General features: G+C 61.4%; 54 protein-coding genes (1 of these 54 only partly in view). 35 read left to right on the top strand and 19 right to left on the bottom strand.

Going from position 1 to position 56,604, the window contains the following annotated elements; translation table 11 throughout:
* From AAGS40_RS26640 to AAGS40_RS26610, 7 genes are all read left to right on the top strand, one after another.
* Nucleotides 1-967: the 3' portion of a shikimate dehydrogenase gene (locus AAGS40_RS26640; protein WP_345817510.1), read on the top strand. Its footprint begins 5 nt before the window's first position; only the last 967 of its 972 coding nucleotides appear in the window; its start codon lies off the left edge, out of view; it ends in the stop codon at nt 965-967.
* Nucleotides 968-999: 32 nt separating this feature from the next.
* Complete coding sequence (locus tag AAGS40_RS26635) at nt 1,000-1,773, top strand: SDR family oxidoreductase (protein WP_345817509.1); 774 nt, start codon at nt 1,000-1,002, stop codon at nt 1,771-1,773.
* A 2-nt stretch (nt 1,774-1,775) separates the two neighbouring features.
* Complete coding sequence (locus AAGS40_RS26630; RefSeq protein ID WP_345817508.1) at nt 1,776-2,705, top strand: MBL fold metallo-hydrolase; 930 nt, start codon at nt 1,776-1,778, stop codon at nt 2,703-2,705.
* Nucleotides 2,706-2,773: 68 nt separating this feature from the next.
* Entirely contained in the window at nt 2,774-4,345 is a 1,572-nt protein-coding gene (locus AAGS40_RS26625) for an FGGY family carbohydrate kinase (RefSeq protein WP_345817507.1), read from the top strand.
* Nucleotides 4,342-5,010, top strand: a complete 669-nt coding sequence (locus tag AAGS40_RS26620; RefSeq protein ID WP_345817506.1) for an HAD family phosphatase — start codon at nt 4,342-4,344, stop codon at nt 5,008-5,010. Before AAGS40_RS26625 ends, AAGS40_RS26620 begins: the two co-directional genes overlap by 4 nt.
* Nucleotides 5,011-5,024: 14 nt before the next feature.
* Complete coding sequence (locus AAGS40_RS26615; RefSeq protein WP_345817505.1) at nt 5,025-6,134, top strand: glycerol dehydrogenase; 1,110 nt, start codon at nt 5,025-5,027, stop codon at nt 6,132-6,134.
* The gene (locus tag AAGS40_RS26610) at nt 6,131-6,898 is read left to right on the top strand and encodes an SDR family oxidoreductase (RefSeq protein WP_345817504.1); all 768 of its coding nucleotides are present in this window, start codon (nt 6,131-6,133) and stop codon (nt 6,896-6,898) included. Before AAGS40_RS26615 ends, AAGS40_RS26610 begins: the two co-directional genes overlap by 4 nt.
* Before the next feature lie 852 nt (nt 6,899-7,750).
* On the opposite strand, the gene AAGS40_RS26605 is transcribed toward AAGS40_RS26610, so the two are convergent.
* Together AAGS40_RS26605 and AAGS40_RS26600 are read right to left on the bottom strand one after the other, a co-directional pair.
* On the bottom strand, nt 7,751-9,391 hold the full coding sequence (locus AAGS40_RS26605) for a tannase/feruloyl esterase family alpha/beta hydrolase (protein ID WP_345817503.1): 1,641 nt from the start codon (nt 9,389-9,391) through the stop codon (nt 7,751-7,753).
* 265 nt (nt 9,392-9,656) lie between these two features.
* Complete coding sequence (locus AAGS40_RS26600) at nt 9,657-10,949, bottom strand: NAD(P)/FAD-dependent oxidoreductase (RefSeq protein ID WP_345817502.1); 1,293 nt, start codon at nt 10,947-10,949, stop codon at nt 9,657-9,659.
* Between the two features lie 138 nt (nt 10,950-11,087).
* On the opposite strand from AAGS40_RS26600, the gene AAGS40_RS26595 reads away from it, so the two are divergent.
* The 5 genes from AAGS40_RS26595 (at nt 11,088) to AAGS40_RS26575 (ending at nt 15,227) form a co-directional block, all read left to right on the top strand.
* Nucleotides 11,088-11,759: a TetR family transcriptional regulator gene (locus tag AAGS40_RS26595; protein WP_345817501.1), complete on the top strand. Its 672-nt coding sequence runs from the start codon at nt 11,088-11,090 to the stop codon at nt 11,757-11,759.
* 83 nt (nt 11,760-11,842) lie between these two features.
* Nucleotides 11,843-12,433, top strand: coding sequence for an XRE family transcriptional regulator (locus AAGS40_RS26590; protein ID WP_345817500.1), 591 nt, complete (start codon nt 11,843-11,845; stop codon nt 12,431-12,433).
* Complete coding sequence (locus tag AAGS40_RS26585) at nt 12,430-12,957, top strand: GNAT family N-acetyltransferase (RefSeq protein ID WP_345817499.1); 528 nt, start codon at nt 12,430-12,432, stop codon at nt 12,955-12,957. Before AAGS40_RS26590 ends, AAGS40_RS26585 begins: the two co-directional genes overlap by 4 nt.
* A 119-nt stretch (nt 12,958-13,076) precedes the next feature.
* Entirely contained in the window at nt 13,077-14,438 is a 1,362-nt protein-coding gene (locus tag AAGS40_RS26580) for an MmgE/PrpD family protein (RefSeq protein WP_345817498.1), read from the top strand.
* Nucleotides 14,439-14,519: 81 nt separating this feature from the next.
* On the top strand, nt 14,520-15,227 hold the full coding sequence (locus AAGS40_RS26575; protein ID WP_345817497.1) for a GntR family transcriptional regulator: 708 nt from the start codon (nt 14,520-14,522) through the stop codon (nt 15,225-15,227).
* 62 nt (nt 15,228-15,289) lie between these two features.
* Here the strand turns inward: AAGS40_RS26575 and AAGS40_RS26570 are convergent, their stop codons facing one another.
* The 5 genes from AAGS40_RS26570 to AAGS40_RS26550 all read right to left on the bottom strand — a co-directional run bounded on the left by AAGS40_RS26570 (nt 15,290) and on the right by AAGS40_RS26550 (nt 22,556).
* Nucleotides 15,290-16,741: an MmgE/PrpD family protein gene (locus AAGS40_RS26570; RefSeq protein ID WP_345817496.1), complete on the bottom strand. Its 1,452-nt coding sequence runs from the start codon at nt 16,739-16,741 to the stop codon at nt 15,290-15,292.
* Complete coding sequence (locus AAGS40_RS26565; RefSeq protein ID WP_345817495.1) at nt 16,698-18,092, bottom strand: MFS transporter; 1,395 nt, start codon at nt 18,090-18,092, stop codon at nt 16,698-16,700. Before AAGS40_RS26565 ends, AAGS40_RS26570 begins: the two co-directional genes overlap by 44 nt.
* 125 nt (nt 18,093-18,217) lie before the next feature.
* Complete coding sequence (locus AAGS40_RS26560; protein ID WP_345817494.1) at nt 18,218-19,720, bottom strand: MmgE/PrpD family protein; 1,503 nt, start codon at nt 19,718-19,720, stop codon at nt 18,218-18,220.
* An 18-nt stretch (nt 19,721-19,738) separates the two neighbouring features.
* Nucleotides 19,739-21,220, bottom strand: coding sequence for an FAD-dependent tricarballylate dehydrogenase TcuA (gene tcuA, locus AAGS40_RS26555; protein ID WP_345817493.1), 1,482 nt, complete (start codon nt 21,218-21,220; stop codon nt 19,739-19,741).
* A gap of 466 nt (nt 21,221-21,686) precedes the next feature.
* Nucleotides 21,687-22,556, bottom strand: coding sequence for a helix-turn-helix domain-containing protein (locus AAGS40_RS26550; protein ID WP_345817492.1), 870 nt, complete (start codon nt 22,554-22,556; stop codon nt 21,687-21,689).
* Between the two features lie 140 nt (nt 22,557-22,696).
* Here AAGS40_RS26550 and AAGS40_RS26545 point away from each other — a divergent pair, with 140 nt between their 5' ends.
* The 8 genes from AAGS40_RS26545 (at nt 22,697) to AAGS40_RS26510 (ending at nt 28,116) form a co-directional block, all read left to right on the top strand.
* A complete protein-coding gene (locus tag AAGS40_RS26545; RefSeq protein ID WP_345817491.1) occupies nt 22,697-23,476 on the top strand; it encodes an alpha/beta hydrolase in 780 nt (259 codons plus the stop codon).
* Nucleotides 23,473-24,279, top strand: a complete 807-nt coding sequence (locus AAGS40_RS26540; RefSeq protein ID WP_345817490.1) for a transporter substrate-binding domain-containing protein — start codon at nt 23,473-23,475, stop codon at nt 24,277-24,279. Before AAGS40_RS26545 ends, AAGS40_RS26540 begins: the two co-directional genes overlap by 4 nt.
* 105 nt (nt 24,280-24,384) lie before the next feature.
* On the top strand, nt 24,385-25,113 hold the full coding sequence (locus tag AAGS40_RS26535; RefSeq protein ID WP_345817489.1) for an amino acid ABC transporter permease: 729 nt from the start codon (nt 24,385-24,387) through the stop codon (nt 25,111-25,113).
* 3 nt (nt 25,114-25,116) lie between these two features.
* Nucleotides 25,117-25,773 carry an amino acid ABC transporter permease gene (locus AAGS40_RS26530; protein WP_345817488.1) on the top strand — a complete coding sequence of 219 codons (657 nt, stop codon included), beginning with the start codon at nt 25,117-25,119 and terminating at the stop codon, nt 25,771-25,773.
* The gene (locus AAGS40_RS26525; RefSeq protein ID WP_345817487.1) at nt 25,754-26,488 is read left to right on the top strand and encodes an amino acid ABC transporter ATP-binding protein; all 735 of its coding nucleotides are present in this window, start codon (nt 25,754-25,756) and stop codon (nt 26,486-26,488) included. The genes AAGS40_RS26530 and AAGS40_RS26525 overlap by 20 nt, the downstream gene beginning before the upstream one ends.
* Nucleotides 26,489-26,497: 9 nt before the next feature.
* Complete coding sequence (locus tag AAGS40_RS26520; protein WP_345817486.1) at nt 26,498-27,409, top strand: M28 family peptidase; 912 nt, start codon at nt 26,498-26,500, stop codon at nt 27,407-27,409.
* Nucleotides 27,409-27,753, top strand: a complete 345-nt coding sequence (locus AAGS40_RS26515) for a M20/M25/M40 family metallo-hydrolase (protein WP_345817485.1) — start codon at nt 27,409-27,411, stop codon at nt 27,751-27,753. Before AAGS40_RS26520 ends, AAGS40_RS26515 begins: the two co-directional genes overlap by 1 nt.
* A gap of 39 nt (nt 27,754-27,792) precedes the next feature.
* Nucleotides 27,793-28,116 (top strand): hypothetical protein, encoded by a 324-nt coding sequence (locus tag AAGS40_RS26510; RefSeq protein WP_345817484.1) that lies wholly within the window; start codon nt 27,793-27,795, stop codon nt 28,114-28,116.
* 112 nt (nt 28,117-28,228) lie between these two features.
* On the opposite strand, the gene AAGS40_RS26505 is transcribed toward AAGS40_RS26510, so the two are convergent.
* The gene (locus tag AAGS40_RS26505; protein WP_345817483.1) at nt 28,229-29,071 is read right to left on the bottom strand and encodes an amidohydrolase family protein; all 843 of its coding nucleotides are present in this window, start codon (nt 29,069-29,071) and stop codon (nt 28,229-28,231) included.
* 69 nt (nt 29,072-29,140) lie between these two features.
* Complete coding sequence (locus tag AAGS40_RS26500) at nt 29,141-29,818, bottom strand: GntR family transcriptional regulator (protein ID WP_345817482.1); 678 nt, start codon at nt 29,816-29,818, stop codon at nt 29,141-29,143.
* A gap of 252 nt (nt 29,819-30,070) precedes the next feature.
* On the opposite strand from AAGS40_RS26500, the gene AAGS40_RS26495 reads away from it, so the two are divergent.
* From AAGS40_RS26495 to AAGS40_RS26480, 4 genes are all read left to right on the top strand, one after another.
* A complete protein-coding gene (locus AAGS40_RS26495) occupies nt 30,071-30,949 on the top strand; it encodes a DUF1932 domain-containing protein (RefSeq protein ID WP_345817481.1) in 879 nt (292 codons plus the stop codon).
* A gap of 79 nt (nt 30,950-31,028) precedes the next feature.
* Nucleotides 31,029-31,670: a 4-carboxy-4-hydroxy-2-oxoadipate aldolase/oxaloacetate decarboxylase gene (locus AAGS40_RS26490; protein WP_345817480.1), complete on the top strand. Its 642-nt coding sequence runs from the start codon at nt 31,029-31,031 to the stop codon at nt 31,668-31,670.
* Between the two features lie 109 nt (nt 31,671-31,779).
* On the top strand, nt 31,780-33,459 hold the full coding sequence (locus AAGS40_RS26485) for an MFS transporter (protein WP_345817479.1): 1,680 nt from the start codon (nt 31,780-31,782) through the stop codon (nt 33,457-33,459).
* A 150-nt stretch (nt 33,460-33,609) separates the two neighbouring features.
* Complete coding sequence (locus AAGS40_RS26480) at nt 33,610-34,947, top strand: MFS transporter (protein WP_345817478.1); 1,338 nt, start codon at nt 33,610-33,612, stop codon at nt 34,945-34,947.
* Nucleotides 34,948-35,056: 109 nt separating this feature from the next.
* Here the strand turns inward: AAGS40_RS26480 and AAGS40_RS26475 are convergent, their stop codons facing one another.
* From AAGS40_RS26475 to AAGS40_RS26455, 5 genes are all read right to left on the bottom strand, one after another.
* Entirely contained in the window at nt 35,057-36,274 is a 1,218-nt protein-coding gene (locus tag AAGS40_RS26475) for a porin (protein ID WP_345817477.1), read from the bottom strand.
* A gap of 76 nt (nt 36,275-36,350) precedes the next feature.
* Complete coding sequence (locus AAGS40_RS26470; RefSeq protein ID WP_345817476.1) at nt 36,351-37,199, bottom strand: sugar phosphate isomerase/epimerase family protein; 849 nt, start codon at nt 37,197-37,199, stop codon at nt 36,351-36,353.
* 81 nt (nt 37,200-37,280) lie between these two features.
* Nucleotides 37,281-38,444: a dihydrodipicolinate synthase family protein gene (locus tag AAGS40_RS26465; protein WP_345817475.1), complete on the bottom strand. Its 1,164-nt coding sequence runs from the start codon at nt 38,442-38,444 to the stop codon at nt 37,281-37,283.
* A gap of 16 nt (nt 38,445-38,460) precedes the next feature.
* Nucleotides 38,461-39,231, bottom strand: coding sequence for a 3-ketoacyl-ACP reductase (locus tag AAGS40_RS26460; RefSeq protein ID WP_345817474.1), 771 nt, complete (start codon nt 39,229-39,231; stop codon nt 38,461-38,463).
* A 448-nt stretch (nt 39,232-39,679) separates the two neighbouring features.
* The gene (locus tag AAGS40_RS26455; RefSeq protein ID WP_345817473.1) at nt 39,680-40,366 is read right to left on the bottom strand and encodes a TetR/AcrR family transcriptional regulator; all 687 of its coding nucleotides are present in this window, start codon (nt 40,364-40,366) and stop codon (nt 39,680-39,682) included.
* A 222-nt stretch (nt 40,367-40,588) separates the two neighbouring features.
* On the opposite strand from AAGS40_RS26455, the gene AAGS40_RS26450 reads away from it, so the two are divergent.
* The 3 genes from AAGS40_RS26450 (at nt 40,589) to AAGS40_RS26440 (ending at nt 44,507) form a co-directional block, all read left to right on the top strand.
* Nucleotides 40,589-42,097, top strand: coding sequence for a CoA-transferase (locus AAGS40_RS26450; RefSeq protein WP_345817472.1), 1,509 nt, complete (start codon nt 40,589-40,591; stop codon nt 42,095-42,097).
* A gap of 42 nt (nt 42,098-42,139) precedes the next feature.
* Nucleotides 42,140-42,913 carry an enoyl-CoA hydratase/isomerase family protein gene (locus tag AAGS40_RS26445; protein ID WP_345817471.1) on the top strand — a complete coding sequence of 258 codons (774 nt, stop codon included), beginning with the start codon at nt 42,140-42,142 and terminating at the stop codon, nt 42,911-42,913.
* A gap of 289 nt (nt 42,914-43,202) precedes the next feature.
* A complete protein-coding gene (locus tag AAGS40_RS26440; protein WP_345817470.1) occupies nt 43,203-44,507 on the top strand; it encodes an MFS transporter in 1,305 nt (434 codons plus the stop codon).
* Between the two features lie 248 nt (nt 44,508-44,755).
* On the opposite strand, the gene AAGS40_RS26435 is transcribed toward AAGS40_RS26440, so the two are convergent.
* Complete coding sequence (locus AAGS40_RS26435) at nt 44,756-45,862, bottom strand: branched-chain amino acid ABC transporter substrate-binding protein (protein ID WP_345817600.1); 1,107 nt, start codon at nt 45,860-45,862, stop codon at nt 44,756-44,758.
* Nucleotides 45,863-46,280: 418 nt separating this feature from the next.
* Here AAGS40_RS26435 and AAGS40_RS26430 point away from each other — a divergent pair, with 418 nt between their 5' ends.
* Nucleotides 46,281-47,225 (top strand): LysR family transcriptional regulator, encoded by a 945-nt coding sequence (locus AAGS40_RS26430; RefSeq protein WP_345817469.1) that lies wholly within the window; start codon nt 46,281-46,283, stop codon nt 47,223-47,225.
* Nucleotides 47,226-47,255: 30 nt separating this feature from the next.
* The gene (locus tag AAGS40_RS26425; protein WP_345817468.1) at nt 47,256-47,798 is read left to right on the top strand and encodes an ureidoglycolate lyase; all 543 of its coding nucleotides are present in this window, start codon (nt 47,256-47,258) and stop codon (nt 47,796-47,798) included.
* Between the two features lie 195 nt (nt 47,799-47,993).
* Here the strand turns inward: AAGS40_RS26425 and AAGS40_RS26420 are convergent, their stop codons facing one another.
* Nucleotides 47,994-48,875 carry a LysR family transcriptional regulator gene (locus tag AAGS40_RS26420; protein WP_345817467.1) on the bottom strand — a complete coding sequence of 294 codons (882 nt, stop codon included), beginning with the start codon at nt 48,873-48,875 and terminating at the stop codon, nt 47,994-47,996.
* Between the two features lie 357 nt (nt 48,876-49,232).
* Between AAGS40_RS26420 and AAGS40_RS26415 the strand changes: the two genes are divergently transcribed.
* From AAGS40_RS26415 to AAGS40_RS26395, 5 genes are all read left to right on the top strand, one after another.
* On the top strand, nt 49,233-49,901 hold the full coding sequence (locus AAGS40_RS26415; protein ID WP_345817466.1) for an SDR family oxidoreductase: 669 nt from the start codon (nt 49,233-49,235) through the stop codon (nt 49,899-49,901).
* Between the two features lie 132 nt (nt 49,902-50,033).
* Nucleotides 50,034-50,543, top strand: coding sequence for a 2,4'-dihydroxyacetophenone dioxygenase family protein (locus AAGS40_RS26410; protein ID WP_345817465.1), 510 nt, complete (start codon nt 50,034-50,036; stop codon nt 50,541-50,543).
* 257 nt (nt 50,544-50,800) lie between these two features.
* Nucleotides 50,801-51,694, top strand: coding sequence for an SDR family NAD(P)-dependent oxidoreductase (locus AAGS40_RS26405; RefSeq protein WP_345817464.1), 894 nt, complete (start codon nt 50,801-50,803; stop codon nt 51,692-51,694).
* A gap of 227 nt (nt 51,695-51,921) precedes the next feature.
* Complete coding sequence (locus tag AAGS40_RS26400) at nt 51,922-52,557, top strand: SDR family oxidoreductase (RefSeq protein WP_345817463.1); 636 nt, start codon at nt 51,922-51,924, stop codon at nt 52,555-52,557.
* Between the two features lie 463 nt (nt 52,558-53,020).
* Nucleotides 53,021-53,380, top strand: a complete 360-nt coding sequence (locus tag AAGS40_RS26395) for a GNAT family N-acetyltransferase (RefSeq protein WP_345817462.1) — start codon at nt 53,021-53,023, stop codon at nt 53,378-53,380.
* Nucleotides 53,381-53,699: 319 nt separating this feature from the next.
* Here AAGS40_RS26395 and AAGS40_RS26390 read toward each other — a convergent pair whose 3' ends face one another.
* Entirely contained in the window at nt 53,700-54,275 is a 576-nt protein-coding gene (locus AAGS40_RS26390) for a TetR/AcrR family transcriptional regulator (protein ID WP_345817461.1), read from the bottom strand.
* Between the two features lie 203 nt (nt 54,276-54,478).
* Between AAGS40_RS26390 and AAGS40_RS26385 the strand changes: the two genes are divergently transcribed.
* A complete protein-coding gene (locus tag AAGS40_RS26385) occupies nt 54,479-55,180 on the top strand; it encodes a glutathione S-transferase C-terminal domain-containing protein (protein WP_345817460.1) in 702 nt (233 codons plus the stop codon).
* A gap of 489 nt (nt 55,181-55,669) precedes the next feature.
* Here the strand turns inward: AAGS40_RS26385 and AAGS40_RS26380 are convergent, their stop codons facing one another.
* Both AAGS40_RS26380 and AAGS40_RS26375 read right to left on the bottom strand, forming a co-directional pair.
* Nucleotides 55,670-56,077 carry a carboxymuconolactone decarboxylase family protein gene (locus AAGS40_RS26380; protein ID WP_345817459.1) on the bottom strand — a complete coding sequence of 136 codons (408 nt, stop codon included), beginning with the start codon at nt 56,075-56,077 and terminating at the stop codon, nt 55,670-55,672.
* A gap of 8 nt (nt 56,078-56,085) precedes the next feature.
* Entirely contained in the window at nt 56,086-56,496 is a 411-nt protein-coding gene (locus AAGS40_RS26375) for a MerR family transcriptional regulator (RefSeq protein ID WP_345817458.1), read from the bottom strand.
* Nucleotides 56,497-56,604 lie beyond the last annotated feature (108 nt).

The raw sequence follows: 56,604 nt of genomic DNA, 5'->3' as shown, positions 1-56,604 counted from the left end.
CTATACGGCAGCCACCCGACCCACGTTCTACTTCATTGGCGTGACCACCGCGCAGAGTTCGATCATGCGGGTGTTTCCCGAGTGGGCGCGTCATCTCGGCCTCGGCGACGTGGAGATGAAGGGCATCGACTTCCCGCTGCACGCGAGCGGCCACGCGTATCGCGAAGCGGTGCAATTCCTGCGCGACGATCCGCTCTCGCTCGGCGCGCTCGTGACCACGCACAAGATCGACCTGTACGCGGCGTGCCAGGATCTGTTCGACGAGATCGACCCGCACGCCCGCATCATGGGCGAGACGAGCTGCCTGTCAAAACGCGACGGCAAGTTCATCTGCCACGCGAAAGACCCGATCACGTCCGGTCTTGCGCTCGACGGTTTCCTGCCGCCCGATCACTTCGCTCGCACTGGCGCCGAAGTCTTTTCGATGGGCGCGGGCGGCTCGACCATCGCGCTCACGTGGCATCTGATGCAAAAGAGCCGTGGCGCAAACCGTCCGTCGCGCATTGTCGTGTCGAACCGCTCAGCAGGGCGGCTCGAAGAGATCGAGCGCATTCACCGCGAACTGAACCTCGGCGTGCCGTGCGAGTACGTGGTCGCGCCGCGCGCGCAGGACAACGACAGCGTGCTCGCGCGGCTCTCGCCCGGCGCGCTGGTGATCAACGCGACGGGGCTCGGCAAGGACGCGCCCGGTTCGCCTTTGACCGACGAGGGACGCTTTCCCGAACGCGCGATTGCATGGGACCTGAACTATCGCGGCAACCTGGTGTTTCTCGACCAGGCGCGCGCGCAGGAACACGCGCGCCATCTGCAAGTGGAAGACGGCTGGACGTATTTCATCTATGGCTGGACTCGCGTGATCGCCGAGGTGTTTCATATCGACATTCCCACGCGCGGCCCGGCGTTCGACGAAATCTGCCGCATTGCCGCCGCAGCGGGCAAGCCCGCACCCGCAAAGCCGGCCGCGTGACATCCCACCCAATCTGACTGGAAAAATCGACGATGTATCTCGACAAATTTCGCCTCGACGGCAAGCTTGCGGTGGTGACCGGCGCGGCCCGCGGCATCGGCTTCGCGATCTCGGAGGCGTTGACGCAGGCGGGCGCGCGCGTCGTGCTGACCGACATGCATCAGGGCGCACTCGACGAAGCCGTGGCGAAGCTGAGCGCCGCCGGCGCGACGGTTGAGCGCGAACTGCTCGACGTGACGGACGTGGCTGCCGTGCAGCGCGTGCACGACGCCGTGATCGCGCGGCATGGGCGCGTCGACATTCTCGTGAATAACGCGGGCATCGCCATTTCGAATCATCCCGCCGAAACCATGACGGACGAAGTCTGGGACCGCGTGATCGACGTCAATCTGAACGGCGTGTTCCGCTGCTGCCGCGCGTTCGGCAAAAGCATGCTGGACCACGGCGGCGGCAGCATCGTCAACGTGGGGTCGATGTCGGGCTTTGTGGTGAACCGGCCGCAGGAACAGGCGAACTACAACGCGTCGAAAGCGGCGGTGCATCACCTGACACGCTCGCTCGCGGCGGAATGGGGTGCGCGCGGCGTGCGCGTGAACGCGGTCGCGCCCACCTATATCGACACCGAAATGAACAAATACGTGTACGAGGACCCGGAGATGTACCGCCACTGGGTCGGCGGCACGCCGATGAACCGCCTTGGCCGCGTCGACGAGGTGGCGTCCGTGGTGCTGTTTCTCGCCAGCGAAGCGGCCAGCCTGATGACCGGTTCGATCGTCCTCGCGGACGGCGGCTACGTCTGCTGGTGAGCATGGACACCGCCACACTTTCCGTCGATGTGGATACGTTCGAGATGCCGCTCGCCCGGCATCTCGCCGGTGACGTCGTGCAGGCGGCGGGCGAGTTCGTGCCGCGCCCGCCCGCCGGCGGCGTCGCGCTGAACTGGCTCGGTCAGGCCGGTTTCGTGATTCAGGCAGCGGGTTTGCGTCTGCTCATCGATCCGTATCTGTCGGATTCGCTCGCGCGCAAGTATCGCGGCACGCACTACCCGCACGAGCGCATGATGGCCGCGCCCGTCACGCCGGAGGACTTCGACCGCGTGGACCTCGTGCTGTGCACGCACCGCCATACGGACCACATGGATCCGGATACGCTGCAACCGCTCGCGCGGCGTTTTCCCCAACTGCGTTTCGTAGTGCCCGCCGCGACACTCGACGAGGCGGTCAAACGCTGCGGCGTGGACGCTTCACGTCTGATTCCGGTCGATGCTGGCGAACGCGTGGGGCCGCTTCCCGGCGTATTCGTCGCGCCGATCGCCTCCGCGCATGAAACGCTCGACGTCGATGCGCAAGGCCGCCATGTGTGGCTAGGCTATGTGGTCGACATGGCGGGCGTGCGGCTCTACCACTCCGGCGACTGCGTCCCCTATGATGGACTGTCCGCGAGCGTGGCCGCGTTGAAGCCGCATCTCGCGCTCCTGCCCGTGAACGGCCGGGACGACGAGCGCAGCGGTCACGGCGTGCCCGGCAACTTCACGCTCGACGAAGCCGTGACGCTGTGCAAGGACGCGGGCGTGCGCGCGATGATCGCGCATCATCACGGCCTGTTCGAATTCAATACGATCGAACCGGGCGCGATCGACCAGCGCATTGTCGAGGAACGCGGCGCGCTGGCGCTGTATCGCGCGCGTACGCAATGCACGTGGCGAGTACGCGCGGGGGGCGACACCCCTTCTGTCTGAGCCGCGGCCCGCAAGGCACGAGCGGCCCGAACCATTCGAACCATCAGAACCACCCGAACGATCAGAACATGACGGAGACAACGACTTACCTTGCGATCGACGTCGGTACCGGCAGCGTGCGCGCCGCGCTCGTGGATGCCGCCGGCAAGATCCGCCGCCTCGCGGCCCGCGAGCACGAACAGATCGTGCCGCGCTATGGCTGGTCTGAACAGCGTCCGCTCGCCTGGTGGGCGGGCGCCGTGGACGCGATCCGCGAAGTGCTGGCCGCCGAACCCGGCAGCGCCGCGCATATCGCGGCCATCTGCGCGTGCGGCCAGATGCACGGCACGGTGCTGATCGACGAAAACGGCGAACTCACGCGCGACGCCTCGCCGCTGTGGAACGACAAGCGCTCGGCGCCGCAAGTGGAAGCGTTTCGCGACCGCTACCGCACCGGCGGCGGCACGCACGACATTCGCCACGACTACCTCGCACGCACGGCGAATCCGCCTACCGCCGCGTGGCCCGCGTTCAAGCTGCAATGGTTTCGCGATCACGAACCCGCCGCTTATGAGCGCGCCGCCACCGTGTTCATGCCGAAAGACTATGTGAACTTCCGGCTGACCGGCGAGCGGGCATGCGACTGGAGCGACGCGTCCATGATGTTCCTGATGGACCCGCGAAGCCGCACGTGGTCCGCTGCGATGTTCGACGAACTCGGGCTCGACATCCGCAAGATGCCGCCCATCCGCGCGCCGCAGGAACTGCTCGGCCATGTGACGAAGGCGGCCGCCGAGGCGACCGGTCTGCGCGAAGGAACGCCGGTGCTCGTCGGCGCGGCGGACTATCCAGCCTCCGTGCTGGGCTCCGGCGTATTCGAGCCGGGTCTCGCCTCGGACATCACGGGTACGTCGTCGATCATCACCGTGATTGCGGAGACCCCGATGCTGCACCCGGAAGTCTCCAACGTCGCCACATGCGAAGGCCTGTGGGGCCGCTTCACGCTGCTCGATTCGGGCGGCGACGCGATGCGTTGGGCACGTCGCGCGTTCCATGAAAATACCCTGTCGTACGACGCCGTGGCCCGCAAGGCGGCCGAGGCGCCGGTCGGCTGCAAAGGGCTGTTCTTCCTGCCGTATCTGACCGGCGAGCGTTTCGGCGACCACCCTAATTCGCGCGCGCAGTTCTTTGGCATTGCGGCAGGGCACGGGCTCGCGCATCTGCACCGCGCGGTACTCGAAGGCGTTGCGTTCGGCGTGCGCCGCCACATGAAGATGATTCAACCCGAGGGCGTGCCGATCGAACGGCTGGTGGCGGCGAGCGGAGGCGCGAAGGCGGCGCTGTGGCTCGACATCAAGGCGAGCATGTACCGCACGCCCATTCTCGTGCCGGCCGAAGTGGAATCTGGCGTGATGGGCTGTGCATTGCTCGCCGCCACGGCGTCCGGTCAGTTCGCAACGCTCCGCGACGCGGTCCGCGCCTTCGTTCGCTTCGAGCGCGAAGTGCAGCCGGACCCACGCGCAAGCGATGTCTATGACCGCATGATGCCGATCTTCGAACGCCTGTACGTGAACGCGCAGCAGTTCTACGACGATCTCGACAGCTTGCAGGACACGTCCGCCGCGCGGGCCGTGCCGGAACCGCAAGGAGTGAATGAATGAGCAGGTTGCCACAGGCGATTCTCTGGGACATGGACGGCACGCTTGCCCTGAGCGAGCCGCTGCATATGCGGACCCTTCTCGCCGCGCTGGCGCACCACGGCGTGACTGCTGGCGACGAACTGCACCCGCTGATGTTCGGCCAGACCGGCAAGGCAGTGCACCGGATCGTGCAGGAGCGCTTTGGCATTCAAACCGGCTTTCACGACTGGTCCGCCTATCGCGCCGCGCGCTACGTGGCCGAAGCGCCGCAGCTTGTGCCGCGTCCGGGCGCGCTGGAAGTGTGGCACGCCGCGCGGGCCGCGGGTCTGCGGCAGGCGATCGTGTCGAATGCCGGGCGCATGTTGCTGGAAGCCAATCTGAATGCACTCGGCCTGCAGGCGCCTGAGTTGATCTCTGTCAGCGCGAACGACGTGCGCCACGGCAAGCCGGACCCCGAGCCCTATCTGCGCGCCGCCTATCTGCTCGACGTGGACGCGGCCGACGCGGTCGCCATTGAAGACAGTCCCACAGGCGCGCAGGCCGCATTGGCTGCGGGCATGCGCGTGATCGGCTGGCCAGCCGAGAAAGAGCACGTGAGCCTGTTCGCGCGACAAGTGGAGCTGGTGCACGGCGCCGGCGAACTTGCGGCCGCGCTGGGCCTTTCCCTCGATCTCCCGACACGCTAAAAGGTACCGACACCATGCTGAAAACCAGTATCTTCCCTTCGCGTTACGTGCAGGGCGCACGCGCGCTCGACACGCTCGACGCGGAACTCGCCAGGCTGGGCACGCGCGCAGCCTGTCTCGTGGACGCGAATGTCGCGAGTCTGATCGAGCCCGCGGTTGAACGCGCCGACCAGGTCGCGCTGCAGGTGCGCCGCGTGAATGCCGCCTGCACCGAGCGCGCCGTCGCGGAGACCGCCGACTGGGTCCGCACGACCGGCGCGGATATCGTGGTTTCGTTCGGCGGCGGTAAGGTGATCGACACGGGCCGCGCGGCGGCGGACGACCTTCGTCTGCCGTTCGTATGCGTGCCGACCATCGCGGCGTCCGACGCCCCCTGCAGCGCGCTCGCCGTGATCTACGACGACGAAGGGCGCGTGGTCCGCGACCGCTTCGTGCGGCGCAATCCGGATCTCGTGCTGCTCGACACGGACCTGATCGTGCGGGCGCCGGTCCGATTTTTTATCGCCGGCATTGGCGACGCGCTCGCCACGTACTACGAAGCCGACGCCTGCCGCCGCGCCTACGCGGGCAATCTGTGCGGCGGCCGCGGCACCGCGCTCGCTTTCGAAGCTGCGCGGCTTTGCCGCGACATGCTGTTCGCGCACGCGCCGCAAGCGGTCGCCGACTGCCGCGCGCAACTCGTCACGCCCGACTTCGACGCGACGCTCGAAGCGACCGTCCTGCTGTCCGGAATCGGATTCGAGTCGGGCGGCGTGGCCGCCGCCCACGCGATTCATCACGGCCTTGCCGATCTGCCGTCATCGCACAGTCTTCTGCATGGGGAGAAAGTAGCGATCGGGGTGCTGGCGTCGCTCTTTCTCTCGACCGTTGCCGACGACGAACGCGACCGCGTCTTCTCTTTCTGCCGGGCGGTCGGTCTGCCCACGCGGCTCGAGCAGATCCATGTCGACGCGACCGACACCGCCGCGCTGCACACCGTCGCGGCACGCGCGTGCCGTGCGGGCGAAATCATTCACAACGAGCCGTATCCCGTCGAACCCGCGATGGTAGTCGCCGCGCTGAGAGCGATGGATAGCTACGGCGCGCGCATGGAAGCGGCGCGTAAATCGGAGGCGCAGACATGAGCATGTTTGAGACCCAGCATCTGAACGCGTTTCGACCTGGCCTCTTCGATGGCAAGAGCGTGCTGGTTTCAGGCGCGACGAGCGGCATCGGGCTCGCCATTGCCGAAGGTTTTGCTTCGCTCGGCGCGCAGGTGATCGCAACCGGCAGTTCGCTGGCGAAGCTGGACATCCTGCGTGCAGATTCGACGCGGTCGCCGATTCGCTTCGCCCAACTCGACGTGCGGAATGCGGAAGCGATCCAGTCGTTCCTCTCAGGCCTCGACACGCTCGACGTGCTCGTGAACGCGGCGGGCGTCGCGCGTCCGTTCGACGAATACCGCGACGACGTGTTCCGCGAAGTGCTCGACGTGAATCTCACGGCGGCCATGCGTCTGACCATGGCCGCGCGGCCGCAGCTCGAACGCGCGAAAGGCTGTGTGATCAATGTTGCGTCCATGCTCAGCTATATCGCGGATGTGGAAGTGCCCGCTTATTGCGCGAGCAAAACCGGCGTGCTGGGCCTCACGCGCTCGCTCGCGCATGCATTCGGGGCGGCAGGCGTGCGCATCAATGCAATCGCGCCGGGCTACCACCGCACCGACATGACGCGCCCGCTGTGGGAATCGCCGGTCGCCGCGGATAAGATCGCCGCGCGCTCCGCGCTCAAGCGTTGGGGTGAAGCCGAGGATCTGGTGGGCGCGACGCTCTTTCTCGCGTCGCCTGGCGCGGCGTTCATTACGGGCGTGACGTTGCCAGTGGATGGGGGGTATGTAAGCGGGAGCTAGGGCGGCCGGGCAACGGGATGACGGCCGGCGCGCCGGATGCCGACAAGTTCAGGTGTTCGCTTCAGCGCCGGCTATCGCCGCCAGACAGTGACCGGCCAGAAGCGGTCAGTCGACACCGGGGCCTCAATCGCCGACAATCGGCGCAGACTGACGCAGGACGCAACCTGCATTAGCACCGGATCCACACATGACTGTGAACCGCTGAGTCGCGCCACATCCGCGATAATCGGTCAAACCGTCACCTTGTCATCTGACGCCAAGACTCTCAAAGGTATCGGCAAAAGCTCCACGAACATCACACATTGGGTCATCATTCGAAAAGGCATGCAGGTCTGACAGCCGGTATCGCCCACAATGCGGTCACTTTAATTTTATATCGTCCATGCGCGTAAGCCAGCGAAGTAAGCAAGCTCCTTCGACCATCAACATCGCAAGCCTCGCGGACAAGGGCAATGAATCAGCGTTTCGCGACTTCATGGCGGAACTCTTTGTGCATCGTGGCAATCGCGGCGGCAGTGGCGTTCAAGCCCGTGTCCGCACTAACGAGCGATCCGGGATAGGTCGGTCGCGTTTCGCGCACCAGGGGCGTACGAGGACATCTGGCTGTCGAAGTAGCATCCTTTCGACTGATCGAAGCTTTGGCAGCACTCACTCAGAACGAGCCTTTTCGAGCGACACGAACATCTATCGTCGGAACTCTTGAACGTTTCTACGTGTTAGCACCTCCGTGAGTGAGCATCCGCACAGCGCGCATAGCTTTGCGTGCAACTACCATTCATTGCGCAAAGTCTTCGGATCATGACATGGCCCGCAGAATCATACGGTTTGACGAAGAAGCAATGCCCGAGATACTCACACGCAGGACCAGCTTGCGGCGGCGTTCACGTCTCCTCCTCCGGAATAGTGCGGAGCCTTAGGATAGAGGCAGACCGGCAAGCTGCGCTGCGTGCTGGCGGAGGTGGTGAACGTATAGGTCAGTTGTGTGGGCGCCGTGCCCTGCTCCACCCACGCTATGATGGCACTCGTCCAATCGACGCTGTTGGGGAGCGCCAGATTCGCGCCCAGTCCGTGTGAATTTGCCGGTACCATGAACAGCCTCGTCCCAGTGGTCGGATCGGCTATGCCCATGTTTTTGATCAGCGCAGTGAGCTTGGCATCATTGCGTGCGTGATCATTCGGAGACAGCAGGTTATCGCCTAGGTCATGCCACGAGATCAACTTTTTGCCCGAGGCGACGAATTTCGCAATAGCGGACAGATCATGATCCGCACTAGTCGACTGGAGGCCCGCCTGAAGAGCCGGGTAGTCGGTATTGACGTCGAAAGTTGCCTGCCTGGCCGTCGTCAGCCATGACGGATCGCCGGTGGCGATCAACGCAAAGCCGCCTCCGAGTAATCCGTATTGAGAGCCGAAGGCGGAATAGTCGGACCAGTTCATACCGGCGTACAGGACCGTTCCATCAGAAAGAGTGAGCGTGGACTGATACGTCTTCAGCGTCTGCACCTGAGCTGCAGAAAGACACACGGAAGGGTCGGTACTTGCGCTCGAAAGGCCGCATTGCAGTTGCGCGGGATCAAACTTGCAAGCAGCCGGGTTCGCGAGGTAATTGTCAGCGGCGCCATCTTCGGTATCGCACGCCGCAACCGCCTTTGCGTAGGCACCCTGGTATTGAGCGGTGGTAAGGCCCGTATTGGTAGCATTGCGTTGCCCAATGGTCAGCCAGAAAGCCGTCTGGGTTGCCATGTCTTCTGTTTCACAGCCCGCAACGACGCCGTCAAAATCATTTGGCCATCGCTGTGCCGCGATATAGCCCTCGCGGCCGCCGTTGGAGCAGCCGTTGAAGTAGCGATGCGTTGCTGGCGTTTTATAGAAGGCGTTGATGACGGCCTTGGCGAAACCTAGCGTGGTGCCTACTGACTGGTATGCGTAATCAGTCGCCGACAATTGAGCATCGGACGTTCCTGTCGCCCACACTGCGGGGGCAGCCTCTGAGGGTATGCTGGCGCGATTGCCTCCGTTAGAGGCTGCATAGACCGCCGCCCATTTTGCAAGCGGCGGCGATACAGCTGTGATCGAATTATTCGTGATCGTGAAAGCGGTCGGAATTGTTCCATCGAACCCGCCGCCGCCGTTCTGCCAATAGCGCCCGGACCAGTTGTCAGGCACGTCGACTTCGATGTCGAGATAGGGAGCCCGTGTCCCGCTTACCTTGCAAATGCCAGCCGTGGTGACGTTCGTGATGGCCTCAATCCGCGTGGCCGACGTAACCGTCACGCCGGCCAGAACCTGCCCGGTGAGCGCAGCGCACGTAGCGGTGAGTTGAGCCACCGTCGGACTCGCGGGTTGGGCGGGTGGGTGGTCGATACTGCTACCGCATGCGGAGAGAAATAGTGTTTCAGCGAGCGCCGCAATCAAAAGCGGCATCATGCCTCGCCCTTTCTTCGAGCGCCGGACTGATGGAGAAAAAACTCGGGCACTCAGGCGGGCAAACATAATTTTCTCCATAAGGACAACAACGTTTCGCCCACCCGACCGGTCGGTCGGGAAATCGATCGACTCAGAATATCTGGGAAGCGTTCTGGAAAGAACGCGCGTTAACCCTCTGCTCAGCGCGGAAGCGACGTAATGCGCGAAGCCGGTGTTCTGGCGTCTCGGATGCCAGATGTTCTCGTTGCGCGGGGCCAGTCGAGGGTCTCCATAGCAATGTCGGCCGTCACGGATTGATCCATGGGTAGTCCTGTCGAACCTCAGGCGGCGTTCAGCTGAGCCTTATCTTCGGCCGCACGAGGTCGTTGATCCGCTCGGCAGTCCACAACGTCATGGCCTTGCCGAAACCGTGCAAAGCCTGCTGATGTTGCCGGTAGAGCATGGCGTGACTGAGCTGCGCGAATCGGCCCTTGATAAACCCGCCACGGAAGAACCCGAACTGCCCGAGCGTCCCAAAGGCGTTGTAATCGCTTAGCGACACCAGTGCGCCGAAGTCGTGGAATGCAAAGTCGGGCAATGAGCCGCCGCCGAGCCACGTCGGCAAGTGCCTGGCGAGATGTTGGGCCTGTTGCGTGGCGACTTGCGCGGTGGGTGCGAGAGGACGTTCATTGCCGGCGAGCGTCAACGTCGAGCAATCGCCGAGGGCAAACAGTGTGTCGTCTTCCTGCGACTGCAGCGTCGGCCTGACCGCGATCTGATTGGAACGATTGCTCTCGATCCCATCCAGGTTGCCCAGAAAATCGGAGGCCTTGACGCCCGCTGCCCAGACCATCAAATCTGCCGGCTGTTTGCTGCCGTCGTCCAACTGGAGTCCGTCGGGTTCGGCGGCGGTCACTCGCGTGCGCGTTCGCACCGTGAAGCCGATATGCCGCAGCTGTGCCTCGCTCGATTCCGACACCGCCTGCGGAAATGCCGCGAGGATGCGTGGTGCGCTTTCAAAAAGCGTCAGGTTCAGGCGTGAGCGGATGTGAGGATCGCCATAGCTCGCGGCCACTTCGAGCAGGCGGCTCAGTTCGGCCGCCAGTTCAACGCCGGTCGCGCCGGCGCCGACGATTGACACGCGCAGCGGACTGTTCGTCACAACGCTCTGGAAGATGCGGATACGCAGTGCTTCGTTAAAGGCTTCAGCTTGCGCCTGGCTGTCGATGAAATGGCAATGATCGAGTACGCCTCGCGTCCCGAAGTCGTTGGCGCGACTGCCTAACGCAAGAATGAGCACATCGTATTCAACCGTGCGTGGTCCGATCACGATCTCACCCGAAGGCGAACGCAGTGCAGCCAGCTTCACCACACGTGCATTGCGATCCAGTCCTTCCATTTCGCCCGGCTGGTAGTTGAAGCCGTGATCGCGGGCGTGGGCGAGATAGATGACCTGCTGTTGCTGCACATCGCGAGTGCCGGCCGCGATTGTGTGCAGCATGGGCTTCCAGATGTGGGTTGCGCTTTTGTCGATCAATGTGACCTGAGCGCGGCCGCTGCGGGCCAGTGTGTTGCCCAGCTTCGTCGCGAGCAGAAGTCCAGCGATACCGCCACCGACGATGACGATCCGGGTGGTCTTGTGCATGGTTAAATATTCTACGCGTGATGAATAATTACGATGCTACGGTTTCGCACGGTTCATGTCAAACCGCGACCGCCGAAATGCGCGGGCCGGGACCCGTTAAAATTCTGGACTCTCCACGAACACGATCTACCGTTGCCGATGAAACATCCTACCGATCAAGCACAGCGCGGCGCGACGAATCCCACGCCGCGTCGATCGCGCGGCCGTCCAGCGTGCAACGACGCGGGCGGCGCCGACGCATTGCTTCGCAGCGCCCGAGGGGCGTTCGCGAAGAGAGGCTATGAGGCGGCAAGCGTGCGCGAAATCGCCAGGGCCTCGGGTGTCGACCCCGCGCTGGTTGCGCATCATTACGGCTCGAAAGAAGCGCTGTGGATCGCCGTGGTGGACCAGATCGCCGACGAAGCGGCGCCCATGGTTGCGAAAATCGCCGCATTACGGCAGCGTTCGAATTCGGCGCCGCGAGCGCGCGTGGAGAGCGCCGTATCGATACTGATCGACCAGGTGTTCCTGTCGCCCGACGTCGGCATGTTCTTTTCGACTGCCGCAACCGAGACGGGCGATCGCCTCGACCTTCTCATCGAGCGGGTGGTGCGACCGTTTCGTGACGCGTTCGTGCCGTTGGTCGTCGATGCGATCGACGCAGGTGAGATTTCGCGGCAGGATCCCGACATCATGTTCATGATGCTCGCCAATGGCATCAGCAAAACTGTCGCCTATAGCCACGTGCTGAGCCCCTTCTCTTCCTTGCCGCGGCACGCCAACAAATTTAAGCGTGCCGTGCTGACGACTGCTTTAGCCATGCTCGGCTGAATCTGCTGTAAAGCTTGGTTGTATGGTGCGCGAGAATTCCAGTTCCATTGTACTGGATTTTATTTTCCACTATGCTGGAAAGCATGGATATCAACCAGGTGATTGCACACCGTGTACGCGCACTTCGCAATGCTCACGGCTACTCGCTCGACGTGCTGGCCGAACACAGCAAAGTGAGCCGTTCCAACATCTCGCTCATTGAACGAGGTCAGAGCAGTCCTACGGCTACCGTGCTTCAGAAACTCGCTGCTGCCTTCGGGGTAACACTTGCCTCGCTGTTCGAAGAAGTAGACGTACCTGTCGCCAGGCCCTCGCCGATCGCGCGTGCCGCTGATCAAGTGCGATGGACTGATCCAGAGTCCGGATACGTGCGCCGCAATTTGTCGGCTGCAACGCGCTCGCCAATCCAGCTCGTTGAAGTGAGCTTTCCGGCTGGTCAACGTGTCGCTTATGAAACCTCGATGCGCGACACCGAGATCCATCAGCAGGTCTGGATCATAGAGGGCACCATGGAAATCACAGTCGGCGATCAATGCTGGAGCCTCGAGACCGGCGATTGCCTGTCGATGCGCCTCGATCGTCCGATCGTCTTTCGTAATCCTGCCTCCGCGCCGGCGCGCTACCTCGTCGCACTGGCCACCCTTCCCTCTACCCATTCCCGGAGAAATGCATGATCGACGACGTAACCATACGACGCATCGGTCCCAAGGAGGCTGCCGCCTACACGGAGGCCTTGGCCGATGTACTGGTCGATTGCGTTCAGGGCGGCGCTTCGGTCAGTTTCATGCTGCCGCTATCACATGAGAAAGCAGTGACTTTCTGGCGCGGCATTGCCGAGGGGGTGGCGCGCGGCGAGCGCGCAGTGCTGGTCGCCGAAGATCGCGATGGCCAGATTCTCGGTACCGTGCAGTTGATCCTGCTGCAGCCGGAAAACCAGCCACATCGCGCCGACGTTGCCAAAATGCTGGTGTCCCGCAAGAGCCGGCGGCGGGGCATTGCGCAACGCCTGATGGCAGCCGTCGAAGAAGTCGCGCGAGAGGAAGGCAAGACCGTGCTCGTGCTCGATACTGTTACGGGTGGAGATGCCGAGCGGCTCTATCAACGCTCGGGTTGGCAGCGCGTTGGAGTGGTGCCGAAATACGCCCTCATGCCGGATGGCGCGTTTTGCGGGACGACCTTCTACTTCAAGCATGTCTGATCAAGCGTAAATTACGCGTCGCGACCGCCTGCGCTGACCTTGATACGCATGTGCGTACGATCGTATACACTCGTACTCGAACGTTCACACAGTGCTCGAATCATTCAGCGGCGGCCACCATGACCAATCTTGCACAAGCATTGACCGAATGTCTTCTCACCTGGCAGGCCGACGACACGCCGTTGATCGAACGTAGCAGGTTGATCCTGCTCGATGGCCTGGCCGTCGCGGCGGCAGGCGCGACGGAGGCCGGCCCTTCTCTGATGGCAAGCCTCGCAAAAGACCAGCAGCTGAGCGAGGGTGCGTCGACGGTGATCGGTCACGGCTTTAGCGCACCAGCAGTGGTCGCGGCTCGCATCAACGGCATGTCGATGCACGTGCTCGACTTCGAACCGATGTGGAATCCGCCGAATCATGCGGTCTCGACGTTACTGCCTGCTCTGCTCGCGCTCGCCGAGCAACTCGAAAACGCCAATGGCGAACCACAAGGCGAAGCGCTGCTGAAAGCACTCGCAAGAGGTATCGAAGCGCAAGGCCGCCTGCGCGTCGCGTCTGGACAGATCGAACCCGCACAGCTGACGTTGCATCCACCCGGCGTGGTCGGGCCGCTCGCCGCGGCGCTCGCATGTGCGAGTTTGCTCGGTCTCGAGAGCGAGCGAGCCACGGCGGCGCTCAACATCGCGGCGTCGCGCAGCAGCGGCGTGCTCGCCAACATCGGCTCGCAGACAAAAGCGCTCCATTGCGGCGACGCCGACGCGCATGGACTGGAAGCTGCGCTACTGGCAGCACGCGGATTTACGGCAAGCCCGGACGCGCTGAGCGGCCCGCGCGGCTGGGGCCACGCCTATTTCGGCGACGGTTTCGACGGCGATTGTCTGCTCGCGCCCATCGGCCGTGGCCGGCTGCTCGAGCCTGGCCTTGCGTGGAAGCTCTTTCCTTCGCAGTTCGCGACACATTACGCCATTACAGCCGCCCTCGACGTGCGCGCACAGATCGAAGGATTCGTCGCCGACGAAATCGAACGCATTGAACTGCACGCACCGTCCATGCCTTATATCGACCGACCGCAACCACACACTGGTCTGGACGGAAAATTTTCGTGGCAATATGCGACCTGCGTCGCGCTGCTGGACGGACGCGTTACACCTCGTTCATTCAGCGACGCACGCCGGTTCGCGCCGGATGTCAGTGCACTGCTCGAACGCTTCACGCTCAATGCCGACAGCGCCGTGAGCGGCGCGCTCGACGCCATGCATGTCGACCTGGCGGTGCATCTCAAAAGCGGTCGACATGTGAAGGCACGCTGCGATGCGCCGCTCGGCAGCTGGCATCGTCCAGTGGAAGCAGAGGTCATCGTCGAAAAGGCGCGCGGCCTTCTGTACGATGCGCTCGACGAAAGTCGCGGCGAACGCGTGATGTCGCTCACGCTTCACCCGGAGGCACCGCTCGCCGTGCGCGGCCTGATGGACTGTCTGCGGTGAGCGCGCGGCCTATACTGATCAAAAGCCGCTGATTAACTGCGCCGTTTCAAATGCGATTCACGAAGACACGAGAGATTAGCCTTGACTGCCAAGCCCAACGTAACGATCGAAGAAGCCGATGTGGCGGCGGACCCCGGACAAGGATCGCTTGCGCAGTATGTCTACAACCAGTTGCGCCAGGAAATACGAAGCGGGCAATTGGGTTCTAACGAACGCTTACGCGAAGCGGATATTGCGCAGCGACTCGCCGTGAGCCGCACACCGGTGCGCGAAGCGCTCAAACGGCTCGAAGCGGAAGGCATGGTGCGCTTCGCGCCGCCGCGCGGATACGTGGTCGTGCAGTTGTCGCCAAAGCAGGTCATGGAACTGTACGCAATGCGCAAGGTGCTGGTCGGTGCGGCCGCGCGCTTCGCCGCCGAGCACGCTTCGGCAATCGAGATCCAGTCCATGCAGCAGATGCTCGTGCAACTCGAACGCGCGAAGGCGCCCGACGAAGTCGCCGCGCTCAACCGGCGGTTGCACGACATCATCATCGCGGCGGCCCATAACGAATATCTGTTCAAGACATCTAACGTATTGATCGACGCGCTCGCGCTGCTTGGCACGACCACCTATTCCATGCCGGGACGCATCAAAAGCGGACTCAAGGAGAACCGTGAAATCGTCGCGTGCATTGCGCGGCACGACGCGGATGCCGCGGAACGGACCGCGCAGGCGCATGTGGCGGCGGCCACCGAATTACGCTTGAAAATGATGTTCGGAGATAAAAGCGGGCTCGGCGTGATTTAACCGGGACAAGGCACCCGGCGCCATCGAATGCACGCGCCGGGTATTTCCGCCAAGTCAAATCGTCATTCTGCGCGCAGCAGTGACGTAACCGCCCTTACCGTACGTTGCCCAGGCGAGAGCAATACCTCGAGCAACGCCTCCACCCTGTCGTTCGGCAACACCAGTCCTGCCGTTCCGCGAAACTTTTGTACGATCTCTGTCTCGCCCAGCGCACGCTCGCCGCCTCCCAGATTGACGGGCACGTGCTCGCTGCGCTGCGTGCCATCACGCATTGTCAACGTCACGTGGCCTGAGAAATAGCGCGGAAAATCCGCACACGGATCGGCAGCGCACCGCACCTTTGACGCGAGCTTCAGAATCGCCGCGTCATGCAACGCTTCGTCTTCGAGTTCGGCGAGACCGAAACGCCCGCGGACAAGGCAAGTCGCCACCACGAAATGCGTGCTGAACTTTGCTTCGTAGTCGTTCCTAGGCAACCTCTTCGCGGCGGCCGGTTCGGCGACGATAGGCAGGGTCGGCTCGGGCAGCAGACAGACGATTTCTTCGATGTCGTCCACGTTTGTGTTCGCATCGTGCAGACGCAACGCGGCTTCAGCGCACCCATGAATGAAATGGCACACGGGGTACGGCTTGATCGCGGTGCCGATCAGCGTCCATTCGTCGCCGAGCTTCGCGCCGATAGACGGCACGTCGACATCGCCCGCGTGCTGCTGCAAGTGCGAATCGAACAGGCCAAAACGACCTTCATACGGACGCGACGGCCCCTTGAACCCTTGCGCGGCGAGATGCGCGGCCGTGATGCCCGCCAGCGCGCCCCAGCCCGGATGCAACCGCTTTGTCCACGCGCCCTCTTCGAGGAACACCTGCACGCCCGCCGCCGTGCTCGCCGCGATACCCTGAGCCGCAACAAGCTGCGCGACGTCGAGCCCCATCAGCTTCGCCGCCACGACCGCGGAACTGAAATGAGAGACGATCCCCGTTGCATGAAAACCCGTGTGATGGAAACCGCCCTTCACGGCAATGCCCAGGCGTATGCACGTTTCCATGCCCGCAACGTAGGCCGAGAGCAGTTCGTCCCACGACGCATCGAGCGCTTCGCCGATCGCCAGTGCAGCGGGCAGACACGCAACCGTAGGATGGACGATGGCGAGCGGATGCGTGTCGTCGAAATCGAGCCCGTGCATCAGGAAGCCGTTCGACAGCGCCGCATCACGCGGCGCGAGTTGCTGCGCGCCGCCAATCACGGTCGAAGCCCCCGGCGCGCCCGCCGCCGCGCATCCGCGCAACGCCGGTTCGGCAAACGGGAAGCGACGCGAAGCGAACGCAAGTCCAATGGCATCGACGATATGATGCGTCGCCTTGCGCCGAAGCTCATTCGGGATGGCAGCCGGCTCCAGTGAATGCGCGAACTCCGCGAGCGATCGTGCGGGAGAAATAACCTCGTTCGTCTCTGCCATTACATTGTCCCCTTCAGTGCTCGCCATGACGCAGTACGTGTCCGTCGAGTCGCTCATCCGCACTGTCCTCGTGCACCGGATTGAGCGTCTCCAGCCGGCGCCCCGTTGTCCGCGCGCCAAATAGCAACGTGACCGCCGAGGTCGCGAGCCACGCACCCGCGATGTACACGAAAACCCATACGTAACCGAAGTTCGTGAAGATGGCCGCCACAATGAATGAATTGCCGACGTTCGCAAGCCGTCCCATTCCGTACGCGAAGCCCGCGCCCGTATTGCGGATGTCGGTCGGATACTGCTCGGGCGTGTACGCATAGCACAGCGCAGCGAACGTCTGGATCAGCATGCCCACGAGAAAGCCGAACGACACGATCAGCGCCGGCTTGAAGCTCAAGCCGTACAGCAGGCCGAATACCGCGATTGCCGCCGCCGCGCCCGCAATGCTGAATTTGCGCTCGACGCGATCGGCGAGATACACCGCGATCAGCGCGCCCGGCACGGCACCGATGTTAATCAGTGTGATGTACGTCAGGCTATGAACGATGGTGATGCCGTGTTTGACGAGCAACGTGGGCACCCACGCCTGGAAGCCGTAGAAGCCCAACGTCTGGAAAATCCAGATGGCCCACAACGTCATGGTGCGGCCGATGTACTGGCCTTTGAACATCGACGTCCAATGCGCGCGTGCCTCGGCGGGACGCACGACGGCGAGCGCTTCGGGCAGCGGCCCAACGGATCTTTCGACTTCCGCTTCGATGGCCCGCAGCACGCGGTCGGCTTCGTCCGTGCGCCCCTGGCGCGCGAGCCAGCGCGGCGATTCGGGGAAATACCGGCTGAACGCGAGAAACACGATGCCGAGCGAGCCCCACACGAAAATCCAGCGCCAGCCGTCCGGCCCCGAGGGCACGACGAGCCTTGCAACCCAGCTCGTGATCGGAATGCCCGACAACGCTATCACCATCGCCCAGCTCTGCCACGTGCCGCGTGTTTTCGCCGGAAACAGCTCGGCGATGTACGCCATCACGACCGCCGTCGCCGACGAGATGCCGACGCCCGTCAGCACGCGTGTAATCATCAGCATCGGAATATCGGTCGCGAGCGCGTTGGCAAGCGAAAAAACCGAGTAGAACACCACGTAGATAATCAGCGCTTTTTTGCGTCCGATCTTGTCGGAGAGCATGCCGCCGAGCGTCGCGCCCACGAACATGCCGAAAAAGCCTGCCGACGTGAGCATCGCGATGCTCGAAATCTGCAGACCCCATTCCTTGACCAACGCCGGCGCAGCGTAGGAAAACGTGAAGATGTCGCTGATGTCGAAGAAAAACGGCAGGCTCACGAGCAGCAGCAAACGCTTATGAAAACGCGAGACGGGCAGACGGTCCACGCGAGCGGCAATGAGTTCGTCATTCATCGTATGTCTCCTGCGCGCCGCACACGCACCTGCTGCCACTTCCAGATAAGCGGAAAACGTTCAGCATGTCTGTCTCCATCCGTTGTTTTTTGCCCTGCTGGCGCTGACTGATTGATGCTGCCTGATCACGGCACCCAGCTGGTTTCCTCCGACGTGTTGCCCGACGGCGCCACGATGGTCGCAGGCGGCGACGCCATATGTTTGTTGCTGCTGTCGCGGCCCGGCGTTGCGCGCTTCGCGAAGAGCCGTGCCATGTTGCTGATATCGGGGACGTCCTCGAACGCTTCGAGCCGCTCGTAAAGCGAGAGCGCTTCCGACGAACCGATTGCCCGCTTGCTGCAATCGGAGAACTTCTCCCACATCTCGTCCGTCGACATGGGATTGTCGACGCCGCGTCCGACCAGGTTGTCGATGCGGCGCGACAGCACGCGTCCGTCGCGCAGCGTCAGCGTCACTTCCGCGCCGAACTGATGCTCCGCGTTCTCGGCCATGTCGGGATGCGCGTTCGTGCGCGTAATGGCAAGCAGGCGGCGCACGCGCGGATCGCGATGCGCGTCGCCCTCGAAATGCTCGAGCCGTACGACGCCATCCACCAGCGCCCGTGCGACCGCATATTGAACGGAGAACTTCGCGCCGAGAGGCGTCTGTGGATCAGGGTTGTCCGTATGCGGCAGACGGCGCTTGTGCGACTGGATGTGAATCGCCTCGATCTGTTCCGGCGTGACGTGCTCGTCATGCACGAGCGCGAGCGCCATGGCAATCGCGGGGTGCGTGCTGCCGCAGCAGGGAAACTGCTTGAGCCCCAACGAGGCACTTTCGATTTCGAGCGGCGCGCCCCAGTTCTCGAAGATGCGCGCGGCGTCGTAGTGGCCGGCACCGTTGAACGCATTGAAGAAACCCTGTTTGTGCTCGATGGCAGCGGTATTGGCCGTGTAACCGCGCTCTGCAAGCAGCACGGCCATCAGTCCGCTGCGGCATGTATGGCCGACGTGCAGAGGTTTGACCATCGTGCCGAAGTTCGCCTTTAAACCCGCTGCGAACGAGGCGGCAATCGCGAGCCCCACCGCGATGCGCTCGCCATCGAGCTTCAACAAATGGCTCGCTGCGGCCACCGTGCCGAAGATGCCGAGCGTGGCAGTCGGATGCCAGCCCTTGTCGTAGTGATGAAAATTCACGGCTCGCGCGACGCGTATTTCCGTCTCGATTCCAATCACATACGCGGCGATCACCGCGCGGCCCGACAGCTTGCGCTCCTCGGCAAGCGCGAGGAGCGGCGCGACGAGCGGCACCGATTGATGGCCGCCCATTGGCTGGCTGAAGTCGTCGTAGTCGAGCGCGTGCGATGCCGTGCCGTTGAGCAACGCCGCCTCGAGCGCCGACGTTCGCACGTTGGTGCCGAACACCGTGCAGGCGCCGGGCGCCTGCGCGATACCTGGCGTGTCGAGCAAAATCCGCACACAGGCTTCGGCGGAACCGGCAAGCGTTACGCCGACCGTGTCGATGATCGCCGTGCGCGCCGCATCGAGCGCGCGGGGCGTCACGTTCTTTGAATCGAATGCGGCGATGCGTTGCGCAAGCCGCCTCGCGACGGACCATTCGCGCTCATTTTCAGGTTGTGGCTGAGTCATGTTGCCTGTGTCCTCCACTTAAGCGCGCGCGGCCGTGCGGCCCGCGATACGCCCGAAGGTCGCGCCCGATACTAGTCCGGTGCCTGCTGGGTAGTTGTCGTAGAAGAGTCCGCCGACCATTTCGCCGCAAGCAGTGAGACCGGGAATCGGACGCCAGTCGGTGCCGATCACGCGTGCTTCCTCGTCTACCTTGACTCCGCCGAACGTGAAGGTGATGCCGCCCGTCGCCGAATACGCGTAATACGGCGGCTTGTTCAGTTTCAACGCCCAATTCGTTTTTTCCGGCGTGAGACCGTGGGTAGACAGACCGTCCTTGCCGGTTGGGTCGAAACCGTCCGACGCGTCATGCGCAACCTCGTTGTACTCGCGCAGAGTCTGGATCGCGCGCGGTTTGTCGTCGATATCGAGCTGCTCGATCAGCGCTTCGAGCGTGTCGGCTGTCAGCGGGTCGCTCGTCGAATAGCGCGGTTCCAGCAGATGCACCGTCTGCGAGTCGAATAGCTGGTACGCCTTTGCGCCTGGTTCCGCGAGAATGGCGCGGCCGTATTTGGCGTACGTGAACATCGCGCCGTCTTCGCCTTCGTCGACGAAACGCTTGCCCTTGCGGTTGATCATTACGCCATACAGGTAGCTCAGACGATTGCTGCGATCCGTCATTTCGCGCGGCGCGAAGTTACCCCAGTCCGCACTGATGGGCGTCGCGTGACAGCCGCTCCACTGACCCCACGGCATCGCGCCGATCGCCATCGCCATCCGCAGGCCGTCGCCCTGATTGTGGGGCGTGCCGCGCACTTTCGCGCCACCGACCAGGGGTCCGATATGTTGCGTGCGCATCTGCACGTTTGCCTCGAAGCCGCCGCAGCCGAGTATCACCGAGTGCGCCCCCAGTTCATGGATGCCCTCGTCGTCGCGGATGCGCACGCCGCACACGCGGCCGCTATCGTCCTGAAGGATCGCCGTGACCGACGCGCCGTAACGCACCTCGACCCCCATCTTCTCGACCGTCGCGAACCAGCCGCGCGACAAACCGACACCCTCGTGCTCGGCTCGCACCACGAGGCCGCGCGCCCAGATGATCTGATTGCCCTTGCGCACGCCCGTCAGACTGACGGCCGGCTCCATCTTGATCTGACCGGTTTCGTGCATCCAGAACACGGTGTCTTTCGAGTTGTCGACCAGCACGTGCGACAGCACAGGATCGGTCTGGCCGCTCGTCACGCGCATCAGATCGCCGTGAAAATCGTCGCGGGTGTACGGCTGGATGCCTTCATAGAAATCCTCGAATTCTTTCTCGACACCGGGCAGCAACGGCCCGATCTCGCGAGGATCGTCGAACGCAAAGCGCAACACGCCGCCGCTCCAGTGCGTGTTGCCGCCGCGCATTGCGCGCGGCGCCTTTTCCAGCACGACAACGCGTTGCGCGCCGTTCTCACGCGCGGACACAGCCGCGGCCAGCGCAGCATTGCCCGCGCCCACGACGATCACATCATAGTCAACCATTCCGAAGCTCCCGTTGTTCAAAGGTTGCCGGATGTCGCGCTCGCGATGCTTTCACATCAATCCGGTTTGCTTCGATTCAGAGTACTTCGGTATACACAAGTATTCTAATCAGTACATTCCCTGGCCAATGCCGGCTCGCCACCCGTACTTCGTGCCTGAGTCATTCGTCGCTTTACACGCAGATCATGGATATGCCGCACGGCACACTGGACGGCCGTGGAGCGAAGGAAAGTTGTGGAAAAAAACAAAGTGAAGGGTCGACATCCGTTTCTGCGTAGGTCGCACGATAGTTTCGTGACGCAGATTGACCGGAAGCTTCTGTTCGATGACGCGTGCGCGCCTGCCACGCGGCCGCGAGTGACCGGTTGCGTTCTTCTTTGCCAGCGCAAAAGCATGCCTGCCCTGTGATTGTGGAAAGGCCGCGTCGTCCAGAATCGCAGATCAACCGCGCGCGTTTGCGCGCACGTCAGTCCGAATACTTTTTGATCAGCCTGCGCAGCTCGTGCTCCGCCTGCGCGCCTTTCAGCGACGCCTGCCACAACGTGTTCGTCAGATGATCGTGCTTGGCGAGCGCTTCCGGATCTTCCGTAATGGTGCCCACGCCGTAGCGCAGGTTGGTCGGCTGGCCGATCCTGAACGGACTGTTGACGAGGTAACGGCGTCCGCCAGCATGAATGATCTGGTAGCCAGACGTCGGCAACGGTTGGGTGGTCAGGCCGATCTGCACGTGCATGGGCGGTGACGCGATCAGGTCCGCCATGTGGGCAATTTCGCGCGCGGCTTCGCGCCGCAATTCCGCACGTTCCGCGTAGGGTTTGTCGGCCGTGACCGCGAGCCCGTTTGCCAGATAACGTTCCACGCTGCTGAGCGGCACGATGTTCACCATCGCCGGTTGCCGGAACCGGAAGATTGCCTTGCGCCGCTCCAGCACCTGCAAGAGTCGTTTGCCTTCGGCGGGCGTGAGCGGTTCGATATCTTGCGGATCGTGCAGGCTGCGCGCAAGTGAGCGGTCATAGCCCGGCGAACTCAGCACGTAGATTAGCGGACCGAACACCACCGACACACGCTCCGCTTTTTCCTCGAGACTCGCCACCCGCTCGAAGAACCGGAAACCGTCCGTCAGATACTCCGCGCCGAGACCGAGCAGCGTGCTCGGCGACATACCGTACACGCGTGCGAATTTCTCCAACGTTTCGAGTTTGACGATGTTGCCGGACTTGTAGCGGTGCAACAGCGCGCGCGAGACGCCGATTGCTTCGGCCACCTCGTCGGCGGTCATTTTCATTTGCTGGCGATGCCATTTGAGGCGTTCGCCAATAGCGCGGAAAGTCTCCATTCGATAACCCGTACTGGTGCTGAGCGGACCCGTGACTCAAAAAAGTTACATTGCCCATAAATTTGCGTCAAATAACAAAAATGAGCGTTGGCGCGCCAGTTTTGCCGCCGGATACTCGCCTCATCCAACAAGGAGCAATCATGCCCATCATCAGACTTGACGGTGCGCGAGTTCACTACACCGACAGCGGCGGCAACGGACGCCCGGTGATCTTCCTGCACGGCGGCTTCGGCAGCTCGTCCGAACTCTGGCAACGCACGGTCGACGCGCTTCCGCCCGGCTTCCGCGGCCTTGCGATCGACAACTTCCTGCGCTCGGACGCACCGCCCGACGGCTTCACGATCGAGGCACTCGCGCGACGCGTGGCTGCCTTCATCGACCGGCTCGAACTGGACAAGCCGATTGTCGTCGGCCATTCGATGGGCGGCGTCGTCACGCAGATGACCGCAGTGCGCTATCAGGACAAGCTCGGCGGCATCGTGCTGGTCTGCACCGGACCTTCGATGACCAATCACGCGCTCGGTCGTGCGCTCCTCGCGCAACTCGAAGTGGAAGGCATCGACACCATGCGCGAAATCAGCGCGCACTGGTTCCGAGAATTGCCGCAGCCGTTTTTCGACGGCTACGTGGAGCGTGCGAAGGCCGCGCCGCTGTCGGCGATGATCGACATTCAGTCGTCACTCATTGAAACCGACATGCGTCCGCATCTGCCGGGCGTGAAGCTGCCGGCGCTCGTGGTGTGGGGCGCGCACGACGCCGGCCGCACGATGGAACACATGCAGCGTCTGCTTGACGGTCTGTCCAACAGTACGCTTGCCGCAATGACCGACAGCGGCCACTCGCCGATGCTGGAAACCCCCGCCGCGTTCGATGAAGCTTTCCACGCCTTCTTGAAGTCCATTCCGGAGTCCGCACGATGAGCCCTTTCACTACGTTCAGGCGCCGCATGAGCGCGGCATTGCTGTCGATCGCGGGCATCGTTGCAGTACTCGGCCATGCGTCGATCGCGCAGGCCGATACACTGGAGAACGTCAGGAAAGCAGGCGTGATCCGCGTGGCGGTACCGCAGGATTACGCACCGTTCGGCTCGGTCGGCAGCGACATGCAATTGCACGGCTACGATGTCGAAGTTGCGAAGCTGACTGCCGCCGGACTGCACGTGAAACTGCAGATCGTGCCGGTCACAATGGCCAACAAGATCCCTTACCTGGTCACGAACAAGGTGGATCTCGTACTCAATCTCGGCAAGAACCCGCAGCGCGCCGAGGTGATCGACTTCACCGCGCCCTACGCGCCGTACTACACAGCCGTATTCGGTCCGCAAGCGGAAGCGCTGCCGGATGTCGGCGCGTTGATCGGCAAGAAGATCGGCGTGGTGACGGGCTCGCAGGAAGATCTGTTCATCACGAAAAATGCCCCGCCGGGCACGCTGTTTTCCCGCTATCAGGACAACAGTTCGGCGGTGGCGGGCTTCCTGTCCGGGCAGACCGACTTTCTCGCGACAGGAAATATCGTCGGCGCGAAGCTGCTGGCGGACAATCCGCAGAAGCATTTCGCGCAGAAGCTGCTGCTGATGAATTCGCCGGTATGCGCAGCGGTGCGCAAGGGCGATGCGCCGATGCTCGAAGCGGTCAACGCCATCTTCGCTGCGCAGAAGTCAAGCGGCCAGCTCGACGCGCTATCGCGCCAGTGGCTCAAGCAGCCACTCGACATGAAACCCTGACCCGCATGCGCGTCTGAACCCGCCGGGATGCGCCGTCTCCTGCGAAGCACGGGTGGAGACGGTAAAGCGCCCGACTACTGTGTCCGCTTCCGGATGGATTCGATCATGTCCTATCAATTCGACTTCGGCGCCATTGCGTCGTATCTGCCCCTGCTCGTCCAGGGCATGGCGATGACGCTGGCCATCAGCGTCGCGGGCGGTCTGGGCGGCTTCCTGCTGAGCATCGCCGGCGCCTGGGTTCATGTGGAAGGCTCGCCTTTGGCGCGCAGGATCACGCGCGTGTATGTCGAAGTGTTTCGCAACACGCCTTTTCTGATTCAACTGTTCTTCATTTTTTTCGGCTTGCCGCAACTGCATGTGAAGCTGAACGTGATCGAAGCCTCACTGCTCGCGGTGACCGTGAACTTTGGCGCATACGGCACCGAGATTCTGCGCAGCGCAATCGCCGCGTCGCCGCGCGGCCAGCACGAGGCGGCCGCGAGTCTCGCCATGACGCGCTTACAGTCCTTCCGTTATGTGCTGCTGCGGCCGGCGTTGCAGAAGATATGGCCCGCTTTGACCAGCCAGTTCATCATCATGATGCTGACTACCTCGGTGTGCTCGCAGATCACGTTGAACGAAATCACTCACGTGGCTGACTTTATCCAGGGCCGCACGTTCCGCTCGTTCGAGACGTACATCACCGCCACGGTGACTTATCTGCTGCTCGCGATTGCGCTGCGTTACGGCGCTCGCGCAATCGGCAAACACTTCGTGACGGCCCGCAGCACCCCGCGCGTCACCGCGCAGTCGCCGAGCCGCATCGCGGCGCGCACAACGAGTCCGGCGAGGTAATGCGTGATGGACTTCACCGTATGGGACATGCTGCACGGGCTGCTCGCGTCGCTGCGCTGGACCGTGGCGCTTTCTTGCGTCGCGTTTTCCTGCGGCGGTGCGCTGGGGCTCGCCGTCATGTGGCTGCGCCTGTCGCCCGCGCGCACCATGCGCAGCGCAGCGGCGGCATTCATCGAACTGTTTCAGGGCACGCCGCTGCTGATGCAACTGTTCATCGTGTTCTTCGGCCTTGCATTGTTCGGCTTTGACGTACCTGCCTGGCTCGCGGCGGGCGCCGCGCTCTCACTCTGGTCGGCGGCGTTTCTCGCTGAAATCTGGCGCGGCTGTATCGAAGCCGTACCGCGCGGACAGTGGGAGTCGTCGGCGTCGCTTGCGATGACGCGTGTGCAGCAGTACCGCTACATCGTGCTGCCACAGGCGTGCCGCCTCGCGGTGGCGCCGACGGTCGGCTTCTGCGTGCAAATCGTCAAGAACACCTCGGTCACGTCGATTATCGGCTTCGTCGAACTCACCAAAGCGGGAACGATGATCAGCAACACCACTTTCAGACCGCTCGAAACCTTCGGCCTCGTCGCGCTGCTGTACTTCCTGCTTTGCTGGCCTCTTTCGGCGCTTAGCCGTCATCTGGAGAACCATTTCAATGCCCCTTATCGCAATTGACCAGGTCACAAAGCGCTTCGGCGGAAACGAAGTCCTCAAGGGCATCAACCTGAAAATTGACCCGGGCGAAGTTATCTCGCTGATCGGCAGAAGCGGCTCGGGCAAAAGCACGCTCCTGCGCTGCATCAACGGCCTGGAAACGATCGACGGCGGCACGATCGACGTGGCAGGCACACGACTCTCTGCGGATGCGGCGGCGCTGCGGCAACTGCGGCTGGAGGTTGGCATGATCTTCCAGCAGTTCAACCTGTTTCCACATCTCACCATTGGCCGCAACGTCATGCTGGCGCCTACCATCGTGCTCGGCATGAATTGCACCGAAGCGCGCCGCCAGGCTGCACTCCAACTCGAACGCGTGGGACTGGGCGCGAAATTCGACGCGTACCCCGACCAGCTCTCCGGCGGACAGCAGCAGCGTGTGGCGATTGCGCGCGCGCTGTGCATGTCGCCCAAGGCGCTGTTGTGCGACGAGATTACATCCGCGCTCGATCCGGAACTCGTGCAGGAAGTGCTCGCCGTGATGAAGGAACTCGCGACGGGCGGGATGACGCTCGTCATGGTGACGCACGAGATGCGCTTCGCGCGGGAAGTCTGCGATCGCGTGGTGTTTCTGCATCAAGGGCGCATTCACGAGAGCGGTTCGCCCGACACGCTGTTCGACAATCCACAGACCGACGAGTTACGCCAGTTCCTTGCGGCGGCGCATCACGCGTAGGGCATTTCCATGAAAGCATCCGACCACTACGCCCGAATTGCGCAACATCTCTTCGATACCGTGCGCACGGCTACGGCCGGTCGTCGTGGCGTGACGCGCGACTCATACGGCGCAGGCGAAAGCCTTGCGATCGACGCACTGACAGCATTTGCTCACGTTCAGGGCTTCGCGACGCAGGTGGATCGCGCGGGCAACGTGATGTTCGCATTACCCGACGACACCCGTGGCCAGCCGCTGCTGTGCGGATCGCATCTGGACTCGGTGCCGGAAGGCGGCAATTTCGACGGCCTTGCAGGCGTCGTCGCGGGCCTGCTGTGCCTCATGAGGCAACGTGACGAAGGGCGGCGCGGCGCGCATCCGCTGCGCGTGCTTGCGCTGCGCGGCGAGGAAAGCGCATGGTTCGGCAAGGCGTACATCGGGTCGAGCGCCCTCTTCGGGCGCCTGCCGCCCGCGCTGCTCGACGCACGGCACCGCTCGAACGGCGCAACGCTTGCAACGTGCATGCGAGACGTCGGCGCCGACGTGGATGCGATCGCGGCAGGCGAAGTTCTGCTAGACGCGAGCGACGTCGCAGGCTACATCGAGTTGCATATCGAGCAGGGCGCGCAGCTCGACGACGCGCGGCAGTCCGTCGCTATCGTGCCGTCGATCCGCGGCAATGTGCGTTACCGCAATGTGCGCTGCATTGGCGAACCGGGGCATTCGGGCGCGGTGCCGCGTGAGCGCCGGCACGATGCCGTCTTCGCAGCCGCCCACGTGGTCGGCGTGCTCGACGAATACTGGAAAGCGGAACTTGCTGCCGGCGCGGACCTCGTCATCACCTGCGGCGTGTTCGGTACACGCGCGGAGGAACATGCCATCTCACGCATTCCGGGCGAAGTCGATTCAGCTTCGAAGCACGCAGCGCCGACCGGCAGGTAATGACACGCGTACTCGACCTGTTCGAGCGCACGCTTGCGGATACCGCGGGCTCGCACGGTGTGCGATTCGACACGGGCGCGCTGCTGCAGACGGCGCCCGCCGCGATGGACCCAGGCTGGATCGCGCTGCTGGAACAGAAGGCGCGTTCGTTGAACCTGCCCGCTTCACTTCTGCCGAGCGGCGCGGGCCACGACGCCGCCATGTTCGCCGAAGCCGGCATTCGCAGCGCGATGATTTTCGTGCGTAATCAGAACGGTTCGCACAATCCCGACGAGGCCATGCGCCTCGCCGACTTTATCGACGGCGTCGAGTTGCTATATGAAAGCATCGACGCCTTTGTCTGACACACGCGATGTGCGGCAATTTACTTTCTGGAGAACACAATGAATCTCGAGCTGGCGGCAGCATCGCTTTCGCGACGCGGTTTGGGTCTGGCCGATATCAGGCAGTTCGCACTGCAATGCCGCAACGGCGCGAGCCGGGCGGGAGGTGATGCGGCTGCCCTGGTTCTGCTCGCAGAGAAGGCGTCCGCTTTTTTTGAGCGGCACGAGGGTATTGCGATGACCAATGAATCGCTTCACGACTTTATCCACGTGCTCGCCGACGACGTAACGAAACTTCGCGTCGCCGCGCAGCAGGGCGATGCTGCATTGATCGAAGCGTTGAACGCTTTCGCGTTGGCATTCTCCCAGGAGATGATGATCTGACGCCACGAAAGTTGCGCTGCCGAGTCGGGTTGAGCCGGCGAGTCAGCCTGACGGGGCGCTGCTGTGGCAAGCAACACAGTGATGACGGATAACGTAGCCCGAGTTATCTCGCTCAAAACCGGTATAAAGAGGTCGCATTACTCACGAACACGGACTGCCGCAGCCTGGACGTGGGCAGTTGCTCAACCAGCCAATCGAGCATTGCCGCGTCGTCCGGCTTTTCTTTTTCAGTCGCGTGGGGCCAGTCGGAGCCCCATACGAGCCGTTCAGGGAATCTTTGAGTCAAAAACGCGAGGCTTCTGGCCAGGTCGGAATACGGCGGGTGTTCGGCCTGACTCGACAGGTAGGGCGCAGACAGTTTGAGCCATACACGTCCCGAGTCCATCAGCTTCGCCAGGCAATCCGTCGCCGCACTGGCAATGCGGGGAACATGGTGAAGCCGCGCGTAATGGTCGAGTACAACAGGAACACTCAGGCTCGACAGCACATCCGAATGATCGATGAGTTGCTGAGGGGTCAGGTGAAGCTGGACATGCCAGTCGAAATGCGCAATTCGATGCGCGAGCGACCGAAGCATCGTGAGCGATGTGGCGCCTGCCTGAACCTGATTGAAACGGATTCCAACGACTCCATCGTCATTCAGTGCATGGAGCTCGCGGTCGGAGACCCGGTCATTGACCACAGCGATGCCGCGCGTGGTTGCGCGGTTCTCGCAAAGCACCGATGCCATAAGGCTGTTGTCGGTTCCGTACGTCGACGGCTGCACAAGAACATGGCGGGTAGTTCCCAGCCTCTCCTGCAGCTTCCGGTAGTCGTCTATCGTCGCAGTCGGCGGCGTGAGTACGGCTCCAGCGACCGGCGGACACTGGTCGTCGAACACGTGCATGTGGCAGTCGCACGTCTGGTCCGGCAGTAAGGCAACGGGGCGGCTCGTGCCGGTGGAAAATGGCGTCATGCGATCTCGCGAAAAATGTTTTTTCTTTGTATTTGGAGTCTAAGCGGCGGCCAATGGCCGGCTCGCGCGCTATGCGGCGTCCGCGTCTCTCGCAGCCGTGTCGGACACAACGGTGGAGTCGATGCGTTCTTTCATGAACCGGCGATACGACAGGCGAATGTGCGATTCCATCAGGTTGCAGGCCAGCTGGCCGTCATGAGTTTGCACAGCGTAGGCAATGTCCTCGTGCTGCTGGAGGCTGCGCGCAAAGTCGGGTGCCGAATAAAGGAAAAACGAACGGGTGATGACCGGCATGTCGATGAGCGTGACGAGCATCGACTTCAGGCGTTGAGACTTGGCGCAGTCGAGCAGGTGCATGTGAAACGCCCGGTTGGCCGCCTGAATGCGTAACACAGCATCGTCGGAACGGCTTTTGATCGCATTGGCCATCTCGGCGTTGATCTGGTTTAGCCGGGTGATGTCGCTATCGGTCGCGTGCTCGGCCGCCAGCTTGGCGGCGTGGGGCTCCAGCAGCGCGCGAAGGCTGAACATTTCCTCGATGTCCCAGCGGGTCCAACCTGCAACGAAAACCCCGCGATTGGCCTCGACCGACACGAGCTTGTCGTCAGAAAGCTTCTTCAGTGCCGCCCGTACCGGCGTGCGACTCATGCCGAGCTCTTCAGCCAGGTGTTCCTCTTTGAGCTGTGTGCCAGGCTCATACTGGCCGGACAGGATGCGCTTTCGCATCGTGTCATAGGCGAATTCCATTCCTTTCTTCATTTCGTGATGCTCGCTGATGGCAGTTTGTTTGCCGACGCATGGACGGCGGGAACGACTTTCGTTGGACGCCCTGTCTCCATGTCAAAGCATTCTACACGAGCATTGTTTTTCTATTGTCCCGAGACAACTCACCGCGCCGCGCAAAACGTCCTAATTTAGGGGTTTTCCCGCAATCAAGCAGGCCGCCCTTGTTCTGATTGTATTTTCTTTGTACTGTTAACCCTGTTCAAGGAGATGTCGATGAATATCGCGATTGTGGGGTTAGGTGAGGTTGGGCGGTGCTACGCGAACGCTCTGACAGGCGTATCGGGGACCCACCTGCTGCTATGCGAGCAGCGCGTCTCGGAATCGGCTGCGAGGCTCGCCGGTGAACTTGACCTGCCCATTCACGAGACAGTGGGTCCGTGGCTAGGCGACGCCGATTGGGTTTTCTCATGCGTTGTCGGCACGACATCGCTGGAGGTCGCTGAGAACTGCTTCAGGTACATGAAGAAAGGCGCGTCGTTTGCTGATTTCACGACGGCATCTCCGGATATGAAGCGTCAAGGCGCGAAGCGGGCGGATGCACGAGAAATGGCGTATGCAGATGTGGCCATCATGGGCGCCATTGCGCTGCTCGGCGCGCGTACGCCGTTGCTTTGCTCCGGCAATGGAGCGGCTGCGTTTGCCGCCATTCTGGCCGAAGCGTCTGGTGCGGCGCCGCGGGTCCTGCCGGACAGCCACGCGGGAGACGCAATGTCGTTGAAGATTCTCCGCAGCGTTTTCACCAAGGGCATGGAGGCTCTCGCAGTTGAGGTCCTGATGGCGGCAGAGCAGCAGGGACTACGCGGCGAACTCTACGAAGTACTGCAAGACGTCGACAAGGCGTCTTTGCCCCAATTTCTCGAGATGCTGGTGACCACCCACGTCATTCACGCCCGGCGCCGGTTACATGAGGTCGAAGAGGCGGAGCGCCAACTGGCGGCTATTGGCATCGTCTCGGACGTCCTTGACGGCGTGCAGCATCGCTTCGCCCGTACCGCGGACAAGCTGGATGTTTGTCCGCTTCCCACAGAAAAGCCCGCACTGGCAGATGCGCTGACCTGGCTCTCGGCGGACCTGGTAAAAGCCGCAGCTTAAGCGCAACCCAAACGCCTCGAATATCTCTGGCAGTCCGGCTGCCAGGCCCTCCCTCACCCCATTGTTCCTGGAGAAAGGCATGTCCGTTACGAGTGAACAGATTGAAGCTCTCAAGCGGCTCGGTACCGCAACGATTCACGAAGCGCAAGGCCAGAAAGGCGCAATCGACGGCGCGCTGCGCCCCATTGACCCATCCGTGCGACTCGCAGGCCGCGCGCTCACCGTGGACATTCGACCCAGCGACAACCTGGGCATTCACTATTCGCTGACCAAGGCAAAACCGGGTGATGTGCTTGTGGTCGATGCCAAAGGCTTCGTCGAGGCCGGTCCGTGGGGTGACCTGCTGACTCTCGCTGCGCAGAAACTCGGCATTGTCGGACTGGTCATCGACGGCTCTGTTCGTGACGCAAACACCATCATCGAGATGGGCTTTCCGACCTTCTCGCGCGGGCTTTCCATCAAAGGCACCAACAAGAACCAGCCGGCAAGGGTCAATGTCCCCGTCAGCATCGGCGGCGTGGTTGTGAATCCAGGCGACATCATCGTCGGCGACCGCGACGGGCTAGTCGTGGTAGCGCAGGACGAAGTTGAAGACGTCATTCGATTGAGCCGCGCTCGCGAAGACAAGGAAAACGGAATCCGCGAAGGCATCGCTTCCGGCAAGAGCATGGTCGAACTGCTTGGCCTCGCAGACAAGCTCGAAAAGCTAGGGATGGTCTGAAAGCCGCTCTTCCGACGCACGCCCCCACATAGTCGTCAGTGAAACGACCCCGCCGGAGCCCGTCGAAGTCACGGGCTGCGGCACCGGAACGAGATAGCAGGAGACTGAAATGCTTGCAATAAAATCCCAGACGTCATCGAGTGAACGAAGGAAGGTCATTCTCGCCTCCTCCCTCGGGACGATGTTCGAGTGGTACGACTTTTACCTGTACGGTTCGCTCTCCGCAATTATCGCGAAGCAGTTCTTCTCTGGCGTGAACTCGACTGCTGCTTTCATTTTTGCGCTGCTGGCATTCGCGGCGGGGTTCATCGTTCGTCCGTTCGGCTCGGTTGTGTTCGGAGTGATTGGCGACATCGCTGGAAGAAAGCGAACCTTTCTCGTCACGATCGTTCTGATGGGCCTACCGACTTTCATTGTCGGGTTGCTACCTTCGTACGCAACGCTCGGGATAGCATCGCCGATTCTCCTTATCCTGCTTCGACTGCTACAAGGCCTCGCTGTTGGGGGCGAGTATGGTGGCGCTGTCACCTACGTGGCGGAGCACTCGAGCAGTGAGAAGCGCGGGCTGCACACATCATGGATTCAGACGACGGGAACGCTGGGATTGCTCCTGTCTCTTTTCGTCATTCTGGGCGTGCGTTCGGGCGTGGGTGAGGATTCGTTCGGCGAATGGGGTTGGCGTCTTCCGTTCCTGTTCTCGGTTGTTCTGCTCGGCATCTCGCTGTGGATTCGCTTGAAGCTGAACGAGAGTCCGGAGTTCAAGCGGATGCAGGAAAAAGGCGAACAGTCGAAGTCTCCACTGCGCGACACGTTCGGCAACGCAAGAAACCGGAAGCTCGTGATTGCATCGCTGTTTGGATGCACAGCGGGTCTCGGCGTGGTGGCGTACACCGGTCAATTCTATATTCAGTTCTTTCTGCTTCAGGCGGTAAAGCTCGACGGAAAACTGACCAACGAGGTGCTGACCATCGCGCTGGTGCTATGTCTTCCTTTCTATTTACTGTGCGGCTGGCTGTCCGACCGTATTGGACGCAAACCGGTCATCCTGGCCGGCTGCGCCATCGCAGCGCTGACCTACTTCCCTATATACAAGGGAATCATGCACTATGCGAATCCGGCGCTGGAATACGCACAGACCAACTCGCCAGTAAAGCTGGAGACAAATCTTAGCGAGTGCAGCTTCCAGTTCAATCCCGTCGGCACAAGCACATTCAATAAACCATGTGACGTCGCAAAGGCAGCGCTCGCGAAAAATGCGGTGAGCTATACGGCGTCCCAGTCGAACAGTCCGTCCGCGGTGGTGACAGTCGGCGCGGAAACCGTCGAGCTAGGCAGCCTTCAGGGCCTCGGTCCGGCACAGGCCACGCAGCGTGTCAAGGTATTCACAGAAACGCTGGCTGCCGCGCTGGTACGGCATGGATACCCAAAAAGTGCAGACCCGGCCGCGGTCAACAAGCCGATGCTGATCCTGCTCATCATGATTCCGGTCATCTACCTGACCATGGTGTACAGCCCTGCCGCCGCGTGGCTGGTCGAACTGTTTCCTCCGCAGGTCCGCTACACCGCGACTTCGCTTCCCTACAATATCGGCAACGGCTGGTTCGGGGGCTTCATGCCGGCAACGGCGTTCGCCATGGTTGCCGCAACCGGCGACATTTACTTCGGGCTCTGGTATCCGACGATAGTTGCGGGCGCCGTCGCGGTAATCGGCTTCTTCTTTTTGCCCGAATCACGATTCACGAAACTCTCCGAACAGGTCGCAGGTGAACCAGTTCGCGTCGAAACATGATGCTTTGCCCGGACACCCGACAGTCGACGCACCGGCCGCGTTAAGCGTGTCTTCGGGCAAACAAACTAACGCTGAAAAGCCATTCAATCAGATCTGACGTACAGGCGCCATCCGGTAGTTGATGGCGCCGGTACCGGATGGAGACCTCGCATGACCGCGGCAATTCAAATCGACAGGCACGACGCGACAATCCGGAAAATTCAATGGCGAATTCTGCCGTTTCTGGTCGTGCTGTACATCGTTGCATTCATCGACCGCTCCAATATTGGTTTTGCCGCACTCAGGATGAATGCCGAGCTTGGCATCACGTCCACACAATTCGGCATCGCTGCGGGCCTTTTCACCGTCGGTTACTTTCTGTTCGAAGTCCCGAGCAACTTACTGATGCACCGGTACGGCGCCCGCAAGTGGATTGCGCGCATCCTGTTCACCTGGGGCGCCGTCGCCGCCTGTACAGGTCTCGTGCATAGCTACTTTCAGCTGGCCATCGTTCGGACGATTCTGGGCATCGCAGAGGCGGGATTCTTCCCTTGCGTTCTCCTGTACTTGACCTACTGGTTTCCCGAGCGGCAGCGCGCGCGGGTGGTGGCGCTTTTCATGGTGTCGTTGCCGATTGCCACCCTGATCGCGGGTCCGCTTTCCGGGCTCATTCTCGACCATGTTCACTGGAGCGGTCTCGCTTCCTGGCGTTGGGTATTCATTCTCGAAGGCGTACCCGCAGTGCTTCTGGGTTTTCTCTCGCTGCGCATTCTGGTTGACGGACCCCGTGACGCCAGGTGGTTGAGTGCGGATGAAAAGACCTGGCTGGTGGACGTACTGCAAGCCGAAGCCGCAGCCAAGGTCGGGCAACACGGCAGCGTTTCGTTCTGGAACAGCTTGAGTGGTGTGCGCATCTGGCTGCTTGCATTTGTCTACTATGCCAAGTCCGTCGCCGTGTATGTTCTCGCGTTCTATTCACCGCAGATCGTGAAAGGACTAGGCCACGAGCTCAGCAGCACGGCCGTAGGCCTTGTGAACGGCCTGCCGTACGCCGTCGCGACCGTCGCGATGGTGTGGTGGGCGCGTCGCTCGGACAGAACCGGCGAGCGCAGATGGCATGTGGCCTTACCGCTGATGGTTGCCGGCGTCGCGCTTGTTCTGATGGCGCTCTCGGCTGGCAATCTGTGGGTCTCGATTGCGCTGCTGACCCTCATCACCGCTGCAATCTATGCTCCGTATGGCCCCTTCTGGGCGATGCCATCGCTGTTCCTGACAAGTTCGTCGGCGGCCGTCGGGCTGGCTGCCATCAACTCGATTGCCAACCTTGGTGGCTTCGTTGGTCCTGTCGCATTCGGAGCGCTGAAGGATTCGACCGGCTCCATCTATCCTGGGTTGGCATTCGTGAGCCTGACACTCATTGCAGCCGCTATCCTGATCGTTCGATTGAAGTTTGTCATGGAAGCGGAGAAACGCATACGGGCAAAGTTGAGGACTGCGGCAGCACTTTGAAATTCCCTTCGGGGAAAGCGCTCGACCGCTTCGGACATTGCGATCCAGGTTCAGTTCTTCAACCTTATTGGAGTCCTGCAGCAGGCCATTACATTGCCAACCAAAATAATCAAAAACGGTGAATCATGCCCACGCCGGCGCCTATCATGCTGCGCGACGACGAAGGCGTCGAGTTGAAGCCGTCGCCAATGGTTGCCGTGGCGCCGATGATCGACTTGCCATTCGAACCGAGCGTCTGGCCGTTCGTCCGCTGGTACGCCTCAAGAACGTACAGCCCTGTGCGTTTCGACAATGAATAGTACTGCGACAGGTTGAACTGCTGATACTGTGCAGCGCTGTCGATCCCGTTAGCTTTGGTTGCACGCGTATAGGCATAGCCCGCGGCCAGGTCCCATGCGGCCGCCGGTTTCCAGTGCAGCACAATACCGCCCGTGTTCCAGATTGCTTCGCTGCGAAATGACGAACCGGACCCCGGTATGTATTGGACGTTCGAATAGGTGGCCGTGACGTCGATCTGGCTGTTGAACGTATAGCCCGCGCCAACGGTCAGCCGTTGCTGCGCCTGCGCGGTCTGATAGCCGTTCGTGACCGCCGAGATACCCGCCTGCCCGCCCGCGTTCGACGTCGTCGAATCGGCACCGAAAACGCCGCCGTTGACCGTGGCATTGTCGACGCGCGAGAAGCCCACTGCGAGGCCGACCGGACCTTGCTGGTATTGCGCCGCGGCGCTCCATGTCGCACCTTGATTCACGCTGCCCGGAACGCCACCGAATGAATACGAACCGCTTACCTTCAGCCCGGAGAAAGACGGCGACGCGTACAGCAGTGTGTTGTTCGCCCGATAAATCGTGTCGAGGCCATCGAGGTCACCGGCGTGCGCGCCGTAAAATCCGGTCAGCCACGTGGTCGGGCTGTACGGCGCCAGAAGCTGATAATAGGACGCGTACTGGCGCCCGGCACTCAGCGACCCGTACGTGGCATTCGTCACGCCGACAAACGCTTGACGGTTGAACATCAGGCTGTTCGTCGACATCGAACCATTCGCACTGTTGAAGCCCTCTTCCAGCGTGAAAATAGCCTTGGTGCCGCCGCCGAGATCTTCTGCTCCCTTTAGACCAAAGCGGCTTCCAGCCCATACGCCCGTAATCATTCTGTACGCCGAATGGCCGCCGCCAGTTTGGCCAGGCGTCGTCGAACTCGACTGGTAGCCAATACCCGTGTCTACGATCCCGTAAAGAGACACGCTGCTCTGCGCGAATGCATGGATGCTCGCAGCGCCTGCGCAAATCAATATGAGCAGGTTGCGCCTGTTTCCAATGCTTTTCATGCGACTCCTCGTTCTGATCATTTATTGATGAGTGAATAACGCAGCTTTCGGAACCCCGCGGGCTTCTCTTTAAGCATCAACAAACGCGTTGCAAGCGCTCGGCGCAACACCGCAGGACCTCGTCGGGCGGCGCTTTCCACCACCTGTCGCGCGAAAAGATTTCCACTTCAGTCATCCCCATGTATCCCGCCGATTCGATCAGGCGGCGCGTCTCCTTCAGATCGATCACGCCATCTCCCATCATTCCGCGATCGAGGAGCATGTCCGTGGTCGGGATGAGCCAGTCGGAGACGTGATAGGCGGCAATTCGCGCGTCCTTGCCCGCTGACGCCACCGACTCCGCCAGTTGGGGATCCCACCAGCAGTGATAGACGTCGACGGCGACACCGAGGACGCCGTTATCCGGGTCGAGTTGCCGGCACACGTCCAGCGCGTGACCCACGGTATTGATCACCGAGCGCTCGGCCGCGTACATTGGATGAAGTGGCTCGATCGCGAGCCGCACGCCGAGCTTTTTTGCTTCAGGCATCAACGCCGCGATCCCGTCCACCACCATTTCGCGCGCGGCAGACAGGTCCCGGCTGCCTGCGGGCAGGCCGCCGACTACCATCACGAAGCACCGCGCACCCAGCTCTGCGGCGTCCGCAAGCGCGCGGGTGTTCGACCTGATGTTCGCGACGCGCTCCTCTGCCGTCGAGGCGGGAAAGTAAGTCGATCGGCAATAGCCGCTTACTTCAAGGTCGAGTGAGCGAATCTGTTTCGAGATCCGCGCAACGTCCGCTGCTTCGACTTCGTGCCGCCACGGCGCAATGCCGCCGAAACCAGCCCTCGCGATACGATCGATCGTCAGATGTAATGGCTCGCGATGCCCTAGTGTTGCGGTATTGATCGCGCAACGGTCCAGCCTTCCCTGTAAGGAGTTCATGTGTATTTCCGTTCGTGCCTCATATGCGGTCCCGCCTGAACACTTCCCGTGTTTTGCCTTGACGCGTGTTGTCGCGATCCTTTATTCCACGCAGCCGAGCGTCGTCATCAGCGCCTGCATGCGGGCGACGGCGAGTTCCGGATTGAGTAGCAGATTGGCCTGATCGGCAAGGCGGAAGACCTCCGCCAGGTAAATAGGCGGACGCATGCCGTGATGGCCGCCGAGCATAAAGAAATGAGGCTGGAAGCCGTTCAGATAGGCGAGCAGAACCACACCGGTTTTGTAATACTGGGTAGGCGCCCGGAAGATATGCCGTGACAACGGGACGGTCGGTTCGAGCAACCGTTCATAACGCGCTGTATTGCCCGCAGCCAACGCGCTGAGCGCCTGCGACGCTGCCGGCGCGATCGCATCGAATATCCCGAGCAGAGCGTGCGAGTAACCCATTTCGTCACCGGCAATCAATTTCGGATAGTTGAAATCGTCGCCGGTGTACATCTTGACGGATGCGGGCAGACGGCGGCGGAAACTGATTTCCTTGCTGTCGTCCAGCAAGGAAATCTTGATCCCATCGACCTTGGCCTCGTTCGCGACAATGACTTCGAGACACACGTTCGCCGCGCTTTCGGAGTCGGCGCAGCCCCAATAACCGGCGAGATCCGGATCGAACGCTTCACCCAGCCAATGCAGGATGACCGGCTTGTCGCAAGCGGACAGCACTTCCCGGTAGACGCGCAGATAGTCACCCGAGTCCTTCGCCACGCGTGCAAGCGCGCGGCTCGCCATCAGGATGATCCGGCCACCTGCGCGCTGCACGGCTTCGATCTGGGTCAGGTAGGCCTTGATCACGTCGTCGCACGACCGCGCATCGCCAGCCGGCAGATGGTCGGTGCCGCAACCGGATGCGATCAGCGCGCCCGGGATGTCGCGTGTTTCGTTCAAGGTACGTGCGATTAATTCCTTCGCGGTCTCCCATGACAAACCCATGCCGCGTTGCGCAGTGTCCATCGCCTCCGCGATTCCCAGACCTTGCCCGAGTAAATAACGGCGATATTCAATGGTCCGCTCCCAGTCGATGGCGCAAGGCTGGCCGAACTCGCCGCTGCGCAACGGATCAGCTACGACGTGAGCCGCCGAATAGGCGATGCGGTTAAATGGCGCCGCCGGCTTTTCGACTTGCAGAGGAGCGCCGGTCAGACGGTAAAGAGCTAGCGAGCCGTCCACTGTGGGAAGTTTGATTTGCATGATCTGTTTTTCGAAATCAGTATTTGGAGACGAGGAGACCGCCGTCCACCCGGATTGCCTGGCCGACGCTGAACGGCAGACCGCCTGTCGCGAGCATGCGCACCACGGCTGCAACTTCTTCAGGCGCTCCCCAGCGCCGTATCGCAGTCAGCCCGTTCTCCATCTGCGCGTCGTAACGGGCTTTCGATGGCGCGGTCATTTCTGTTTCGATGAGCCCCGGCTGCACCTCGAATACGCCAATGCCGTGTTCGGCGAGTCGCAACGAGAAAAGCGTGGTAGCCATCGAAAGACCCGCTTTCGATACGCAGTACTCGCTGCGCTGCGGCGAGGCCGCAACGGCATTGGATGAAGTGATCGTGACGATCGAGCGATTGACGCCGTCGTGTGACGCTTTCACAGCGCGGCGGGCAAATGCCTGCATCAGAAAGAACGTGCCTCGCGTGTTGACGTCGAGACACCGGTCGTAGCTCTCGAGCGTGACATCAAGGAGGTCACTGCGCGCCATCACCGACACGCCCGCGTTGTTGACAAGGCAGGTGACGCCGCCCAGCGAATCCTCGACCGCCCCTAGCAGCGTGTCGTGTTGCGCGATATCTGCGACGTTCGATGTCAACGCCACGCATCGAACGCCGGCGCGCTCGACGTCCGCGCGCGTGCCGTCCAGCTCGGCAGACGGCACGATGTCGGTGATCGCAACATCGAATCCTGCCTGCGCCAGCTCGCTTGCGATAGCCCGTCCGATCCCGCGACGCGCTCCGGTGACCAGTGCGACCCGCCGTTGTTCCATGTCTTCTCTCCTCTACCGCATTCGTTTGTCGTCACGTCGACGCCGCATCGTCTATCCCAAGCATAAGTAACGATATGGTTCGTTATTTAATACGCGATGCAGTGCGCTGTCAAAAAGGGTTTTCCCTGGCGCGGCTGCGCGGGTGTCTTGTTGATAGAAAGTGCCCGCCGGGATCTGGATGGCGAGATCGTGACGTCGTGCGACAAACATGCGCCACAAAGCGAAAAGTCTGTAGAACACCGCCGCAGCAGGTGAAGAGCGCCGTGGTTTCCCGTCGACGCGCTTCTGGCGGTACCCGTCGCTGGCTGCTCGCCAGCGACGGTCGGCAATGGACCGGGTTCGGCCGAACCGCGGCCATTCAAAGCCCGGTGGTAACCAGAGTTATAGCGCGGGACCGTTCATAACAGGGGCGAACCTGGAACGGGGAAATCGAACGAGAACGCCGCGCCTAGCGCGGGCGAAGGATACTGAATATCGTGTCGATATTGAATTCGAGGCGTTTCTTGAGCGCTTCTTTCGAGACGAAATCGAAGCCGAAAATGACTTCGCCGGTGAAACGGTTGGTCAGATAGTAGTAGCCGATAGCCGCCAATGTCAGATGCAGCTGGCTCGCGTCGATGCCGGGACGGAAGTCCCCTGAAGCAACGCCCCGATCGAGAATCCGCTGCAGCATATCGATAAACCCCTCGTGCACCTGGCTGAAGCGCCGGGACTTTTTCACGTGCCGCGCGCGATGCAGGTTTTCGCTGTTGACCAGCGACATGAACTCAGGGTGCTCGAGGTAATACTCCCACGTGAACGTCATCAGCGTGCGGATTGCCTCGACGGGCGGCAGGTGGTCGAGCGCCAGCTTTTGCTCTTCCGTCCGGATGCTCGTCCACATCTCTTCCAGCACGGTCTGAAACAGTTCCTCCTTGCCCTTGAAATACTCGTAAATCATCCGCTTGTTGACGCCGGCCTTCTCCGCGATCGACTCGATGCGCGCGCCGCCGAGCCCGACCTTCGCAAACTCGGCTTTTGCGGCCGCGAGGATTTTTGTCTGTGTCTGGACCGGGTCGCGCAGCCGCTTCGTGCGCTGCGGTCTCTTTTTCGCAACCCGATTGTCGCTGTCCCCTTCGACTGTCGTCGTTGGCATCTTGCCCCTTCAACTCAAGAAATTGGATGGTATGACGAGCGCGCCTTTCCACCTGCGCAACCCGTACTTATGTCCCGCGCTGGGCAGCACGGCCACTATCGTAAACCCGATTATCCCGGCGCGGGTCTTGAATGCCCCGATCCGCTATGACATCATCCTCCTTAAGTAACGAACCGGTTCGGTTTTAACGCAGAGCGGCATTAGCAAGGACAAGGAGGCGATGTGAGTAAATGGATGACGGCAGAAGCGGTGGCAGCTTCTATACCTGATGGCGCGACGATTGCAATTACCGGGTCGGGCGGAGGGCTGCTCGAGCCGGACGCCGTGCTGGCCGCCATCGAAGCGCGGTTCCTGCGAACGGGCCATCCCTGCAGTCTCACGGTGGTACATGCCTTGGGTGTCGGCAATGGCCAGGGAAGCGGTCTTGGCCGGTTCGCGCACGTTGGAATGGTTAAACGCGTGATCGGCGGCCACTGGGTGTGGTCGTCCGCGATGCAGGCGCTCGCGCAGTCGGGCCAGATAGAGGGTTACAGTTTCCCGGGCGGTGTGATCGCCACGTTATTCCGCGAAATTGGCGCGGGACGCCCCGGGGTAATCACCCGCGTAGGGCTGCGCACTTTCGTCGATCCTCGGCTCGGCGGTGGCAAGCTGAATGCGGCTACCACCGAAGACCTTGTTGAACTGATCGAGATCGCCGGCGACGAGTATTTGCGCTTCAAGCCGATCAACATCGACATTTCAATCGTCATGGCATCTTCCGCCGACGAGCGCGGCAATCTGTCGACGCGCCGCGAACCAGCCGACCTCGACATCTACGCTGTCGCGCTTGCCGCACATAACAGCGGCGGCAAGGTGATCGCCCAGGTGAAGGAAAAGTCTACGGGTCACGTGCCGGCGCGCCTTGTGCGCGTCCCGGGCGTCATGGTGGATATGACCGTCCAGACGCCGTCCCAGCGGCAGTGTGCAATCAGCGACTATGACCCGTCGCTTAGCGGCGAGTCGCTCGCCGGAACGGCCGACGCCGACATGCCCGAGGGCATGCGTCTGATCGTCGCCGAGCGCGCGGCACAGGAGCTCGGCACCGATCAGTCGGTGAACTTTGGCTTCGGATTTCCAGGCGCGATTCCGGCAGTCCTCGCGGCGCAGGGTCGGGGGTCGGACTATTGGGGATCCGTCGAACAGGGGGTTCATCGCGGCGCGATGCTCGACGGCGCCATGTTCGGCACGGCGCGCAACGCGGACGCCATTGTGCCGAGCGTCGACCAGTTCGATTTTTACAGCGGCGGCGGAATCGACATCACGTTCCTCGGGATGGGCGAGTTCGACGAACAGGGGAATGTGAACGTATCGAAGCTCGGTAGCACCGTCGTGGGTCCCGGTGGCTTCATGGACATTGCTCAAGGCGCCAGAAAAATTGTTTTCTGCGGCGCTTTTGAGGCAAAAGGTTTGCGCGTTGAGCGACACGCTGACGACTCGATCGAAATCGTGTCGCCCGGCTCGGTCCCGAAAGCAGTGAAAAGTGTTCGCCACGTGACGTTCAGCGGCCATCAGGCTCGCCTCGACGGCAAAGAGGTTTTGTATGTGACCGAGCGTGCCGTATTCAGGCTCGATCCGCTTGGCGTGCGTTTGATCGAGGTCGCGAAAGGCATTGACGTGCACAAGGACGTGCTCGCGCGAATGGAATTCGCGCCACTCGTCGACGAGCAGCTTCTCGAGGCGGCGATTCACTGAATGCGCAGCCATAGCGGGCAAACCGAATCGCGAGGTGTTTTCATGCAGCACAATTCTGACGTCCTCTTCAGCGTCGATGGCGCGATGGCGACAATCACACTCAACCGTCCAGCCCGGCATAACGCGCTGACGACCGGCATGCTGGACGACATCGAGCGATATGTCGCGAGTGTCGAGCGCAATCCCGAGGTGCGCGCGCTGAAGTTTGTCTCGACGAGCCCGCGCTTTTTCTGCAGCGGCGCCGACATCAACGAATGGGGCGACATCGACGCACAGCAAATGGGCACCCGCTTCATCCGTGATGGCAATCGCGTGTTCCGGCGGATCGCGGAGCTCGACAAGCCAACTATCGCGGTGCTTGCGGGCAGCGCGCTGGGCGGCGGCTTTGAACTCGCGCTCGCTTGCGATTTTCGCTATGCAAGCGTCGATGCACGTATCGGCTTCCCGGAGGCGGCAGTCGGTGCGATTCCAGGCTGGATGGGCTGCGCGCGTCTTGCCGAACTCGTCGGCGCTACGCGAACCCGCGAGCTGATCCTGTTAGGCGAGCCTGTTGCCGCCAGTACGGCCGCACAGTGGGGTATCGTCAACGAGGCGCTTGCAAGCGATGAACTTGCGGCACGCGTCGACGCGGTGTGCGCGACGCTTCAGAAGCGGTCGAGGGCGTCGCTGTCCGTGGGCAAGCGGCTCCTGCGGATGATGGAGTCGGGCCAGCACGACTACGCACACGAACTCGCGGCATCGGTCTGCAAGGCATCGCCGGACGCAGCGGAAGGCGTCGCGGCATTTCGCGCAAAGCGTCATGCGACTTTCGACTGATGGCGGGTCTTAAATTCGTAGGCCGCCGGCATGCTGACCTCGAATTCCATGCCGAAAGATCTGTCTTTGCTCGGCCAGCAATCGGTTTGAAGACACATGCGGGACGTCAACTTCGACTCAGTTCCGTGGAGCCAATGCACAGCTCATCGGCGTAGCAGATTGAAACAGTAAAGCAGGTGCAAGCAACTTGAACCGCGTTCCGGCCGGCACAGCAATGAAGAGAACCGGCACAGCGGCTCGTCGCGCGCTTAATCGGGCGCGCGCGTCTATCTGGAGACAGGAGTCAAGCATGGACATTTCAGCCTATCGTTGGCGCATCTGTGCGCTGCTATTTTTCGCCACGACGATCAACTACCTCGACCGTCAGGTTCTGGGCTTATTGAAACCGGCGCTTGCCGTGCAGTTCAACTGGACGGAAACGCAGTACAGCTACATCGTCGTCGTGTTTACAGCGTGCTACGCGGTCGGCATGCTGCTTTCCGGCAAGCTGGTCGACAAGGTTGGCGTGAAGGTCGGATACGGCATGTGCGTGCTGCTCTGGAGCATTGCGGCTTGTGGCCATGCGCTGGTGCGCAATACGCTCGGCTTCGGTGTGATGCGCGCTCTGCTCGGCGTGTCGGAATCGGGAAGCTTTCCGTGCGCCGTCAAGAGTGTTTCCGAATGGTTTCCGCGAAAGGAGCAGGCGCTGGCCGTGGGCATTTTGACGTCGGGTACCAGCATCGGCGCCGTTGCGGCCCCTGCAATCGTCCCCTGGCTGGCCGCGCGCTATGGCTGGGAGGCGGCCTTCTTCGTGACGGGTCTCACCGGGTTCGTCTGGCTTGGCTTCTGGTATGTGGCGTATCAGGCCCCGTTGAAGCACAAGAAGGTGAGCCAGGCAGAGCTGGACTATATCGTGGAAGACGCAGCCTCCTCTTCCACTGCCGCGCCGGCGAAAGTGCGCTGGGTCTCATTGCTGAGGCTGCGCCCAACATGGGCATTCTTCACGGGCAAGCTGCTGACCGATCCGATCTGGTGGTTCATGCTGTTCTGGCTGCCGTCGTACTTCAATTCGCGTTTTCATCTCGACCTCAGTCACCTCGGCCTTCCACTCGTGATCGTCTATGTCGCGACGTCGATCGGCAGCGTGGGCGGCGGCTGGGTCTCGTCGACGCTGATCCGGCGCGGCTGGCCTGTCAACAAGGCACGGCAGACGACGATGCTCGTCCTCGCCTTCCTCGTCACGCCGATTGCGTTCTCGCCGTGGATCGACGACATGTGGGCGATGGTCGCGCTCCTGAGTCTTGCCGCGGCCGCGCATCAGGGGTGGTCGGCAAATCTGTTCACGACGGCTTCCGACATGTTCCCGAAAGCCGCGGTCGGTTCGGTGGTGGGAATTGGCGGACTCGCTGGCGCGCTCGGTGCGACGCTCTTTCCGCTCCTCGTCGGAACTGTACTCGATCACTTCAAGGCGCTAGGCCATATCGACGCAGGCTACAACCTCATTTTCGTGATCTGCGGGTCCGCTTATCTGGTTGCATGGATCGCGATGCGGGTCATCCGGTCGTCGAACCAGGCGGTCGACGTTGCGCAACTGTCGACAAAAGCAAGTCTGTAAGAACGTGTGATTCGCGAGGGACACGCAACCAAACGTGTCCTTCGCGCTCTACTCAGTCTTCTATGCGTCTATACGGAAGTGCGAGAGCTGGATGCCGTGACTGGCATGTTAAACGCCGTAGTCATCAAAAACGCCAGCTTGCCATGGGCGCCGTCATGGAATGATTGGCGATAGCGACGGTAGCCGGGAAAGACCGGGATTGCTCGCAAACCTCGAGCCGATTGGGACAAGCCCGGGTCGGCGCACCTTCACATTCGAATGACATCCATGACCGTCTTCTTTTTGTCCTTGAACTGATAGATGGTGATCGCAGCATCTTTCAGATCGCCGCGCGGATCGAACGCAACCTTTCCAATCACGCCGTCATATTGCGTGAGCGGTATCGCAGCGAGAATTTTTGCGCGATCCGTCGAATTGGCGCGCTTCATTGCTTCGTAGATGATGTAGACAGCATCGTAAGCGAACGGCGCGTACGCATCGATCGGCACTTTGTAACGGGCCTGATAGCGACGTTCGAACTCCTGTCCTTTGGGCATTCTCGACAGCGCAAGACCTGCTTCCGAACACACCACGTTGCCGATCGCGTCGCCCGCCAAGCTCACCATCTTCTCCGTACATGCGCCATCGCCGCCCAGTACGTTCGCTGTCATGCCGAGATTCGCAGCCTGCTTCGCGAGCGGGCCAGCCGTTGCGTCAGAGCCGCCGTACATGATGACGTCGGGTCGCAAGCCCTTGATCTTTGTGAGGATCGCGCGGAAGTCGGTAGCCTTGTCGTTCGTCGCTTCTCGCGCGACGATCGTGCCGCCATCGGCCGTCGCCGCCTTGGTGAACTCTTCGGCGAGCCCTTGTCCGTATGCGGTCGAGTCGTCGATCACCGCAATTCGTTTCGCGTGTAACGAATTGAGCGCATAGCGTGCGAGCGCGGGTCCTTGCAGCGCATCTGTCGCCACGACGCGGAACGTTGTCTTGTAGCCTTGCCGAGTGTAGGCGGGATTCGTCGAGCCCTGCGAAATCTGCACGAGCTGCGCTTCACTATAAATGCGCGATGCGGGAATCGATACGCCCGAGTTGATATCGCCGACCACCGCCACGACGCCTTCGTCGACGAACTTCTGCGCGACCTGCGTGCCGGTGCGTGGGTCGGCGGCATCGTCCTGCGAATCCAGCTGCAAACGGACCGCCTTGCCGCCGATCACCGGATGCTGGCTATTGATTTCCTCGATGGCGAGACGCGCGGCGTTCTCGCTGTCCTTGCCCATATTCGCGAGTTGTCCTGTCAGCGGCGCCGCGTGGCCGATCAGCACGACAGCGGGCGTGGCATCTGCAGCATGGGCCGCCTGCATGGCGGTCAGCATGACGACGCCGGCCAGGGAGCGATAGTTTTTATTCACGTGCTGCCTCATCGGGTATGAAGTTGAACGGGCCCGGGGTGTGGGCCTGCGACAGGAATTCAGTATTCGTTCGCCGGAATTGCGCGTCCAACAACATTTTCTTTCTGCCGCCGATAAATAAACGTTATCCCGCGACGGCATCCGCGCTGAAATTTCAAATCGCGACTCACCTTCGATTCCGGGTGACACTTCTGTCATGGCGGCGTCCTTTGTTTCGACACAGATTTGCCCTTCATTCACGGGTGTTCCTCGCAGCGTGACGGCGCTTACCGCAGCCGCTTCCGACAATGTAAAGTTGTTGCGCGGCAAAAATTTTTCTTTTTCCGTCTCGCAGAACCCGGCGCTACACTGAGCCATTCGTGCCTGCCTGTCAGGGTCATAAATGAATCTGCGCTTCCTCGAAACGTTTGTCTGGCTCGCCCGGCTGCGCAGCTTCCGGCTGACGGCCGAACGCCTGCATGCCACCCAGGCTGCCATTTCCAGCCGGATTTCGGCGCTGGAGCAGGAACTTGGCGTGCGGCTCTTCGAGCGCGGCCCGAAAGAAGCAACGCTCACGCAAGACGGCAGCAAGGCGCTGCCCTTCGCCGAACAGATGATGACGTTGAATCAGGCGATGCTCGCAAGCGTCGGCGATCGTTCGAAGGTGTCGGGACTGCTGCGGCTCGGCGCGATCGAATCCATCGTACATACGTGGTTGCCCGATCTGCTCAAACACATCCGCGACGAATACCCGAATCTGGTGATCGAACTCACCAGCGATACGTCTGCAAATCTCGCCGCGCAACTCGCCAACGGTCATATGGATGTGTCGTTTCAGACAGCGGGTGTGTCCGGCGCGGATATGACCAACGTGCCGCTCGGCAGCCTGCCCATGCGCTGGATGGCAAGCCCGGTGCTCAATCTGTCCGCGCAGCCGCTGACCGAAACGGAACTGGCCGCCTATCCCGTGATCGGCTTCGCGCGCCACTCGATGCCACATGAGTTCCTTGCGAGCCTGTTCGCGGCCAGCGGCGATGTGCAGGCGCAGATCAACTGTCTTTCGTCGGTGGCGGCGATCATCCGGCTGGTTGTCGACGGCTTCGGCATTGCGGTGTTGCCGCCGGCGTTCGTGATGCGCGAACTGGAAGCGGGACAGTTGCAATTGCTTCAGGTTACGCATCGCGTGCCCGCGTTGCCGCTCGTTGCCGCCTATCGGCGTACGCCCGACAGTCTGCTGGCCGAGTCGATCACCCGGCTCGCGCTGAATGTCGTGGTCAATTTCAGCCTGAAGCATGGGCCCGAATTTGCGTTATTTCCACCGTCGGACCGCGCCGTCGCATCCGCCTGACACATTCTTTCATCGCCAAAGTACATCGATATGCTGAACCAGCTTTCCATTGCCGTCGAACCGCTCGAAACGCATCGCTGTGAACCGTATGGCTGGCTGCTAGGCAAGCCCGTATGCACGGATGGCGACGTGCCCTCGTTCGTCAGTCCCGCATCGGATTTCTGGCGCGAGCATGTATTCGACACCGGCACGGATGGAACAACGGAAATACTGTGGGTCGTGTATCGCAACCAGGATACGCAACTCGCGTCGCTCGAACTGCATCGTCTGACGCAGCAGGCCATCGTTCCCTTGACGGCACCCGTGGTGCATATCGTCGCGACACCGCTGAACGAGATCGAGCCCGATCTGTCGTCGCTGCGCGCATTTGAGATTCCCGTCGGCAAAGGCCTTTGCATGAGGCCGAACATCTGGCACACAACGCGTGTCATGCACAGCGAAGCCACCTGTCTGATGCTGACGCGTCCGTCGACCACCTATGATCTCGTCGTTCACCTTAAGACGGGCGCACCGGCTTGCGAAACCGTCGTGAGGACCATTGAACACCACTCGCTCGAACTGCGCCCATCCTGATCGATCGGGCGCAAGCCTGCAGAGCCGCGTCAAACTATCAGAAGCTTCGCGACATCGCCGTCAATAGCGGTATCTGCCCACGCCCAGGCCCAGGCCCCGCACTCCGAGTGCATTGGCGGCCTTCCTTCAGGCTGCGGTGCAAAAGATCGCTGCGGCCTCGCAGCCTATGCCTGGCCCAGCTAAACAAACCGATATTCAGAAACGGTCTCCCAATGCCGACGCAAAAAACTCCGTGACCTGCCGTACCCTCGCCGAAATGAATTTCCGGTTCGGCCAGATGAGGCTGACATCTCGCGTTTCCCGTATGAAGCTATCAAGCACAGTCACGACTTCCGCGTCACGCGACATACCTGCGAGGGAGGCGCGATGAAACATCCCGATGCCGATGCCCGCCTCTACGGCCGACAGCACTGTTTCGACGGTATTGGACGACACGTTCCCGCTCACCCGCACGCTGAATTTTCCGCGCGGTCCCTCGAACGCCCAGTTTTCAACCCCGTTGAAAACGATGCAGTTGTGCGCGGCCAGATCTTCCGGTGTCGCTGGCGTTCCATGTTGTTCGAAATAGCGGCGAGACCCCGCACAGACCAGTGACGTGTTGGTCACGCGCTTCACCACGGCGTCCGGGCTGGACACGGGGCTGATCCGGATGGCCAGATCGATGCCTTCTGCGAGCAAATCCTGCACGCTGTCCGCGAGAATAAGGTCGAGTCTCAGCTTTGGATGCAGCGCCAGCAATGTGGGGACGAGCGGCAGGACGTGCAGTCGGCCGAACGTGGCCGACGCTGCGATTCTCACGAGCCCTGAAAGCTCGAGCGTGCTATTCATGAGTTCGCCATCCGCCTGCGTCATCTCGTCGAGAAGAGGCTTGGTCCGCTCGTAGTAGCGCCTGCCGTGGTCGGTCAACGTAACGCTGCGCGTGCTGCGATTGAGCAACTGCACGCCGAGGCGCCGTTCGAGCGCGCTCACCGATTTGCTGACGACCGATTGCGAATCGCCAAGACGTCGCGCGGCGGCGGTAAAGCCACCAGCCTCCACGACCGCCACGAACGCCGTCAACTCCTGAAATCGATCCATGTTGACTCCTGTGATGATTGCCCGCCCACGGCTGGGCGCCCAGGTCGAGCCTGCTCATTTATTCCAGGCTGGAATCGCAGCCATTCATTTGGAGGCCATTATCACTGTTTATCGATTCAATTACGATGACTTCTGCGCTGCCCCACGTCGCGAAGAGACGTGTACGGAGGGGCACCGCGCGGCTGCAAGCCGCGTGGCAGCCGCAGAGCCACGGTGCCATCGTGCCCTTGATCACTGGACAAAAGAGGAATCATGACTACAGCAATCCATCAGCAGGAAACAGCGTTTAGCCCCCAGTCGACCCTTGCGGGACAAACCGTCGTTGTCGTTGGCGGCAAGACGGGCATTGGCCTGGGCGTGGCGCGCGCCGCGCATGCAGCGGGCGCGAAGGTGGTCGTTGCAAGCCGCCGCATCGCTGCGCCTGTGGAGCGTCCCGACCTTGAAGATTTTGCGCAGGTCAGTCTGGACATGCGCAACGAGTCGTCTGTGCAAGCGGCGTTCGACGAAATCGGCTCGCTGGACCACCTGGTCGTCACTGCGGCACCCGATCTCGGAACCTGGGGTGCCTTCATGGATGAAGACATGCAAGGCGTGCGAAATTATCTTGAAGGGAAGTTCCTGGGCAGTTGGGCATGCGCCCGCCATGCCGCGCCACATCTGAGAACGGGCGGCTCCATCACCTTCCTGACCGGCGGCATGGCCACTCGGCCAAAAATCGGTTTCACCGCGGTCACTTCGACCTTTGCCGCCGTGGAAGCGCTGTCGGGCTCCCTTGCACTGGAACTCGCGCCGACCCGGGTGAACACGATTCGTCCCGGCTTCATCGACACAGACATGTGGGGCTTCCTGCCGGCCGAGCATCGCGACGGCTTGCGCAAAAAGGTGGAGGAAACATTTCCGGCGCGGCGCGTCGGCAAGCCGGCGGACATCGGCCATGCAGCGCTGTTTCTCATGACCAATCCCTACGTGACGGGGACCGTGATTGAAGTCGCTGGCGGTGAAAACCTGGTGCCGAGCGTTTCATAAGGTGCAGGCGGGGTAAGTGGCTGATCCCGGTCGCCTGCTTCCTTTGCTTCGCGTCCTTCAGGGCGCCGGCCCGGTTCATCTGACGCCGGCCCCTGTCACCTGAATAACTACTTGATCTGAACAGGCATGCCAATGAACCCGACAACTGCTGCTGACCAGCCGAGCGCCCTGTTGACGCTCAACTTCCACAGCCTGCCCATGCTAAAGGAGGCGCTTGGTCCAGGCGTCGACTTTCAGCCGCTCTTCATTGATGCGGAGAACGGCATCTGGTGCATACGGGCGCAGTTTGCGCCTGGCGTGGTTTTACCTGCTCATGTTCACACAGGCCCCGTGCATGCAATCACGCTGTCAGGCCGCTGGTACTACGCAGGTCATGAGGATCAACCGCAGACGCCGGGCAGCTACCTGTATGAACCGGCGTCAGGCGCGCCTCACCAACTGGTCACGCCCGCGGACAACGCCGGCCCCACCGAAATCGTGTTCCTCGTCTTCGGCGCCAACATAAACTTCGACGACGGCGTGTTCATGAACATCATGGATGCAGCCTTTATCGAAAGGCTCGCGGTGTCACTGGCATCCACTCAAGGGCTCGGGGCGCCGAAGTACATCCTGAGCTCTGGCGCGATGTCCACGGAGCGATAAGAACAGCTAAACCTCGGCGAGACGTTGCACGTTCCCGAAGGGTTTCGAGCCGCTTCGCAGTCGCCGCCCGGGTCTGACGTCATGCACAGTCAATCTATGGTCTGCCCCATATTTGCAATCCCATGTGTGCGTGCGGGAATGAAATGTGTTGGCATACCCTCGCGCGTTGGCCGATCTGGAGCCCGCGACATATCTGGACCAAGGACCGCGCAAGACGCGGCGGTCCGCACATGGTCAAGTACTGACAAGGAGCAAGCATGACGACATCCCCATCCCTACCGGCAAATAGCCGCGGCGGCCGGTTGAACGGCAAGGTCGCGCTCGTGACCGGCGCGGCGCGCGGCATTGGCCGCGCGGTGGCGCTGGCGTTCGCCCGCGAAGGGGCGAGCGTCGTGGGCCTGGACATCGCTGGCCGGGCCAGCGCAATCCAGCGCTACACCGTTCCGACCGAAGCGGACCTCGCTGAAACCGGGCGTCTCGTCGAGCAGGCCGGCGGCCGCTGGCGTCCTGAGGTCGCGGATATCCGCGACCATTCCCGGCTGCAGACCATTGTCGCCGCGACCGAGCGGGACTTCGGTCCTATCGGCATTCTGGCGGCCATCGCGGGGATCCAGTCGTTCAAGCCGCTGCTGGAACTCGAAGACGTGGACTGGCAGGACCAACTGGACATCAACCTTACCGGCACGCTGAACTGTATCCGCGCGGTAGCGCCGGGCATGGTCGCGCGTCAGCACGGTCGGATCATCGTCACATCGTCGACGCAGGGGCGGCATGGTATGCGCGATGGCGCGGGCTATTCGGCGTCCAAGTGGGCGTTGCTAGGTCTGATGAAATCCGCCGCGCTGGAATTCGGCGAGTTCGGAATTACGGTGAATGCGGTGATCCCCGGCCTGATCGATACCGAACTGACGCGTAATGAGAGCCGCTACATTCAGGCGCTGAAGGAGGCGAAAGGGGGCAAGGTGCCCGAGCCGCCGCTTGAACCCAAGGCCGTGGAGGCGCTCACGCAAAAGACACCGCTTGGCGTGCCATGGATCGATCCCGACGACGTTGCACCGGCCTATGTGTACCTCGCCTCAGACGACGCGCGCATGCTGACCGGCGCGGCGATCGATGTGACCGGCGGCGATAGCGCGCACAACGCGGCGTGAAGGTTGATGACGGCAGCGTCCGTGCAGCCCCATTGGATTTTTGCGGCTTAAACGGGATTGTTCAGAAAGACTGCACTGACGGCCGCAGAGAAACCTGGTGAAGCGGGAAGCGTTTGCGTTCCCCTTTGCGACTTGCGCGCGCCTGCTGGATACAGAACACTTTCGCGCTCTGATAGTAGACTGTAAAAACACGCGACGGCGCGGCGCATCGTTATTGGAGAAAGGTCATGAGCATTCTGTTAATTGGTGCAAGCGGGAGAACGGGTCGCCTGGTAGCCGAAAAATTGCATGACGCCGCGATGCCGTTCTCCCCGTTGATACGCAACGCGGCAAAAAGCGACGCTTTCGAGCGGTTCGGCGTCCGACCGCTCATTGCCGACCTGTCAGGCGATTTCTCGCATGTATTCAGCGGCATACAGACTGTCATTTATGCTGCCGGCTCGGCAGAAACCGAAGGTTTGGAGCAGGAACGCCAGATCGATCGTGACGCGATCATCAGGTCGGTGGATTATGCGAAGCAGAGCGGCGTGGGCCTTTTTGTCGTTATCAGCGCATTGCTTGCGTACGCGCCGGAACGCTCGCCGCAAGCACTGCAACACTACTCGCAGATGAAGCGCGAGTCGGACGACTACGTGATTGCCAGCGGGCTCGATTACCTTGTGCTGCGCCCCGGCACGCTCACAATGGAGCCGGGAGTTGGAACCATTGAGATCGTGTCGGATGCCGATTCGCCGCGCGACCCGGTGACGCGTGAAGATGTGGCCGAGGTTGTTGTCGATGCACTCAAGGCGCGACTGGTGAACAAGGTTATTGGCTTTGTAGGTGGAGACCGGCCTATTGCGGATGCGTTAGCCGACGTCTAGCTTTGCGATCTGATTACGGCATTCATTCCGCTTTCTCGAACGCTTACCGCGTGCGTTGGTGGTTTTTCTGAAAGCGTTGATCAAGAAAATTGCCGAATGGAGCTGACTCCGTGCAACCGGAGTACATCGAGCAGGATCCGCACCGTCGATTGATCTGACGGGGCGAATGACGGCGCGTAAAATTCCGACGACCGGCAGGGTATGGCGGTTGTTTCGATGCATGCGAGCGCGTCTAAATTGTCGTGGCAAGTCGCCGTTCACAAATCCAGGTGGATGTGCCAATATGGCCCGTATGAAACTCCGTAAAGTCACGAATCAATTTCATCATCACGGTCGCAATCCATTGCGCCGTGATTCGTTACGTCCATAGCAGGAGACTTACCCCCCGCGGTCCGACTCCCTGTGCAAACGATCAAGGCGCCTACGGCGCCTTTTTTTATTTTTCCACCGTGAAGAGCCGAAGATGACAGAGCCGATAAGCTATCGACGCGCAAGTATCGACGACATTTTGACCGTCTGCGAACTGGGGCAAATCTTGAATGCGGTCCACCACCAGGCACGTCCTGACATCTACGCAAATGCCACCTCGGAGTTCGCTCGAGACAAGCCGCACTGGCTCTCCAGCTTTCAGGGAGACGATCGAGCCATGTTTATCGCCGAGCTTGACAGCACGCCGGTCGGTTTTATCACCGTCCATGTAGTGCGCCCGACGAGTCCGCTGTTGCAACCGTTCACCGTTGGCCGCATTGGCTCAGTCGCTGTGCTCGAACGAGCGCGGGAACGTGGTATCGGAAGCAAGCTGATGAAACTTGCGGAAGAGTGAGCGCGCGAAAACGGTGCCAGCGACCTGAGACTCACAGTCTGGGCGTTCAATGAACAGGCCGTCGAGTTGTACCAGGGGCTTGGCTACGAGCTTCGTGCATATGAGATGGGAAAGCAACTTCCAATTCCCGGAGATATGCCCGTCGAATGAAGCGATGCGCGGTCACGAGCGGTCGTCCGCGTCGCTGCCAGAACCGGCGACAATCCAATTTGTGTTGGCCATTCAAGACGCCAAGGGCGCTACCCGATCGCTCCTTGGGCTTTGAAGAACTTGGATGACGCAATGACAGGTCCTGCCTGTCTCCACGGAGACAGACACCCTAACCCGGAATAAGGCCGGTCTTACGGAAGTTCCGGACGAGCGAATCATAAATGGTGATGTCGGAACGGCTTCGCGCCATAAGCTGAGCGCCGGCAATAGCCGCATAGATGGCGCGAGCCCGTTCTTCACTCTCTTCTTCTGTCACCACACCGGCTGCAATGAGCACGCTCGCCAGCCAACTGATGTTGACATCGGCGAACGTCTGAACTTCCTTCTTGACTGTGTCTGGCAGGTCGTCGTACTCGGCAGCCATGAAACTGCACAAGCACATACGATTGTCATTCTGAAGCGCCGTCCGGAAGGTATCTGGATACTCGCGCAGGCATACGAGCGGGTCGTTCGACGCGGCCAATCGCGCGGCAAGCATCGCGGAGAACTGCTCCCAATAGCGTTTCGCCACCTCGGCGCCCAGCTCGGCCTTGGAGGGAAAGTGATGATAAACGCTGGCCGCTTTGATGCCGACTTCCGCCGCGATGTCACGAAAATTTAGCCCGCCGTACCCGTGGGCCCCCGCGACCCGGGTCGCCACAGCGAGGATGTGTTCCCTCGAATTCGAGCTACCGTCATTCTTCACGACAAAATCCTTCAGTTCAAAAAATCGGTTGACAGGTCGAATTCTATCTCATAAAGTACAACCTACCAAGCGACAGGTAGATGCACTTGGCCGAAGCGCCACACCAACGCAAGTTGGTTTTTTTAATCGCTGCGAGACTACCATGTGGCAGGTAGATAACTGCGGCAGCAAAGACTCTTTTTCGAATCTTTAGGAGCCGCACCATGTCTTCGAAACTTCAACTCTTTACTTCGCCCTCGGCCTTCCCCAACCCGCAACGCCTGCGGCTGTTCATGTATGAAAAAGGCATTGCCGCGCATTTTGACGAGACCATCTACGACATGACGCCGGTCGGCGAACAGCGTGGCTGGCGTCACCTCAAAATGAATCCGTGGGGCGAAACGCCGACGCTTCAGCTTGCTGACGGCAGCTTTATTTCAGAGACCGCTGCCGTTGTTCGATACCTCGACCAAAGCTATCCGGGTCGCAAGATCATGGGCGAGACGCCGCTCGAGCAGGGCTTGGACAACATGTGGGACAACCGCATCTGGGTACACATCCTGTACCGGATCGTCACCGCCTTCCATGTGTTGCACACGGGGCTCGGATTCAAGCTCGAACTGACGAAGAACGAGGCATGGGGCGAGCATTGCCGCAAGGAAGCATTGGCCCACGCCGCGCTGGTCAACAAGCATCTGTCAGACGGCCGCGAATGGCTGCTCGGTGGCGAAGAACCGACCTTCGCAGACATTACGCTGGCAACCGCGATAGCGTTTTCGAAGTTCCCAGTGAACGCTACTCCGCTCGATGAGCGTTTCGAATTTCTCGATGCCTACTGGAAGCGCTGGCAACAACGCCCGAGCTTCAAGGCCGCCTACGCCGACCGCCAAAGTGGCATTCCGGAGCTTGATAACGCTACGGTGTAAGCGCCGGAGAACAGTTGCAACGTTCACGTGGGCGAGCCTTGGACAGCCTGACGCATACGGACTGCTCGTGACTAAAGGCGTTACTCGGAGATCTTTGACCGCGTTCGCGCCGGCGGTCTCGACCCGGCGCCACGCGCGCCGTCGCAGAGACCGCCGACCGGATGCGCACGACCGGCGCGGATAACATGTGCCGCCGCGCGGACCCCGGCAGTCTGCGCGGCGTGCGTGGCAACGCGCTCGTTTTTTAAGCAACGCGGCTGCGTCGCGGCATGCTGGTCGCGCACGAGCGGCAAGCGGTCGCCGACTGCCGCGCGCAACCCGTCATGCCCGGACTTCGACGCGACGCTCGAAGTGACCGTCCTGCTGTCGTCGTCGCACAAACGCGTACGCCGCTTGCATGAGTCAGCAAGCGGCCCACGAGCGGACCATCACCCCAATGCGCAGTTCGTCGACCATCAACCGCGCGCAAATCCGCCGCTGTGCCGCGTTCTAATCCATACCCTTCGCGACAAACACTTCATGTGCGGCGAACAAGGCATTCAGTGCTGCCGGAAAGCCCGCATACAGTGCCATCTGTATGAACACTTCAACGATCTCGTCGCGCGTGCAGCCGACGTTCAGCGCGGCCTCGATATGGATTTTCAGTTGCGGTTGAGCGTTGCCAAGCGCAGCCAGAGCCGCAATCGTCGCGATCTCACGGGCGCGTAGATCGAGTTGGGGCCGACTATAAATGTCACCGAAGCCAAATTCGATCAGCATGCGGCCAAAGTCGGGAGCGATTGGCGCGAGCGCCGCGACTACCTTCTCGCCGACTTCCCCGTCGATCTGCCTCAACTGCTGCCAGCCTTGCGCGTATCGGTCGTGGTGTGCGTGCGTTGTGTTGACCTGGGTATCCATGACGAGTCCTATTCCTGTTGATGTGGTGGGAAACTGTCGTCATGTCGTGTTGCGTTCGTTGATGCGGTCTCGTACCAGGCGATCTTGTCGACGATTGCCGCAAGATTGGCCTGCAGTTCAGCAATCCGTGCGAGAACCACGTCCCGATGTTCAGTGAGCATCTCGCGCCGGGAACCGTACGTCGAGTCGCCCTGCGCGCGTAGTGCAGAGAACGCTTTTATTGAGGCGATGGGCACTCCTGTCGCTTTCAGGCGCAGGACGAATTGCAGCCAGTCCAGATCGGCTGCTGAATACAGCCGATGTCCGGCAGTGGTTCGCCCTACTGCACGCAGCAGGCCCTCCTGCTCGTAGTAGCGCAGCGTGTGCGCGGACACACCTAAGGCTGCCGCCACCTGACCGATCGTTAGCGATTTCGACATGACGGTTCCAAGGTTAGGACTTCGAGTGCACTCTAAGTCAAGGACAACGTCGTGTCAGCTTTCGTTCAGCCGCTCGGCACGCGGCACCTCGCTCAGGTCGAGCAGATG

Source organism: Paraburkholderia sp. PREW-6R (assembly GCF_039621805.1).
Lineage (GTDB): Bacteria > Pseudomonadota > Gammaproteobacteria > Burkholderiales > Burkholderiaceae > Paraburkholderia.
This window is presented reverse-complemented; position numbering and strand designations above follow the sequence as displayed.

Coding starts and splice junctions, on each gene's coding strand:
- AAGS40_RS26635 (WP_345817509.1), top strand. CDS start 1,000: ATGTATCTCGACAAATTTCGCCTCGACGGCAAGCTTGCGGTGGTGACC.
- AAGS40_RS26630 (WP_345817508.1), top strand. CDS start 1,776: ATGGACACCGCCACACTTTCCGTCGATGTGGATACGTTCGAGATGCCG.
- AAGS40_RS26625 (WP_345817507.1), top strand. CDS start 2,774: ATGACGGAGACAACGACTTACCTTGCGATCGACGTCGGTACCGGCAGC.
- AAGS40_RS26620 (WP_345817506.1), top strand. CDS start 4,342: ATGAGCAGGTTGCCACAGGCGATTCTCTGGGACATGGACGGCACGCTT.
- AAGS40_RS26615 (WP_345817505.1), top strand. CDS start 5,025: ATGCTGAAAACCAGTATCTTCCCTTCGCGTTACGTGCAGGGCGCACGC.
- AAGS40_RS26610 (WP_345817504.1), top strand. CDS start 6,131: ATGAGCATGTTTGAGACCCAGCATCTGAACGCGTTTCGACCTGGCCTC.
- AAGS40_RS26605 (WP_345817503.1), bottom strand. CDS start 9,391: ATGTTTGCCCGCCTGAGTGCCCGAGTTTTTTCTCCATCAGTCCGGCGC.
- AAGS40_RS26600 (WP_345817502.1), bottom strand. CDS start 10,949: ATGCACAAGACCACCCGGATCGTCATCGTCGGTGGCGGTATCGCTGGA.
- AAGS40_RS26595 (WP_345817501.1), top strand. CDS start 11,088: ATGAAACATCCTACCGATCAAGCACAGCGCGGCGCGACGAATCCCACG.
- AAGS40_RS26590 (WP_345817500.1), top strand. CDS start 11,843: ATGGATATCAACCAGGTGATTGCACACCGTGTACGCGCACTTCGCAAT.
- AAGS40_RS26585 (WP_345817499.1), top strand. CDS start 12,430: ATGATCGACGACGTAACCATACGACGCATCGGTCCCAAGGAGGCTGCC.
- AAGS40_RS26580 (WP_345817498.1), top strand. CDS start 13,077: ATGACCAATCTTGCACAAGCATTGACCGAATGTCTTCTCACCTGGCAG.
- AAGS40_RS26570 (WP_345817496.1), bottom strand. CDS start 16,741: ATGAGCGACTCGACGGACACGTACTGCGTCATGGCGAGCACTGAAGGG.
- AAGS40_RS26565 (WP_345817495.1), bottom strand. CDS start 18,092: ATGAATGACGAACTCATTGCCGCTCGCGTGGACCGTCTGCCCGTCTCG.
- AAGS40_RS26560 (WP_345817494.1), bottom strand. CDS start 19,720: ATGACTCAGCCACAACCTGAAAATGAGCGCGAATGGTCCGTCGCGAGG.
- tcuA (WP_345817493.1), bottom strand. CDS start 21,220: ATGGTTGACTATGATGTGATCGTCGTGGGCGCGGGCAATGCTGCGCTG.
- AAGS40_RS26550 (WP_345817492.1), bottom strand. CDS start 22,556: ATGGAGACTTTCCGCGCTATTGGCGAACGCCTCAAATGGCATCGCCAG.
- AAGS40_RS26545 (WP_345817491.1), top strand. CDS start 22,697: ATGCCCATCATCAGACTTGACGGTGCGCGAGTTCACTACACCGACAGC.
- AAGS40_RS26540 (WP_345817490.1), top strand. CDS start 23,473: ATGAGCCCTTTCACTACGTTCAGGCGCCGCATGAGCGCGGCATTGCTG.
- AAGS40_RS26535 (WP_345817489.1), top strand. CDS start 24,385: ATGTCCTATCAATTCGACTTCGGCGCCATTGCGTCGTATCTGCCCCTG.
- AAGS40_RS26525 (WP_345817487.1), top strand. CDS start 25,754: ATGCCCCTTATCGCAATTGACCAGGTCACAAAGCGCTTCGGCGGAAAC.
- AAGS40_RS26520 (WP_345817486.1), top strand. CDS start 26,498: ATGAAAGCATCCGACCACTACGCCCGAATTGCGCAACATCTCTTCGAT.
- AAGS40_RS26515 (WP_345817485.1), top strand. CDS start 27,409: ATGACACGCGTACTCGACCTGTTCGAGCGCACGCTTGCGGATACCGCG.
- AAGS40_RS26510 (WP_345817484.1), top strand. CDS start 27,793: ATGAATCTCGAGCTGGCGGCAGCATCGCTTTCGCGACGCGGTTTGGGT.
- AAGS40_RS26505 (WP_345817483.1), bottom strand. CDS start 29,071: ATGACGCCATTTTCCACCGGCACGAGCCGCCCCGTTGCCTTACTGCCG.
- AAGS40_RS26500 (WP_345817482.1), bottom strand. CDS start 29,818: ATGGAATTCGCCTATGACACGATGCGAAAGCGCATCCTGTCCGGCCAG.
- AAGS40_RS26495 (WP_345817481.1), top strand. CDS start 30,071: ATGAATATCGCGATTGTGGGGTTAGGTGAGGTTGGGCGGTGCTACGCG.
- AAGS40_RS26490 (WP_345817480.1), top strand. CDS start 31,029: ATGTCCGTTACGAGTGAACAGATTGAAGCTCTCAAGCGGCTCGGTACC.
- AAGS40_RS26485 (WP_345817479.1), top strand. CDS start 31,780: ATGCTTGCAATAAAATCCCAGACGTCATCGAGTGAACGAAGGAAGGTC.
- AAGS40_RS26480 (WP_345817478.1), top strand. CDS start 33,610: ATGACCGCGGCAATTCAAATCGACAGGCACGACGCGACAATCCGGAAA.
- AAGS40_RS26475 (WP_345817477.1), bottom strand. CDS start 36,274: ATGAAAAGCATTGGAAACAGGCGCAACCTGCTCATATTGATTTGCGCA.
- AAGS40_RS26470 (WP_345817476.1), bottom strand. CDS start 37,199: ATGAACTCCTTACAGGGAAGGCTGGACCGTTGCGCGATCAATACCGCA.
- AAGS40_RS26465 (WP_345817475.1), bottom strand. CDS start 38,444: ATGCAAATCAAACTTCCCACAGTGGACGGCTCGCTAGCTCTTTACCGT.
- AAGS40_RS26460 (WP_345817474.1), bottom strand. CDS start 39,231: ATGGAACAACGGCGGGTCGCACTGGTCACCGGAGCGCGTCGCGGGATC.
- AAGS40_RS26455 (WP_345817473.1), bottom strand. CDS start 40,366: ATGCCAACGACGACAGTCGAAGGGGACAGCGACAATCGGGTTGCGAAA.
- AAGS40_RS26445 (WP_345817471.1), top strand. CDS start 42,140: ATGCAGCACAATTCTGACGTCCTCTTCAGCGTCGATGGCGCGATGGCG.
- AAGS40_RS26440 (WP_345817470.1), top strand. CDS start 43,203: ATGGACATTTCAGCCTATCGTTGGCGCATCTGTGCGCTGCTATTTTTC.
- AAGS40_RS26435 (WP_345817600.1), bottom strand. CDS start 45,862: ATGCTGACCGCCATGCAGGCGGCCCATGCTGCAGATGCCACGCCCGCT.
- AAGS40_RS26430 (WP_345817469.1), top strand. CDS start 46,281: ATGAATCTGCGCTTCCTCGAAACGTTTGTCTGGCTCGCCCGGCTGCGC.
- AAGS40_RS26425 (WP_345817468.1), top strand. CDS start 47,256: ATGCTGAACCAGCTTTCCATTGCCGTCGAACCGCTCGAAACGCATCGC.
- AAGS40_RS26420 (WP_345817467.1), bottom strand. CDS start 48,875: ATGGATCGATTTCAGGAGTTGACGGCGTTCGTGGCGGTCGTGGAGGCT.
- AAGS40_RS26410 (WP_345817465.1), top strand. CDS start 50,034: ATGAACCCGACAACTGCTGCTGACCAGCCGAGCGCCCTGTTGACGCTC.
- AAGS40_RS26405 (WP_345817464.1), top strand. CDS start 50,801: ATGACGACATCCCCATCCCTACCGGCAAATAGCCGCGGCGGCCGGTTG.
- AAGS40_RS26400 (WP_345817463.1), top strand. CDS start 51,922: ATGAGCATTCTGTTAATTGGTGCAAGCGGGAGAACGGGTCGCCTGGTA.
- AAGS40_RS26395 (WP_345817462.1), top strand. CDS start 53,021: ATGACAGAGCCGATAAGCTATCGACGCGCAAGTATCGACGACATTTTG.
- AAGS40_RS26385 (WP_345817460.1), top strand. CDS start 54,479: ATGTCTTCGAAACTTCAACTCTTTACTTCGCCCTCGGCCTTCCCCAAC.
- AAGS40_RS26380 (WP_345817459.1), bottom strand. CDS start 56,077: ATGGATACCCAGGTCAACACAACGCACGCACACCACGACCGATACGCG.
- AAGS40_RS26375 (WP_345817458.1), bottom strand. CDS start 56,496: ATGTCGAAATCGCTAACGATCGGTCAGGTGGCGGCAGCCTTAGGTGTG.